Origin of the sequence: Acidovorax sp. IB03 (assembly GCF_016406015.1) — a bacterium.
Lineage (GTDB): Bacteria > Pseudomonadota > Gammaproteobacteria > Burkholderiales > Burkholderiaceae_C > Acidovorax > Acidovorax temperans.
Genome location: NZ_JAEFCH010000011.1, coordinates 1 through 56036, shown reverse-complemented (window position 1 = coordinate 56036; position 56036 = coordinate 1). Strand labels below are relative to the sequence as shown.

The 56036-nt window shown below is 59.1% G+C and carries 57 protein-coding genes; 26 read left to right on the top strand and 31 right to left on the bottom strand.

Translation table 11 applies throughout. The annotated features are described in order from the left end of the window. Positions 1–153: 153 nt before the first annotated feature. On the bottom strand, positions 154–795 hold the full coding sequence (locus IHV84_RS08680; RefSeq protein WP_198846565.1) for an NAD(P)-dependent oxidoreductase: 642 nt from the start codon (positions 793–795) through the stop codon (positions 154–156). Between the two features lie 143 nt (positions 796–938). On the opposite strand from IHV84_RS08680, the gene IHV84_RS08675 reads away from it, so the two are divergent. After that, positions 939–1841 carry a LysR family transcriptional regulator gene (locus IHV84_RS08675; protein ID WP_198846564.1) on the top strand — a complete coding sequence of 301 codons (903 nt, stop codon included), beginning with the start codon at positions 939–941 and terminating at the stop codon, positions 1839–1841. Between the two features lie 50 nt (positions 1842–1891). Here the strand turns inward: IHV84_RS08675 and IHV84_RS08670 are convergent, their stop codons facing one another. From IHV84_RS08670 to flgB, 13 genes are all read right to left on the bottom strand, one after another. Then, entirely contained in the window at positions 1892–3130 is a 1239-nt protein-coding gene (locus tag IHV84_RS08670) for an HDOD domain-containing protein (protein WP_198846563.1), read from the bottom strand. A gap of 58 nt (positions 3131–3188) precedes the next feature. Continuing rightward, entirely contained in the window at positions 3189–4559 is a 1371-nt protein-coding gene (gene flgL, locus IHV84_RS08665) for a flagellar hook-associated protein FlgL (RefSeq protein ID WP_198846562.1), read from the bottom strand. A gap of 33 nt (positions 4560–4592) precedes the next feature. Continuing rightward, entirely contained in the window at positions 4593–6632 is a 2040-nt protein-coding gene (flgK, locus tag IHV84_RS08660; RefSeq protein ID WP_198846561.1) for a flagellar hook-associated protein FlgK, read from the bottom strand. A 17-nt stretch (positions 6633–6649) separates the two neighbouring features. Then, complete coding sequence (gene flgJ / locus IHV84_RS08655) at positions 6650–7570, bottom strand: flagellar assembly peptidoglycan hydrolase FlgJ (RefSeq protein ID WP_198846560.1); 921 nt, start codon at positions 7568–7570, stop codon at positions 6650–6652. Between the two features lies 1 nt (position 7571). Further along, on the bottom strand, positions 7572–8711 hold the full coding sequence (locus tag IHV84_RS08650) for a flagellar basal body P-ring protein FlgI (RefSeq protein ID WP_198846559.1): 1140 nt from the start codon (positions 8709–8711) through the stop codon (positions 7572–7574). A 133-nt stretch (positions 8712–8844) separates the two neighbouring features. Continuing rightward, the gene (locus IHV84_RS08645) at positions 8845–9834 is read right to left on the bottom strand and encodes a hypothetical protein (protein WP_198846558.1); all 990 of its coding nucleotides are present in this window, start codon (positions 9832–9834) and stop codon (positions 8845–8847) included. Next, positions 9835–10548 (bottom strand): flagellar basal body L-ring protein FlgH, encoded by a 714-nt coding sequence (locus tag IHV84_RS08640; protein WP_198846557.1) that lies wholly within the window; start codon positions 10546–10548, stop codon positions 9835–9837. A gap of 11 nt (positions 10549–10559) precedes the next feature. Beyond that, complete coding sequence (gene flgG / locus IHV84_RS08635) at positions 10560–11333, bottom strand: flagellar basal-body rod protein FlgG (RefSeq protein WP_198846556.1); 774 nt, start codon at positions 11331–11333, stop codon at positions 10560–10562. Between the two features lie 18 nt (positions 11334–11351). After that, positions 11352–12092: a flagellar basal-body rod protein FlgF gene (flgF, locus tag IHV84_RS08630; protein ID WP_198846555.1), complete on the bottom strand. Its 741-nt coding sequence runs from the start codon at positions 12090–12092 to the stop codon at positions 11352–11354. A 38-nt stretch (positions 12093–12130) separates the two neighbouring features. Further along, positions 12131–13585, bottom strand: a complete 1455-nt coding sequence (gene flgE, locus IHV84_RS08625) for a flagellar hook protein FlgE (protein WP_198846554.1) — start codon at positions 13583–13585, stop codon at positions 12131–12133. Positions 13586–13639: 54 nt separating this feature from the next. Beyond that, complete coding sequence (locus IHV84_RS08620) at positions 13640–14296, bottom strand: flagellar hook assembly protein FlgD (RefSeq protein WP_198846553.1); 657 nt, start codon at positions 14294–14296, stop codon at positions 13640–13642. A gap of 27 nt (positions 14297–14323) precedes the next feature. After that, entirely contained in the window at positions 14324–14728 is a 405-nt protein-coding gene (gene flgC, locus IHV84_RS08615) for a flagellar basal body rod protein FlgC (RefSeq protein ID WP_044396657.1), read from the bottom strand. 28 nt (positions 14729–14756) lie between these two features. Further along, the gene (gene flgB, locus IHV84_RS08610) at positions 14757–15221 is read right to left on the bottom strand and encodes a flagellar basal body rod protein FlgB (RefSeq protein WP_044396655.1); all 465 of its coding nucleotides are present in this window, start codon (positions 15219–15221) and stop codon (positions 14757–14759) included. A 299-nt stretch (positions 15222–15520) separates the two neighbouring features. On the opposite strand from flgB, the gene flgA reads away from it, so the two are divergent. From flgA to IHV84_RS08595, 3 genes are all read left to right on the top strand, one after another. Beyond that, positions 15521–16246 (top strand): flagellar basal body P-ring formation chaperone FlgA, encoded by a 726-nt coding sequence (gene flgA, locus IHV84_RS08605; protein WP_198846552.1) that lies wholly within the window; start codon positions 15521–15523, stop codon positions 16244–16246. A gap of 91 nt (positions 16247–16337) precedes the next feature. Further along, complete coding sequence (gene flgM / locus IHV84_RS08600) at positions 16338–16658, top strand: flagellar biosynthesis anti-sigma factor FlgM (protein ID WP_198846551.1); 321 nt, start codon at positions 16338–16340, stop codon at positions 16656–16658. 39 nt (positions 16659–16697) lie between these two features. After that, positions 16698–17081 (top strand): hypothetical protein, encoded by a 384-nt coding sequence (locus IHV84_RS08595; protein WP_198846550.1) that lies wholly within the window; start codon positions 16698–16700, stop codon positions 17079–17081. A gap of 181 nt (positions 17082–17262) precedes the next feature. On the opposite strand, the gene IHV84_RS08590 is transcribed toward IHV84_RS08595, so the two are convergent. From IHV84_RS08590 to IHV84_RS08525, 14 genes are all read right to left on the bottom strand, one after another. Next, a complete protein-coding gene (locus tag IHV84_RS08590; RefSeq protein ID WP_198846549.1) occupies positions 17263–17979 on the bottom strand; it encodes an RNA polymerase sigma factor FliA in 717 nt (238 codons plus the stop codon). Positions 17980–17985: 6 nt separating this feature from the next. Next, a complete protein-coding gene (locus IHV84_RS08585; RefSeq protein ID WP_198846548.1) occupies positions 17986–18783 on the bottom strand; it encodes a hypothetical protein in 798 nt (265 codons plus the stop codon). Beyond that, positions 18776–20317 carry a flagellar biosynthesis protein FlhF gene (flhF, locus tag IHV84_RS08580; protein ID WP_198846547.1) on the bottom strand — a complete coding sequence of 514 codons (1542 nt, stop codon included), beginning with the start codon at positions 20315–20317 and terminating at the stop codon, positions 18776–18778. The genes IHV84_RS08585 and flhF overlap by 8 nt, the downstream gene beginning before the upstream one ends. Next, complete coding sequence (gene flhA / locus IHV84_RS08575; protein WP_198846546.1) at positions 20314–22398, bottom strand: flagellar biosynthesis protein FlhA; 2085 nt, start codon at positions 22396–22398, stop codon at positions 20314–20316. Before flhA ends, flhF begins: the two co-directional genes overlap by 4 nt. After that, positions 22395–23555, bottom strand: a complete 1161-nt coding sequence (locus IHV84_RS08570) for a flagellar biosynthesis protein FlhB (RefSeq protein WP_044396645.1) — start codon at positions 23553–23555, stop codon at positions 22395–22397. Before IHV84_RS08570 ends, flhA begins: the two co-directional genes overlap by 4 nt. Before the next feature lie 109 nt (positions 23556–23664). Continuing rightward, positions 23665–24288, bottom strand: coding sequence for a protein phosphatase CheZ (locus IHV84_RS08565; RefSeq protein ID WP_198846545.1), 624 nt, complete (start codon positions 24286–24288; stop codon positions 23665–23667). A 4-nt stretch (positions 24289–24292) separates the two neighbouring features. After that, positions 24293–24679: a chemotaxis response regulator CheY gene (gene cheY, locus IHV84_RS08560; protein ID WP_066692949.1), complete on the bottom strand. Its 387-nt coding sequence runs from the start codon at positions 24677–24679 to the stop codon at positions 24293–24295. 68 nt (positions 24680–24747) lie between these two features. Beyond that, positions 24748–25680 carry a flagellar motor protein MotB gene (motB, locus tag IHV84_RS08555; RefSeq protein WP_198846544.1) on the bottom strand — a complete coding sequence of 311 codons (933 nt, stop codon included), beginning with the start codon at positions 25678–25680 and terminating at the stop codon, positions 24748–24750. A 12-nt stretch (positions 25681–25692) separates the two neighbouring features. Next, positions 25693–26553 (bottom strand): flagellar motor stator protein MotA, encoded by an 861-nt coding sequence (gene motA / locus IHV84_RS08550; RefSeq protein ID WP_044396637.1) that lies wholly within the window; start codon positions 26551–26553, stop codon positions 25693–25695. Between the two features lie 78 nt (positions 26554–26631). Further along, positions 26632–27420: a TylF/MycF/NovP-related O-methyltransferase gene (locus tag IHV84_RS08545; protein ID WP_052520975.1), complete on the bottom strand. Its 789-nt coding sequence runs from the start codon at positions 27418–27420 to the stop codon at positions 26632–26634. 5 nt (positions 27421–27425) lie between these two features. Beyond that, positions 27426–31091: a glycosyltransferase gene (locus IHV84_RS08540; protein ID WP_198846543.1), complete on the bottom strand. Its 3666-nt coding sequence runs from the start codon at positions 31089–31091 to the stop codon at positions 27426–27428. 35 nt (positions 31092–31126) lie between these two features. Next, positions 31127–32002 (bottom strand): flagellin, encoded by an 876-nt coding sequence (locus IHV84_RS08535; RefSeq protein ID WP_198846542.1) that lies wholly within the window; start codon positions 32000–32002, stop codon positions 31127–31129. Positions 32003–32178: 176 nt separating this feature from the next. After that, a complete protein-coding gene (gene fliD / locus IHV84_RS08530; protein WP_198846541.1) occupies positions 32179–33615 on the bottom strand; it encodes a flagellar filament capping protein FliD in 1437 nt (478 codons plus the stop codon). Between the two features lie 146 nt (positions 33616–33761). After that, on the bottom strand, positions 33762–34622 hold the full coding sequence (locus IHV84_RS08525; protein ID WP_198846540.1) for a flagellin: 861 nt from the start codon (positions 34620–34622) through the stop codon (positions 33762–33764). 471 nt (positions 34623–35093) lie between these two features. Here IHV84_RS08525 and fliS point away from each other — a divergent pair, with 471 nt between their 5' ends. Together fliS and IHV84_RS08515 are read left to right on the top strand one after the other, a co-directional pair. Then, positions 35094–35498 (top strand): flagellar export chaperone FliS, encoded by a 405-nt coding sequence (fliS, locus tag IHV84_RS08520; protein WP_198846539.1) that lies wholly within the window; start codon positions 35094–35096, stop codon positions 35496–35498. A gap of 8 nt (positions 35499–35506) precedes the next feature. Further along, positions 35507–35830, top strand: coding sequence for a flagellar protein FliT (locus tag IHV84_RS08515; RefSeq protein ID WP_233099909.1), 324 nt, complete (start codon positions 35507–35509; stop codon positions 35828–35830). Between the two features lie 104 nt (positions 35831–35934). Here the strand turns inward: IHV84_RS08515 and fliE are convergent, their stop codons facing one another. Then, on the bottom strand, positions 35935–36246 hold the full coding sequence (fliE, locus tag IHV84_RS08510) for a flagellar hook-basal body complex protein FliE (protein WP_198846538.1): 312 nt from the start codon (positions 36244–36246) through the stop codon (positions 35935–35937). A 174-nt stretch (positions 36247–36420) separates the two neighbouring features. Here fliE and fliF point away from each other — a divergent pair, with 174 nt between their 5' ends. The 13 genes from fliF (at position 36421) to fliR (ending at position 47408) form a co-directional block, all read left to right on the top strand. Continuing rightward, entirely contained in the window at positions 36421–38106 is a 1686-nt protein-coding gene (gene fliF / locus IHV84_RS08505; RefSeq protein WP_198846610.1) for a flagellar basal-body MS-ring/collar protein FliF, read from the top strand. Positions 38107–38135: 29 nt separating this feature from the next. Beyond that, complete coding sequence (gene fliG, locus IHV84_RS08500; RefSeq protein ID WP_044402246.1) at positions 38136–39131, top strand: flagellar motor switch protein FliG; 996 nt, start codon at positions 38136–38138, stop codon at positions 39129–39131. Beyond that, positions 39115–39858 carry a flagellar assembly protein FliH gene (locus IHV84_RS08495; RefSeq protein ID WP_198846609.1) on the top strand — a complete coding sequence of 248 codons (744 nt, stop codon included), beginning with the start codon at positions 39115–39117 and terminating at the stop codon, positions 39856–39858. Before fliG ends, IHV84_RS08495 begins: the two co-directional genes overlap by 17 nt. Further along, positions 39848–41242, top strand: coding sequence for a flagellar protein export ATPase FliI (fliI, locus tag IHV84_RS08490; RefSeq protein ID WP_198846537.1), 1395 nt, complete (start codon positions 39848–39850; stop codon positions 41240–41242). Before IHV84_RS08495 ends, fliI begins: the two co-directional genes overlap by 11 nt. Before the next feature lie 20 nt (positions 41243–41262). Continuing rightward, the gene (gene fliJ / locus IHV84_RS08485) at positions 41263–41727 is read left to right on the top strand and encodes a flagellar export protein FliJ (protein ID WP_066782565.1); all 465 of its coding nucleotides are present in this window, start codon (positions 41263–41265) and stop codon (positions 41725–41727) included. A 70-nt stretch (positions 41728–41797) separates the two neighbouring features. Next, positions 41798–42979 (top strand): flagellar hook-length control protein FliK, encoded by a 1182-nt coding sequence (locus IHV84_RS20375; protein WP_233099908.1) that lies wholly within the window; start codon positions 41798–41800, stop codon positions 42977–42979. A gap of 181 nt (positions 42980–43160) precedes the next feature. Then, positions 43161–43742 carry a flagellar basal body-associated protein FliL gene (gene fliL / locus IHV84_RS08475; RefSeq protein ID WP_240485387.1) on the top strand — a complete coding sequence of 194 codons (582 nt, stop codon included), beginning with the start codon at positions 43161–43163 and terminating at the stop codon, positions 43740–43742. 18 nt (positions 43743–43760) lie between these two features. Then, complete coding sequence (gene fliM / locus IHV84_RS08470) at positions 43761–44765, top strand: flagellar motor switch protein FliM (RefSeq protein ID WP_044402257.1); 1005 nt, start codon at positions 43761–43763, stop codon at positions 44763–44765. Continuing rightward, a complete protein-coding gene (gene fliN / locus IHV84_RS08465; protein WP_066696581.1) occupies positions 44755–45201 on the top strand; it encodes a flagellar motor switch protein FliN in 447 nt (148 codons plus the stop codon). Before fliM ends, fliN begins: the two co-directional genes overlap by 11 nt. 7 nt (positions 45202–45208) lie before the next feature. Continuing rightward, on the top strand, positions 45209–45550 hold the full coding sequence (locus IHV84_RS08460; RefSeq protein WP_082758813.1) for a flagellar biosynthetic protein FliO: 342 nt from the start codon (positions 45209–45211) through the stop codon (positions 45548–45550). After that, positions 45543–46334, top strand: coding sequence for a flagellar type III secretion system pore protein FliP (fliP, locus tag IHV84_RS08455; protein WP_233099907.1), 792 nt, complete (start codon positions 45543–45545; stop codon positions 46332–46334). Before IHV84_RS08460 ends, fliP begins: the two co-directional genes overlap by 8 nt. A 15-nt stretch (positions 46335–46349) precedes the next feature. Next, positions 46350–46619, top strand: a complete 270-nt coding sequence (gene fliQ, locus IHV84_RS08450; protein ID WP_198846536.1) for a flagellar biosynthesis protein FliQ — start codon at positions 46350–46352, stop codon at positions 46617–46619. Positions 46620–46637: 18 nt separating this feature from the next. After that, positions 46638–47408: a flagellar biosynthetic protein FliR gene (gene fliR / locus IHV84_RS08445; protein WP_198846535.1), complete on the top strand. Its 771-nt coding sequence runs from the start codon at positions 46638–46640 to the stop codon at positions 47406–47408. Between the two features lie 60 nt (positions 47409–47468). Here fliR and IHV84_RS08440 read toward each other — a convergent pair whose 3' ends face one another. Together IHV84_RS08440 and IHV84_RS08435 are read right to left on the bottom strand one after the other, a co-directional pair. Next, entirely contained in the window at positions 47469–48098 is a 630-nt protein-coding gene (locus IHV84_RS08440; protein WP_198846534.1) for a response regulator transcription factor, read from the bottom strand. Between the two features lies 1 nt (position 48099). Continuing rightward, on the bottom strand, positions 48100–49206 hold the full coding sequence (locus IHV84_RS08435; RefSeq protein ID WP_198846533.1) for an ATP-binding protein: 1107 nt from the start codon (positions 49204–49206) through the stop codon (positions 48100–48102). A gap of 181 nt (positions 49207–49387) precedes the next feature. Between IHV84_RS08435 and IHV84_RS08430 the strand changes: the two genes are divergently transcribed. From IHV84_RS08430 to IHV84_RS08400, 7 genes are all read left to right on the top strand, one after another. After that, positions 49388–49834, top strand: a complete 447-nt coding sequence (locus tag IHV84_RS08430; RefSeq protein ID WP_044402273.1) for a hypothetical protein — start codon at positions 49388–49390, stop codon at positions 49832–49834. Positions 49835–49883: 49 nt separating this feature from the next. After that, complete coding sequence (locus IHV84_RS08425; RefSeq protein WP_198846532.1) at positions 49884–50246, top strand: response regulator; 363 nt, start codon at positions 49884–49886, stop codon at positions 50244–50246. A 38-nt stretch (positions 50247–50284) separates the two neighbouring features. Next, a complete protein-coding gene (locus IHV84_RS08420; RefSeq protein ID WP_198846531.1) occupies positions 50285–52405 on the top strand; it encodes a chemotaxis protein CheW in 2121 nt (706 codons plus the stop codon). 38 nt (positions 52406–52443) lie between these two features. After that, entirely contained in the window at positions 52444–52932 is a 489-nt protein-coding gene (locus IHV84_RS08415; RefSeq protein ID WP_066696544.1) for a chemotaxis protein CheW, read from the top strand. Positions 52933–53090: 158 nt separating this feature from the next. Then, positions 53091–53939 (top strand): CheR family methyltransferase, encoded by an 849-nt coding sequence (locus IHV84_RS08410; RefSeq protein WP_142084074.1) that lies wholly within the window; start codon positions 53091–53093, stop codon positions 53937–53939. 33 nt (positions 53940–53972) lie between these two features. Further along, the gene (gene cheD, locus IHV84_RS08405) at positions 53973–54716 is read left to right on the top strand and encodes a chemoreceptor glutamine deamidase CheD (protein ID WP_198846530.1); all 744 of its coding nucleotides are present in this window, start codon (positions 53973–53975) and stop codon (positions 54714–54716) included. A 15-nt stretch (positions 54717–54731) separates the two neighbouring features. After that, positions 54732–55841 (top strand): chemotaxis response regulator protein-glutamate methylesterase, encoded by a 1110-nt coding sequence (locus tag IHV84_RS08400; protein ID WP_066696542.1) that lies wholly within the window; start codon positions 54732–54734, stop codon positions 55839–55841. The last annotated feature ends 195 nt before the right edge of the window (positions 55842–56036 follow it).

Below are 56036 nucleotides of genomic sequence, written 5' to 3'. Positions count from 1 at the left end.
CCGCGAAACAGGCGCTTGGCGCGCGGATGGCCGTCGCCTCGGTGCCTTTTGCAGGCTTTCTCGCCACCCAGGTGCGGTTTTTTTGAACAAAACACCCTTGCAGCGCTTTATTTATAAGCGCAAGCAGCTATCAATAACGTAGCAATTCAAGCGTCAATACGCCACGGTGAAGCGCTGCTGCAGGTGGCGTGGAGCCTCCAGCTCGTCCACGATGGCCACTGCCAGATCGGCCACGCTGATCTTGCCGGGCTGGTCGCCGTTCATCAGGGGGGATTCCGTGCCCAGGCGGTAGTGGCCCGTGCGCTCGCCGGGCTCCAGCAGGATGGCGGGTGAGAGGAAGGTCCATTGCAGGGTGGATTCCTGGCGCAGCAGGTTCAGCACTTCGCGGGCGGCCAGTGCGCCGTTTTTCCATTCGGCCGGGAACTGGGGGGTGTCCACCAGCTGCACGCCTGGCGCCACATACAGGCTGCCTGCGCCGCCCACCACCAGCAGGCGCTGAACGCCAGCGGCCTTGACGCCCGCCGTGATGGCGCGGCTGCCCCGCAGAAATTCGTCGTGCAGGTCGGGATGCGTCCAGCCTGGGTTGTAGGCGCTGGCCACCGCGTCCACCCCTTGGACGGCCTGGGCCACCTGCGCGGCGTCTGTCGCGTCGGCCTGCACCACGGTCAGGCCTTCACGCGAGGGGATCTTGGCCGGATCGCGGGCCAGGGCCGTCACGCGGTGGCCGCGTTGCAGCAGTTCATTCAACAATGCGGTGCCTACAAAGCCGGTGGCGCCAATCAGTGCGATGTGCATGGTGTGTTCCTGCAAGGGGAGTGAAGATGCTGCAAGCTTATTTTTGATGCTGCGATTGCGGTAGAGGGTTGAAAATGCTTTGTCTTTGAAGCGCTGCTTCAAAATCAAGCTTTTGAACAGGCTCACTGCGGCAGGAGGATGTGTTGGACGATCTCAAGCGGATGGCGGTGTTTGCCAGTGTGGTGCAGCATGGTTCGATGACGGGCGCGGGCCGGGTGCTGGGCATGAGCCCGTCAGCAGTCAGCCAGCAGGTGCGCCAACTGGAGCGGGAGGGTGGCGTGACGCTGCTGCACCGCTCCACCCGCAAACTGGCTTTGACCGAGGCGGGCCAGCGTTACCACGCCCAGTGTGCTGCCATGTGCGCGGCGGCCGAGCAGGCGCGGGCCGAGCTGGCGGCCGCGCGCGATGCGCCCAGTGGCGAGCTGCGCATGTCGGCCACCGTGGGCTTTGCGCGGCATGTCTCCCCGGCTCTGGGCGCGATGCTGGCGCAATACCCCTCGTTGCGGCTGCGATTGGTGGTGGACGATGCTCCCATTGATCTCATCAACGCCCGGGTGGATCTGGCTGTGCGTTTTGGCCGCCTGGCTGATTCGAGCTGGGCGGCACGCAGGCTGGGGGCGCTGGAGTGGTGGCTCTGCGCCGCGCCCGAGTATCTGGACCGGCACGGCAGCCCGGAGTCGCCAGACGCCCTGCTGGCCCACGGCTGGCTGGGCTTTGCACGCGAAGGGGCGGGCCTGCTGCTGGACCTGAGGGGCCCCGAGGGCGCGGCCCGCAGCCTGCGGGTGGAGCCGCGCATTGTGAGCAACAACCAGTTGTCCATCCAGCAGATGTGCGAGGCGGGCCTGGGCGTGGCGCTGATGGGCAGCCTGGATGTGCAGGACGCGCTGGCATCGGGCCGCCTGGTGCGGCTGTTGCCGCAGTGGACCATGGGCACCCTGGATATCTGGGCTGTGACGCCCCAGCGGGATGCGCAGCCCGCCAAGGTGCGGCAGGCCATTGCGGCCTTGCAGCGCTATCTCGTCACCCAGCCGGGTGTGCTGGAGTAGTGGGTGCGGGCTGCGGGCAGATCGGTGCAGATCAGCCTGGGTCACACCCCTCAACGGGGAGGGGCCGGGCGTTCCACTTCCAGATCGGACAGCACCCGCAGCAGCGCGCGGTTGACCTCCTCCAGGTCCATCTCGTGCTCTTCGCACAGGCGGCGGATCACGCTGGCGTCGTCGTGTTCCAGCGCGCAGGCCATTTGCAGGCTGGGTGCGTAGGGGCCGGTGTGCAGCACCGTCGCGTCGTAGATCCGTTCCGACAGCGGGATGCGGCGCAGGATCGTGCCCAGGGGCTCGCGCAGCAGTTCATCCATTTGCGACAGCAGTGCGCAGAGGTAAATTTCGCGCCGCAGCTCGTTTTCCACGCCCGGGTTGAGCAGCAGTGTGGTCAGGCGCGCACGCATCACCATTGACTCGCGGATGGGCTGCATGTTGGGCTCCGTGCAGGAGTGGGGCAGCTGGTCCGACAGCCAGCGCTTGATGGACTCGTACCCCATCATCACCATGCCCCGGCGCAGCGAGTCGATGCCGGTGCGCAGGCCCAGGGCCGCCGAGTTGGTGTAGATCATGAAGCGGTAGGACAGGATCGGGTCCTCGCTCATGATGTCTTCAAACGTCTCCAGCGACTGCTCGTTGTCGATGGCCTTCATCAGCCGGTGAATGACCGCGTGTGACGGCTGCTGCGGCGTGTGCCGCATGCTGTAGAGCACGTCTTCCGTGGGCCAGCCGGCCAGCGCCAGCGCGTTGTTGTCCAGGCAGTGCTCCATCAGGGCACGGCTGGCCACGTTCTCGTACATCTGCCCTGCCAGGATGGGGCTGATGTTGCGCGGTGGTGGCTTGGGTGTGCCGGGCTGTTGTGGTCCGCGCTGCAGAGCGGCAATCGCGTCTTCGGCGCGCAGGGTGAGCAGGCTGTTGTCAAAGCAGCGCGCCACTTCGGCGGGTGGCAGGTTGGCAATCTCGCCACGCCACACCAGCTTGAGCCCCCGCCGATGGGCTGCGCGCACCTGATTGAAGATGGTTGAATCGTTCAGCCAATCACCGCGCACTTCAATCCACGGGCTGCCGCGCGGCGCGCTTTCCAGCAGGCTGGAGAGCAGCTGGTGCGTTTGGGGCGAGATCAGCAGCGGCGGAGAACTGGCCGACCACAACTCTGCCAGTGTGCGCAGCAGGTGGCCTGCGTCTACCAGCAGGGAGGATTCGTTGTGCACATACAGCTGCACGCCAGCCAGCTTGCGGGCGCGGTTCCACAAGGGGCGGTAGCCCAGAATCAGACTGCCTAGGACGGATTGGACCATGTGCTCTCAGGCGGTGCGGCTGGCATCTGGGGCCCGGCGCGCTGCGCGGGGCGGAACGCTAGCCGATGTAGTTGAACAGCGAAAGCTTCTGAACCGACGCATAGGCCTGCAGCGCGGCCTTGTAGCCCGTCTGCTGGTTCTGGAAGTCCGAAAAGCCTTTGATCATATCCAGATCCTCGGCCCGCGAACGGTCGGATTCGAGCTGCACGGAGCGCTTTTCCTGGTCGCCGGTGATACGGTCTGCGCGGTTGAGCAGCTCGCCCGCGTAGCTGCGGATGTTGCTCATGCGCTCCAGCCCGATATCGACATTTGCCAGCGCCTGACTGATGGCCTGGGCCGCCACGTTGGAGTTGGGGGCCGCCTTGATCTCAGCAATGGCTTTATCGATCACGCTGAACACGCTGGCCTGGGGCGAGATGTTGATGGTGTCGCCGTTGGCGGGCGAGAGCGTGATGGTGCCGTCCAGCGCTTTGGTGGGCAGCGTCGTGACTTTCATCGACATCCCTGGCGGCAGGCCGTTGATGTTGAATTCGCCTTTCTCGCCGATCTTGATCGGGTTGAGCGTTTGTGCTGCCGGGGGCACGAAGGCAGGGTCGGTGCTGCTGACGTTGTAGGTGGCAGACAGGGTGTTGGTGGCGGGGTCGAGCGTGACGTTGGAGAAACTCACGCTGTAGGTGTAGGCCAGCCCCGTGGCGGGGTTCTTGTTGAAGTTGGTGCCTTCGGCCACGGTGATGGCCGAGGTGGTCAATGCCCGGTTGGGCTGGCCCATGGCGGGCACGCTGGGTGTGGTGGCGCCAGGCACGATGACGGTGCTGGTGCCCGGCGTGATGGCAGCATGGAAGCTGCCGTCGCGCTCGGCATCGAACATGAAGGCGGAGTCACCGTCCAGCGTGTTGGGCAGCGTGACGCCATCACTGGCCGTTTGGCCTGCCTGGCCTGCAAACAAATAGTCCGGCGTGCTGTTGAGCGGCCCCATGAAGGGCGACTGCGCGCTGCCCAGTGCCCCCAGCAGCGGGATGCCGTTGGTGTCGGTGCGGTTGGCCACGGCGGTGAGTTGGTCGCGCAGGCTTTGCAACTGGTTGGCGATGGTGGCGCGCTCGCTGCTGCTGAGCGCGCCGTTGCCAGCATTCACCATGAGCTGGCGGGCTTCCTGCACCAGGCTGATGGCGTCGCCCATGGTGGATTCCGCCTGGGCAATCGCGTTGCGCTGGTTTTCCAGGGCGCGCTGCTCGGTCTGGATGCGGCTGATGCGGGTCAGTGCGCGTTCGGCCTGGGCGGCCGACACGGGGTCGTCGCTGGCACGCACTACACGCTTGCCCGAGGTCAGGTTCTCCTGCAGGTTGACGAGCGAGGTCTGCCGCGCCGACACGTTGCGGATGGCGTTGTCATACATGTTGGCCGTGCCAACGCGAAAGATCGTATTGCTCATGTCAGACTCCTTCGGAGTGCATCAGAGGCGGCCTCATCGGCCCAGGTTCTGGATCAGCGTGTCAAAGACACTCTGCGCAATTTGCAGCATTTTGGCCGATGCCTGGTAGGCCTGCTGGTACTGCAGCAGCTTGGCGGCTTCTTCGTCCAGGTTCACGCCCGACACCGCCGTGCGGTCGTTTTCCAGGTTCACGGCAATCGACTTCGACAGATCGGAGGCAAACAGCGCGCTCTGCGTGCGCGTGCCCACCTGGGCCATGGCGCTGGCGTAGCCGTCGCTGAGGGTGGATTCGTCGAACATCTTCACGTCACGCAGATTCATCAGCGCTGTGGCGTTGCCGGCGTTGCGGGTGTAGTTGTCGCCGTACTGGGCGTCTTTTGCGTTGCCGATGGTGACGGTGTCACCCGCCTTGGGGCTGCCCTTGAGGTTGATCGACCAGCCATCGATGTGGATGGATTGCCCCGAGGTGTAGGCATACGGCGGCCCTGCCAGCAACTGGGGCGGGTTGGCCGCCATGTCGATGGGCGGGTTGGCGTTGCCACTGAGCGTGAATTGCCCGCTGGCATTGAAGGTGAGCACCACGCCACCACCGGTGGTGGCAGGTGGCACCGGGCTGGGCGGCATTGACAGGCCGCCGATGCCCGAGTTGACCGCCTGGCCCGTACCGCCATTCCAGGTGATGCCCGTGGCCTGCAGCCCGGCCAGCTGCAGCGTGCCGCTGTTGGACGTGCCCATGGCGGCATTGATCGGATTGGCAACCGCCAGATCGCGGGGCGAATACACCAGCGCCTTCATGTCACTGGCCGCCGTGCCGAAGGGCTTGAACAGCACGCGCTCGTTGGCGGTGCCCGTGGCGGTGAAGTTGAAAGTCAGCCCGTCGATCTGCGTGGTGGACAGGGTGGCGATGTTGGTGAACGGAGTGGTCTCGCCGTCTGAAAGCCGCACCACCTGCCCGCCCACGCCGGCGGCATCAAAGCGCACTTCGTAATCTGACGCTGCAAACTCGGTGGGCGAAAAACTGGCAGAGTTTGTGAAGCTGATGGAGCCTACGGCGGTGCCCAGTGTCAGGCCCGGCACGCTGGCGGTGGTGGCAAACAGGGGTTTGCCGGCCACGCCGTCCAGCGTCAGCCCCAGCGTCTGCTGGTAGTTCAGGGTGGTGCCGATGGCCAATGCCATGCGGCCCAGCAGGTTGCGCCCTTCGGCCAGATCGGTGTTGTTGAACCGGAGCAGGCCCGAGATGCTGCCGCCCCCGAGCATGTTCTCGTCCAGCTCAATCGCCGGGGAGCCTGGGCGGGTGAAGAGCAGCTTCACCTGCCCGCTGGACGGGAACGTGCCCGAGTCGCCCACCGCCACCTCGGTGGCTGTGGTGCCCAGCACCAGGGGCTGGCTGCCGCCGACGAACAGGCCAATGGTTCCGTCATCCGCCGGTATCTGCGTGGTTTGCACATACTGGTTGATTTCGCGGATGACCTGCTCGCGCTGGTCCAGCAGGTCGTTGGGGGTTTGCCCGTTGCCTGTGGCGCGTGCAATCTGCTCGTTGATCGCGGCCATCTGCTTGGCCAGGCTGTTGACGGTGTTGGCGCTGTTCTTCAGCTCCTCGGTCACGGTGTACTGGATCTCGTTGATGCGGTCGGCCGAGGTGCGCATGCGCGATGCGGTTTCGTCCATGCGTGTGAGCACCAGGGTGCGCGCCGACAGGTCGGTGGGGGCAGCCACCACGTCCGAGAACGCGTTCATCATGTCGTTGATGGCGGCGCCCAACCCCGTGGGGCCGCCGCTGAAAATCTCCTGCAGCTGGCTCAGCCGCTGCGCGCGCACCGTATCCCCAGCGCTCACCGAGCCTGCCGCTGCGGCCTGGCGGGTGAGCAGCTCGCTTTGGTTGCGCAAGATGGTGCGCACATCCACCCCTTGCCCGATGTAGCCTGCGCCCGAGAATTGCCCCTGCACGGTTTGCAGTGCCACGGTCTGGCGCGAATACCCGGGGGTGTTGACGTTGGCAATGTTGTTGCCAGCCGTCTGCAAGGCCACCTGGTTGGCCATCAGGGCGCGAGCGCCGACGTTGAGCAGTCCCATGATTTACACCGCTTCCATCATGCTTGCGCCTTCTGGGCCCGCAGTGCGCTCTGGATGGCACCGCTGAGTTTTCTGGCGTATTCGGGGTCTGTGGCGTAGCCTGCCTTCTGCAGTTCGGCGGCATAGGCCACGGCAGAGCCAGTCCGGGCCGTGGCCTGGGCTTTTTCGTAGCGGGGGTGGTCGGTGATGAGCCGGGCGTAGTCGCGGAACGAATCTTCGTAAGAGTCGTAGGCGCGGAACTTGGCCACCACCTTGCGGGGCACGCCGTTGATGTATTCGGTGGTGGTGACCTCGGCCACCTTGCCCGTCCAGCCCTTGCCCGCCTTGATGCCGAACAGGTTGAACGAGGTGGAGCCATCCTTGTTGCGGATTTCGCTGCGGCCCCAGCCGGTTTCGTGGCCCGCCTGGCCCAGCATGAAGCTGGCGGGAATGCCGCTTTCCTTGGCCACGGCTTCGGCCGTGCTGCTCAGGTGCTGCACAAAATCGTCGCGCCCCTTGGGGGCGGGCGTGGTGGTGTTGATGGGGCTGACTGCCCCCTTGGTGGCCACGCCAGCGCGGCCCGTGACTTGCGGCAGGCTCAGCGTGGAAGGCACCGAGAAGGTGGGCTCTGCCACACCCATCTGGCGCGAGAGTTGCCGTGCAATCGCTTCCGACAAGCCCCCAGGCTGCCCAGACATCTGCACCGACAGTTGCTGGTCCAGCATGTCCGAGCCCAAGTCGCCCTGGGCGCTGTCGAGCAGGCCCGACTTCATGGTGGCTTCGCGCATGCTCTTGATCAGCTCGCGCATGAACAGCGACTCGAACTGCTTTGCGGCTTCCTTGGCCGCATCGGGGCTGTTTTGCCCCGCTTCCAGCTTGAGGTTGTTGAGCGAACGTGTGTCCACCGCCAGCGCCTGGCGGGCGCTGCTGGGGGCAGACGAGGGCAGGGTCAGGGCCATGTCAGATCACCTCCAGCTCCGCGTTCAGAGCGCCAGCGGCCTTGATGGCCTGCAAGATGGCCAGCAGGTCTTGCGGTGTGACGCCCAGGCTGTTCAGGGCGCGCACCACGTCACTCAGCAGGGGGGATGCCGGCATGTTGACTATCTTGCCGCCGTCGTACTGGATGGCAATGTCGCTCTTGACCGCCGACACGGTTTGGCCGCGCGACAGCGGATTGGGCTGGCTGATGACCGGTGTCTCGTCAATGATCACCGACAGGTTGCCGTGGGCAATGGCACAGGGGCCCAGGGTGACGGCCTGGTTGAGCACGATGGAGCCCGTGCGGGCGTTGATGACCACCTTGGCCGCGCGCGGTGTTTCGGGCAGAGGCAGCTCTTCCAGCTCGGCAATGAAGTTCACGCGTGCATGCGCATCGGGCGGCGCCTGCACGCGCACGGTGCGTGCGTCCAGCGCTTCGGCCGTGCCCGGCCCACGCCGTGCGTTGATGGCCTGCGCCACGGTGCGCGCGGTCTGGAAGTCCGAAGCATTGAGCCCCAGCGTGATGGTGTCGCCTTCGTGCAGCGGCGTGGGTACTGAGCGTTCCACCAGCGCCCCGTCAGGGATGCGGCCGGCGCTGAGGTGGTTGACCTGTACGCTGCTGCGGTCGCCTGCCGTGTTGGCGCGGCCACCCGTCGCACCGGCACCTGCCACCACCAAGTTGCCCTGGGCGATGGCATAAATCTCGCCGTCAGCGCCACGCAGAGGTGTGGCAATCAGGGTGCCGCCCTTGATGGATTTGGCCGAACCGATGGAGGACACGGTCACGTCGATCATCTGGCCGGGCTGCGCGAACGGGGGCAGCTGGGCCGTAACCACCACGGTGGCCACGTTGTCGAGCTTGAGGGCCGCCGAGCCCGGCGGCAGGCTGATGCCCATCTGCTGCAGGTAGTTCTGCATGGCCTGCCCGGTGATGGGCATGCCCGATTTGTCGCCCGTGCCGTCCAGGCCGACCACCAGTCCGTAGCCCGACAACTGGTTGTTGCGCACCCCTTGCACGGCGGCGACTTCCTTGATGCGCAGCGCCTGCGCGGGCAGGGCCAGGGTCAGCATTGCGAGTGCGGCCAGGTAGGCAATGCGGCGGGACAAAGGCAGGAAGTTCATGGCTCCATTGTGGAGACCTGTGCCGCCAGCTAAAGCGTGAAAAGAGGCGGCTTCCGGCGCTTGTTGGGGTCACAAAGTGGGCTTGATTTCAAGCCAAATTGGCCTCTGGCGCTTATCCATCAAGCGCGAGTAGCTATCTTTTTTGATTCCTCGGGCGTTGCGCCTGGGCAGCTGGAAGCGGGTTGCGGATGCAGTAGTAGTACCCGTTGCGCACGCTGGCAATGTAGTTGGGGCGCACTTTGCCGGCATCGTCAGCGGGGTCGTACAGGCCGGTCTGCACGTGGTAGGGTGTGTGGGGCCGCAGGGTCACGCCGCCGCCGTAGAAGCCCGCGGCCTCGGCGGCTTCCATTTCGTCCACGGTGGGTAGCGCTGCCTGCTGCGACTGGCAATAGCGCTGCGCCATGTCGCGAGAGACGAGCTGGTCCGCATGCCCCGGCGCGGACAGCAGCCACTGTGCTGCGCCCAGGGGGTTCTGGTGGGCGGAAAAGCGCGTGCCGCTGAAGTAGTCCACCACGGCGCGCGCCAGCGCTTCACCCAGCTCCTGCGCCGGGGCGGTGACGGTGAAGCTTTGTGACGCACCCGTGCCCAGCCGCACCAGCGTCACGGTGGCCTGTACCAGCGTCTCTTGCAGGCGCGTGTAGCTGATGTAGGCGGCCAGTGCCACGTTGCGCGCCTTGTTCTGCAGGGCTTGCTTGGCCGCAGCATCCAGCACGGCTGCACGTTGCAACTCGTCGGGTGAGATGCCCGAAAACTCGAAGCGCAACCGGGGCCGCGCGCCATTGATGCGGCGGCTTTGCTTGTCCACCTCACCAATGAACTGCACGTTCAATGTGCGACCCAGCTGTGCCAGCGCCATGCGCTCGTGGTGGGCCTGCAATTGGTCCACCGCCTGCAGCGCTTCCAGCGTTTTGGCCGGGTCGGCCTTGGCGGTGTGCAGGTCGGCAAAAATTTTCCGGTCTTGGCCATAGTCGCCCAGGTCGGATGCGCGGATCACGGGAATGTTCGGCCAGACGGTAAAGGTCTGCTCTGGTGGGTCGCGCAGGTCCTGCGCGGTGGCCAGCCCGCAGCACAGCGCCAGTGCCATGGCGGCCAGACGCACCCACCGTGTGACCGGGAAAGTCATTTAGAACGGCGTGATGGAGTTGAAAGCGCGCGCCAGCCAGCCCATGGCCTGCGCATCGGCCTGTTCGCCCAGGCCGCGCGAGATCACGCGCACGTTGGCAACGTATTTCGAGTCGATGACACTGCCTGCATGCTGTGCTTCGCGGCTGAGATGGCGAGGATCGACGATGCCCGAGAACCGCAGCACATCCACGCTGCGGTTCACGCCCACCTGCTTTTCACCCGTGATGACGAGGTGACCATTGGGCAGCACTTCGGTGACGATGGTGGTTATCTTGCTGTCGAATTCATTTTCGCTGGTCGTATTGCCGCCGCCCTTGAAATCGTTGTTGTAACCAGCTTCCATGGCCGAGCGCCCGGCGATCTTTGCTGCTGTGGAAGCACCGAGCAGAGGGAGCGCTGTGATACCGCCGCCAACGCTGCCGTCGCGGTCAACGTTCGACCGGCTGTTTTGGCTGGCCTTGATTTTCTCGAAAACCCGGATGGTGACCATGTCGCCCACAAAGCGCGCGCGCTGGTCTTCGAGCGGAGGCCGGTAGCTGGCAGTATGGAACAGGCCGCCCGTGGCAGGCGCTGCGTTGCGCGGCTGGGCGGGTGCCAGCATCGGCGGTGCGGTGGACAGCACGTCCACGGGTGGCGGCGGGTTCAGGGTGGCGCAGCCGGTAGCGAGCAGGGCGAGGGCCACGGAGCCGGTCAGTCGCAGGAGGGGGGGCATCTTGGCGCTCCTTACAGTTGGGACAGCTTGGCCAGCATCTGGTCAGATGTCTGGATGGCTTTGGAATTCATCTCGTAGGCGCGCTGGGTCTGGATCATGCTGACCAGCTCTTCCACCACGTTGATGTTGGAGTTCTCCAGAAATTTGTGCCGGATTTCCCCCAGCGAATTGGTCAGGGGGTTGCCGGCCTCGGGCGCGCCGGAGGCTACGGTTTCGCGATACAGGTTGTTGCCCAGCGGCTCCAGTCCGGCCGGGTTGACGAAATTGGCCAACTGGATTTGCGGCCCTGCGGTGGTGACGCCAGCGCGGGTGATCGAGACCTGGCCGTTCGGGCCAATGTCAAGGGTGTCGCCAATCTGCAGGTTGATCGCAGGAACGAGCGGGTAGCCCTCGCTTGTGACAACGTCGCCGGTGCTGCTGCGCGTGAAATTTCCTGCGCGGGTATAGCCGGTCGTGCCGTCGGGCATCTGGACCTGGAAGAAGCCCTGGCCGTTGATGGCAATGTCCAGCGCGTTGCCGGTGTTGGTCAGTGCTCCCTGCATGAAGTTACGCGAGATGGAGCCCACATTCACACCCAGGCCAACATGCAAGCCTGTCGGCAGCTGAGTGTTGTCCCCAGTTTGAGCGCCCACTTGCCGTTGGTTCTGGTACATCAGGTCCTGGAACACCGCGAAGTTGCGTTTGAAACCCGTGGTGGAGACGTTGGAAAGGTTGTGCGAGATCACGTCCAGGTTGGTCTGCTGGGCGGTCATGCCGGTCTTGGCAATCCAAAGGGAATTCATCATGGCAAGGGTTCCTTTCCTTTAGCCGTTGAGGCTGAGCAACTGTGCGGCCGATTTGTCGTTGGTTTCGGCCGTTTGCAGAAGCCGCATCTGTTGTTCGAACTGGCGCGAGGCGGCGATCATTCCCACCATGCTTTCCACCGCGTTGACGTTGGAGCCTTCCAGCGCGCCCGGCTGCATCCGGGCATTAGGGTCAGCGGGGATTGCGTTCCCGTTGGTCGTCCGAAACAGCCCGTCATCGCCGCGCCGCACTGGGTTGTCAGCATTGACCGTGGCTAACTTGATGCGGCCTGCAGCTACAGGCGGCTCATTGCCCACCCTGGCAGATACGGTGCCGTCGGGTGATAGGGTGATCGTTGCATTCGGGGGCACATCGATGGGTGCACCTCCGTCCGACAGAACTTGCAAGCCCAGCGGGGTTACGAGCTGGCCTGTGTTCGATACCTCAAACTGACCGGCGCGTGTGTAGGCTTCTGTGCCGTCTAGTCCCTGTACTGCGAACCATGCATTCCCTTGGGCCATCGCATCCAGGTTGCGGCCAGTGGTCTGCGCGGGGCCGGAGGTGCTCAAATGGCCCGATGTGGCTTCCAGCGCGAACACGCGGGTGGTGGAGCCGTCGCCCTGCATCGGCACCGAGCGGAAGGTGGACATCTCTGCCCGAAAGCCGTTGGTGGACGCATTGGCCAGGTTGTTGGCCAGCACCGACTGCCGGTGGGCAGCGGCGTTGGCACCTGTCATGGTGGTGTAGATGATGCGGTCCATAGCGCTCTTTCGTGTTCAGCTCGGGTGCGCGGTCAGCCTCAGCGCAGGTTCACCAAGGTGGACATCACCTGGTCTTGCGTCTTGATGGTCTGTGCGTTGGCCTGGTAGGCGCGCTGGGCGGTCATCATGTTGACCAGCTCGGCCGTCAGGTCCACGTTGGATTCTTCGAGCGCACCCGAGCGCAGCGAACCGAAGTTGCGATCGGTGGCGGTGCCCTTATTGGGCTGACCTGACTCGAAAGTCTCGACCCAATTGTTCCCGCCGATGGCTGCGAGCCCCTGGGTGTTGCGGAAGTTGGCCAGCGCCAGTTGCCCTTCGGCACGGGTGACGCCGTTGGAGTAACGCGTCATGATCATGCCGTTGTTTTCGATGTTGATACCCGTCAAATCACCGGAGGCATAGCCGTCCTGCGTCGGCTCGGACACCGCGAATTTGGCGCCGAACTGGGTGGTCTTGCTCAGATCCAGCTTGACGTCGAACTTCGTCGGCGGGTTGTTGGGGTTGGCCTTGCTGGGGTCTACCGGCAGTTTCAGCTTGAACTCGAACGTGGTCGGTGCCGTTGGATTAACAGTGAAGGTTTCAGTATTCACCACCCAGTCGATAGTCTTATTTGGCGTCACCGAGGTGTCTTTGACCTCTGTCCATGTCCATGTCACCTTAGACTCCTCAAAGGTACCGTCAGCTTTTCGGATTGTCCTTGTGCCTGTGGTGAAGTTACCTTTTGAATCTGGCTCCCCCGTGGGCTGCGTCATCCCAATGATGTTCCCGTTCCCGTCCATTTCGATCTTGCCCACAAAGCGGCCGATCACTGGCGGGTTGGCCTCGAGGTCGTTCAGCTTGTCGTAGATTTCCCAGCTGTTGGAGCCGTTCTTTTGAAAATATAAGTTCACCGGTGTGGCTACACCCTGGGTGTCGAACACGTTAATGGACGTGCCGTAGGTGGAGCGGGGGGCCGGTTGTACTGGTGGCGTGGCTTTGAGGTCGCCAACTGCGGTTGCGTCCAGATTCATGCCCAGCACGATGTTTTCCGTCTTCTTGGCAGGGATGGGCTCAGAGGTGGGGAACACCATAGGCACAGGCTCGTTTCCGCGCTGACCCGTCACTGGATTGATGGCGTAGCCCAGGATTTGGGCACCATCGTTGGTGACCATGTTGCCCACCTTGTCGAGTTTGAAATTGCCCGCGCGGGTGTAGGCCTGGGTCTGGTCCGGCAGCTTCAGCATAAAGAAGCCATTGCCGTTGATGGCCACGTCCAGGCTGTTGCCGGTGATGTTGCGATTGCCTTGGGTGAACTGCTGGGCCACGTTGGCTGTTTCCACCCCGATTCCGGCGCTGGAGCCGCCTGCCGACCCAATGGCAGAAGCCACCATTTCCGCAAACTCCGCGCGCGAGGCCTTGAAGCCCACGGTGTTGGAGTTGGCGATGTTGTTGCCGATCACGTCCAGGTTCTTGCTGGCGGCGTTCAGGCCGGAGAGGCCTTGTTGAAAACTCATGGTGTTCTCCTGGGAGGGCGGTGTGTTCGATGCGGTCGTGGGAAATGGCGGTCGTCAGACCATGGCCTTGATGTCGGTGTAGCGGACGGCCTGGCCGTTGGACAGGTTCAGCATCAGCTGGCCGTCCTCGGCGCCTGCGGCGACCACCTTCGACAGGGCCAGCGAGGTGGTTCCCACCTGGGTGCTGCCGTTGAGTGCCGTGACCCGGAAGCGCAGCCCATCGGTAGAGCCTGCGTATTTGCTGCTGTCCCAGTTGAACAGGTGCCGGCCCGCGCCCTGGCCGCCCATGTCCACGGTATCTACGACCTGGCCGTTGGCGTTGACGATCTCCACCTTCACACTGGTGGCGGCAGAGGCCAGCTCGAAGCCTCCCTTGCCCGTCTTGTCGTCGATGGTGACGGTGGAGCCTTCGGTCAATACACTGCGCCCCACCAGGGCGGTGCCCTGCATGACCTGCAGCGAATTGAACTGCGCCGCCATGCTGGCCATGGTCTGGTTCAACTGCTGGATGCCGGTCACCGTGTTGATCTGCGCCATTTGCGATGTCATCTGGGCGTTGTCCAGAGGGTTCATCGGGTCCTGGTTGTTCAGCTGCGCTACCAGCAGTTTCAGAAACCGGTCCTGCGCTGCCGCCGGATCGGTGTTGGGGTCAGAGGCCTTGGTGCTGCCCGTGGTGGTACCAGCGGTGGCTTGGGTGGGGCTGATGATCATGCGAATCTCTCCTGGATGCCGAGTTCTTTACTGGCCAATTTGCAGAGTCTTGAGGAGCAGCGACTTGGCTGTGTTCATGACCTCGACGTTGTTCTGGTACGAGCGCGAGGCAGAAATCATGTTGACCATTTCTTCCACGGCGTTCACGTTGGAGTGGTTCACGTAGCCCTGCTCGTCGGCCAGGGGGTGCGCGGGGTCGTGCACCTTGCGTCCGGGCGCATCGCTTTCCTTGATGGACGACACACGCACGCCTGCGGCACTGTCGGCACCCATGGGTGTGGTCTGGAAAACCACTTGCCGGGCCTTGTAGGCCTTGCCGTCCGGGCCTGCCACGGCGTCTACGTTGGCCAGATTGCTGGCCACCACATTCAGGCGCTGCGACTGCGCGCTGATCGCGCTGCCAGACACATTGAAGATGGAGAACATGGACATGGTGTGCCTCGTTGGGTGGTGTTTGCGCTTACTGGCCCTGGATGGCGCTGAGCATGGTCTTGGCATTGCCGTTGATGAAGCGCAGGGTGGCTTCGTAACGCACCGCGTTGTCCACGAAGTTCGCGCGCTCGCGGTCCAGGTCCACCGAGTTGTTGTCCAGCGCAGGCTGGGTCTGCACGGCATAGCCGAGCTTGCCGGGGCCGCCCAGGGTGGAAGCCGAGCCCGAGCCGGTGGTGGTGGCGCGGAAATGCCGGGGGTCCGAGATGGCGGTGCTGACTGCGGGCCCCTTGTCGCCGTGCAGAACGGATTTCACATCCGTGCCGGCAGGCGCTTTGGTGGCTTCGCGCAAGGTGCTGGCAAAGTCAAAGTCCCGCGCAACGTAGCCGGGGGTGTCTGCGTTGGCAATGTTGCTGGCAATGATGCGCTGGCGCTCGGCGCGCAAAATCAGCGCGTTGCCCTGAAAACCCAGCTGGTTGGTCATCTTGTCAAGCATGGTTGCCTCACATCCTGTATCGCTTGGCGCCTGGGCCCGGAGCGGGCTTTGGCGTGGTTCGATTATGGAAATGGCAGGTTTTTTCTAAAGCCCGAAGAACGCGGAAATGGCTGCGCAGTTTCGGGTTTTGCAGGTTGCGATGCCGTCCTATAGTGACGGCGTTGGAATGGGTCTGCGGCCCCTTGCCCGCCAAAGCCGCCCTCGACCTTGACTGCGTGATTGCCCCGGGCTTGGCTGCTGTCATCGAACCATTCCACCGCGGCGCAGCGGGTTGGCGCCATTACTGGAGAGTGCTCACCATGCCGTCCCTTTCATTTTTTCGTTGTGCCTGGCTGGCCCTGTCGGCTTTTGTCTTTGCGGGCGCCGCACAGGCGCAAGCCGTGGCCGATCCGGCGGCGGAGCTCGGCGCGCTCACCCAGCGCTGGCTGGACGACGCCCTGACCCGCAACCAGGCCCCCGGCGCCACGCTGCGCATGGAGGTGAGCGTGGGCACCCTGGACAGCCGCCTGCGCCTGGCCCCTTGCAGTCGTGTGGAACCCTATCTGCCTGCAGGCTCGCGCCTGTGGGGACGCACTCGGCTGGGTTTGCGCTGCGTGGAGGGCAGTTCCGCCTGGAATGTGTTCCTGCCCGTCACCATCAAGGCCTGGGGCCCGGCCTGGGTGCTTACGGGCAACGTCGCCCCCGGCGCGGTGCTGACGGCCAATGACGCTGCCCAGGCAGAAGTCGACTGGGCCGCAGACGCTGCGCCGGTGCTGGCAAACCCAGAGGCATGGCTGGGCCAAACGGCCACGCGCCAATTGATGGCCGGGCAGGCCTTGCGCCAGTCCATGGTCAAAGCCCCCAGCCTGTTCAAAGCCGGCGCCCAGGTGCGTGTGTCAGCCCAAGGCCCGGGTTATGCTGTGACTTCTGCAGGTCAAGCGCTGTCTGCCGGCTCTGTCGGGCAGACTGTGCGCGTGAGAATGGACAATGGTCGGATAGTGAGTGGAATTGTTTCCGAAGATGGAACGGTGACTATCACTCTTTGAGGATTTGCCCGCATAAACACCTAAAGTCCTGCGAAAACGGGTCGAAAACATTGCTACTGAGCCCCACATCACCGGGGTGGTGGAGAGAGCGATGAAGATAGGTCAAAAACCGGAACTCCCGGGCGCATTGGCGCAGACAGGGCTTGCCAAGCAAGCCAAAAGTCCAGCCCCAGCAGCCGAAGGGGTGGCGAAAGGCGCTGCAGCTGCGTCGGCCGCCGGTGTGCCTGTCACCGTGTCTGGCTCGGCCCGGGCACTGGAACAGCCCGGCCGCACGTCCAGTGAATTTGATGCCAAGCGGGTCAGCGAAGTGCGCGCAGCGATTGGCAATGGCACGTTCAAGGTCAACGCTGAGGTGATTGCAGACAAAATGCTGTCCGGCGCCCAAGAAATCTTTTCCCGTTCGCGCGGCTGAGCACCAGATCCATCGGGCTTGGGCTAGCGCATCTCCACCATGTCGTTAGAAGAAGCCCTCACCGCTGTAGAGCAACACATCGAACAAGTTTCAGGGGCCTTGCTGTCCCTGGATGCCCCTGCGCTGGAGACCGCCAGCACTGCGCTGCGCGACGCAGCCGCTCGATTTACCTGGGTGCTGGAGCAATCCAAAGGCATTTCCGCCGCCCAGCTTCCCCCTCAGTTTGAAAAACGGCTGGCCGCCATTGGCCAGCAACTGGCCGTGCAGCGTGACAACCTGGCCCGTGTATCCGTGATCACCGACCGACAAGTCGCCGTGGTGGTTCCCCAGGCGGGCAGCGCCCAGTCGGCCACCTACGGCAACCCCCAGGCGGGCCCGGGCAAGGCGGGCGCGGTGGCGCGAATCTATCGTTCGGCAGGCTGAGTTTCTTGCGCGTTCGTTGCCTGTACTTCGCAGGCGTGGGTATCCCGTCCCCGGCGACCTGCAGTTGTGGCGCGCGGCGGGCCAATTTCAATTGGAATAGTTTGCTATAAAAATAATAGCTTCCAGCGCTTGCCTATCAAGCGCTAGAAGCTATTTTTATTGCAAACCCTGCGGGGTGGCGTCAGTGGCTGCGCATTTTGGCGCGCAGGCGTGCGATGGACTGGCTGTGCAGTTGGCACACGCGCGATTCGGTCACGCCGAGCACGGCGGCAATTTCCTTGAGGTTCATGTCGTGCTCGTAGTACATGCCCATGATGTATTGCTCCCGCTCGGGCAGGCTCTTGATGGCGTTGACGAGTGAGGCCCGCAGGCGCTGGTCGCGCAGCAGCTCCGCCGGGTCCGCCCCGGCGTCGGCAACGTGGCGGTCCAGAAAACCGTCTTCGTCGTCCCCGCCATGGGTCATGTCTTCCAGGTACACCAGTTGGGTGCCGCGCACTTTGCTCAGCAGGCTTTGGTACTCGGCCAGGCTCAGTTCCATCTCGGCGGCGATTTCTGATTCGAGCGGGCTGCGCCCCAGTTTTTGCTCCAGACGGTGCACAGCCTGCTCGATGTCTTTCTGGCTTTTGCGCGAGCTGCGTGACATCCAGTCACTCTCGCGCAACTCGTCCAGCATGGCCCCGCGGATGCGCTGGCTGGCGAAGGTTTCGAACTGCACTCCCTGGGCGGTTTCGTAGCGCGAGAGGGCTTCCGCCAGGCCCATCATGCCCACCTGGATCAGGTCGTCCAGCTCCACATTGGGAGGCAGCTTCGCAATCATGTGGTGCGCAATCCGTCGAACCAGCGGAACATGCTGGCGGATCAGCGCATCACGATCGAGCTGGCCTTTGGCGGTGTACATCACAGATCAGTGGCTCCGGACGGGTTGTGCAGATACTTCTGAAAAACCCTTCAAACTGCTCGAGGACAGGGTGCCCAACGGCCCGTTGATGGTGCCCGCGTTTTCCAGCAGTTGCAAGGCCAAGCGTTGAACGTCGTGGGGGTTATTGGCCGACACGGTGGTGGTGCGCACGCGCCCGCCCAGATGACGGTCGGCGCAGTCCTGCAGCGTTTGCAAGGCTCCCAGCACTTTGCGTCGTTCCGTGGGTGTATCGGTTTGCAGCACAGACGCCACTGTACAGGGCAACCCCGTGTGCGTGGCGATGTGCTTGAGGCTTTTGTAGCAAGAGAGCACCCCGGCCGATCCACCCTCCATCACCGCCAGCGGAATGGTGCTGGTATGGGTGAGCAACGGTGCCAGCAGGCCCGCAGGCGCGTGCAGCACCAGCATGCCGTAGGCGCGGAAATAGGGTTGCAGACTCTGCAAAGGCGGTGTGCCCTCGCTGTAGGCCTGGCGTTGCAGCTGGAGCATGCCCCGGGCAGCGGGCAGCACCGCCACCGAAGTGACCGATGCGCTGGCATTCAGTCCATCGTTCCAGGGAGCTTGCAGCAGATGGCTGAGGCCGGGGGATTCATCGGTTTCCAGCGCTGTGCCGTCCAGCACCGCCACCGGGTATCCCAGGCGCTGCAGGTTGGCGCAGATCTGCCAGAGCATTTCCAGGCCGCTGGAGGCACGCTCCTGGCTGGCCACCGCCAGCACACGCAACTGCGCCTGGGGCGTAAAGCTGTTCAGGCCTGCGGCTTGGTGAAAACCGGTATCAAGCATCAACCAGTCCTTTCTCGCTCAAGGCCTCAGGGGCGTTCGAGAAGTAGTAGTTCAACTCTACCGACTTAGGGTCGAAAGCGGATTTGACGGGGGCACGCATCGAGGCGCTGATGAGCTTGTGCGCTTCGGCAGCTTCCCAGTCTTCGGGCACGCGCTGGCCGTTGGTCACACCGCGCAGCACCATCTGGTGGCGGATGAGGGCATCGATAGAGGGGCCGAGCTTCACGGCTTCGTCCACCTTCGACAGGATGGCCTGCTGCGAGCCCGCGGTCTTGAACGAGGTCAGCACATCGTCCAGCGTGTCGCCGTGGCAGCCTGCATTGAGCACCAGCAGGCGGTTCACATGGGGCAGGTCCAGCACGTCCAGCATGCTGCGCTTGCGTGGGTCGCGCGGTGCCACGCCGGTGGTGTCGATCAACACCATCTTCTTGCCGCTGAGCAGACCCAGCAGGTCTTGCAGCGCGGCACGGTCATGGGCCAGGTGGGCCACGATGCCCAGCATGCGGCCATAGGTGCGCAGTTGTTCATGGGCACCCACGCGGTAGGTGTCCAGCGTGATCAGGCCCACGCTGCCAGGGCCGTGCACGCGGGCGCACAGTGCAGCCAGCTTGGCCGTGGTGGTGGTCTTGCCCACACCGGTGGAGCCCACCAGGGCAAAGATGCCGCCTTGCTCGTACAGCGGTACGTCGTGCTCGTCGGTCTTGAGGTTGCGCTCCAGCACTTCCATCAGCCAGCGCACCGAGTCGCCGGCGGACAGGTCTTCGGGCAGACGCTGCAGCACGGCGCGCGCCAGGGCGGGCGAGTAACCTGCGCGAATCATCTTCAGCATCAGGTTGGACTGGATGGGGTTTTGCTTGGCCTGCCCCAGCCATGCCATGGTGTTGAAGCGGTCCTCAATCATCTCCTTCATGGCGTGCAGCTCGTTCATCAGGCTTTGCTGCTGGGCCATGGAGATGGCGGCCGCTGCGGGCTCAGCCTTGCGCCGTGGCGCGGGCTCGGGCAGGTCCATGGGAATGGAGCGCAGCGGGTTGTGGCGCACCACGGCAGGGGCAGCAGGGCGCTCGCGGGGGAAGTCGCGGTCCTGGTCGCGGCTGCGCTCGGCAAAGGTGGGCGGCGTGGAGGGGCCATTCATGGCCTCATGGCGGCGGCGCAGCATGCGCTCGCGCACGTAGTCCTGGAACGACAGTGTGCTCATTGCCAGCTGTTCGGTGTCTTCTTCCACCGGGTTGTGGCGGCTGGCGGGGGCCGCCATCTGTGTAGCGCGGGGTGCTGCACGGTGGTTGTTCTTGCCGCCGAGCCGGTCGTCATCGTGGGGGCGCGAATCCTGGAAATCGCGGCCACCTTGTGGTGTGGGGCTGCCCGAGCCTTGGGCCGAGCTGTCCAGCGCAGACAGGGTGTCTTCAGCGGTTGCCACCACTTCCACACCGTTGGCGGTGGGCCGGTTGGACAGGATGAGGGTGCCCTCGCCAAAGGCCATGCGCGCCTTGGCCAATGCCTCGCGGGAGGTGGGGGCGGTAAAGCGTTTGATGTTCATGCTGATGCACCTCTGAGAATGGGCCCAATCCGGATGGTGTGGGTCTCGGGAATTTCACTGTGCGCAAGCACCTGCAGGCGGGGGGCGACACGGCGCACCAGGCGGGAGATGGCATTGCGGATTTGGTCTGGCACCAGCAGGCAGGCGGGCAAGCCCATTTCTTCCTGCTTCAGGGCCACTTCGGCGGCCTTCTGGGTCAGGATGTCGGCCACACCGGGGTCCAGCGCGGGACCAGCGGCATTGCCCAAGGCCTGTACCAAGAGGCGTTCCAGTCCAGGCTCGATGGCGATGACGTTGAGTTCGCGGGTGGGGCCGTAGATCTGCTGGACGATGGCGGGCGACAGTGCAATGCGCACGCGCCGTGCCAGCTCCACAGGGTCGGACACCGTGCCAGCGTGCTCGGCCAGGGTTTCGATGATGGTGCGGATGTCGCGGATGTGCACAGACTCTTCCAGCAGCAGCTGGAGAACTTTCTGGAACGTTGCGATCGACACCATTTTCGGAACCACTTCTTCGATGAGCTTGGGGGCCAGCTTGCCTACGTGTTCCACCAGTTGCTGGGTTTCGGTGCGACTGAGGAGCTTGGCTGCCTGGACTTGCATCAAGTGTGACAAATGCGTCGCCATCACGGTTTCTGAATCAACGACGGTAAAACCCGCCATTTGTGCCGCTTCCTTTTGGCGATCGTCGATCCAGTGGGCGGGCAGGCCGAATGCCGGGTCGGTGGTGGGCGTGCCGATCAGGGGCGTGGTGATGCCGCCGGGGTTGATGGCCAGGAACATGCCGGGGAAGGCCTCGCCTTCGCCCACCACCACGCCGCGCAGGGTAATGCGGTAGGCGCTGGGCTTGAGTTCCAGGTTGTCGCGCACATGCACGGCAGGGGGCAGGAAACCCACTTCCTGGGCAAACTTGCGGCGCACGCCCTTGATGCGGGTGAGCAGGTCGCCCTGGCGGTTCTTGTCCACCAGCGAGATCAAACGGTAACCCAGTTCCAGGCCCAGCAGGTCGATGGGCTGCAGGTCGTCCCAGGTGGCTTCGCCATCGGTTGTGGGTGGTGCGGGTGGGGCCTCGGGTTCGGCGGGGGCTTGCTGGCGCTGGTACAGCGTCCACGCGCCATAGCCAAACGCGGTGCCAATCACCAGAAACACGATGTGGGGCATGCCGGGAATCAGCCCCAGCATGATCAGAATGCCGGCCGTCACGCCCAGCACGCGGGGCGACATGAAGAGCTGCTGCACGATCTGGCGGCCCATGTCGTGCTCTTTGCCGACGCGCGACACCACCATGGCGGCGGCTACGGAAATCAGCAGGCCAGGAATCTGGGCAACCAGCGCATCACCGATGGCCAGCAGGATGTAGCTGTCGGCGGCTTCCTTGGCTGTGAGGCCGTGTTGCAGCACGCCAATGGTGAAGCCGCCCACGATGTTGATCAGCAAAATCAGGATACCGGCCACGGCATCGCCGCGCACGAACTTCGAGGCACCGTCCATGGAGCCGAAGAAGTTGGCTTCTTCAGCCACTTCGGCCCGGCGGCGTTTGGCTTCCTTCTCGTCAATCAAGCCAGCATTCAAGTCCGCGTCCACAGCCATCTGCTTGCCTGGCATCGCATCCAGGGTGAAGCGGGCTGACACTTCGGCAATACGCTCGGCACCCTTGGTCACCACGATGAAGTTGATGACCACCAGGATGGCAAACACGATGAGACCCACGGCAAAGTTGCCACCGATCAGAAAGTGGCCAAAGGCCTCAATCACTGCGCCTGCTGCGCCAGGGCCGGTGTGACCTTCCAGCAGCACCACGCGGGTGGAAGCCACGTTGAGCGACAGGCGCATCAGCGTGGTCAGCAGCAGCACCGAGGGGAAGGCTGCGAAGTCCAGCGGCCGGATCATGTAGGCCGCCACCATCATCACCATCAGGGCAACGGCGATGTTGAGGGTGAAGAAAGTGTCCAGCAGCCATGCGGGGATGGGTAGCACCATCAACGCCAGAATGGCCACGACCAGCAGGGGGGCGGACATGCCTTGCAGAACCGAGGTGTTCTTGCCCGCCCACAATTTCAGGTAGTTGACGGAGGTGTTCATGCAGATTCACCTTTGGCCTGGGCCGAAAGCTTGTTGTGTGGATCGAGTTCTGGCGGTACGTACGGTTCGACCAGCTCGCCGGGCATGCGGCCCTGGCCGCGCATGGCTGCCTTGAGCCGGTAAACATAGGCCAGCACCTGTGCCACCGCGGTGTACAGGGTGGCCGGAATGGGTTGGTCCAGCTCAGCGTGCGCATACAAGGCGCGCGCCAGCATGGGCGACTGCAGCACCGGAATGTCGTGGCCCTTGGCCAAATCGCGAATGCGCATGGCCACCAGGTCGGTGCCGCGCGAAATCACCTGGGGGGCTGACATGGTGGCTTCGTCGTACTTGAGTGCCACGGCGTAGTGGGTGGGGTTCATCACCACAAAATCAGCCTTGGGCACAGCGCCCACGCTGGCACGGTCGGCCAGTTCGCGTTGCTTTTGGCGGATGCGGCCTTTGGTGTGGGGGTCGCCTTCGGCTTCCTTGTGTTCTTTCTTGACTTCTTCGTGGGACATCTTGAGGCCCGATTTGAAGAAGAAGGCCTGCAGCGGAATGTCGATCAGGGCGGCCAGAAAAACCACCAGCAGCAGCATGCTGACCCCGGTGGTGAGCCATTCGGCCATGGCGCGAATGGCGCTGGTGGAAGGTTGCAATACCAGCATCGCAATGCTCTCGATGCTGTTACCCATGTACTTCCAGGCCACAAAAGCCAGGATGGAAGTCATAAGCACCATCTTGGCCACGTTGGCCAGTTGCTGCTTCGCAAACAGGTTGGTGAAGCCCGTGATGGGGTTCAGGCGGTTGAATTGCGGCGTGATGGGCTTGGTGCTGAAGATCCAGCCACCCGCACCAATGGCGCTGATGACGGCTGCCATGCTGGTCAGCACGGCAAACACCACGCTGGCGACCAGCCCCACCATGACCACGGCTTGCATGCGTTCGAGCATGCTGCCGGGTGTCATGACCGTGCGCGAGTCAAACACGAGTTGTTGGCTCAGTGCCTTTTGCAAGTGGTCCATGAGCGTGGGTGCCAGGACCAGAATGCTGGCAGCTCCTGCACCCAGGATGGCCAGGTGGGACAAGTCGCGCGAGCGCGCACCTTGGCCATCTTCGCGCGCTTTTTGTAGCTTGCGCTCCGTGGCGGGTAATTCTTTGTCTTGGCTGGAGTCCATGATGGCATGACGGCTGGGTCATGCCATTGTCGTAAGCAGCTCGGAAATCTAAAGGCGGAAAAGGGGCCGCTGGGGCCCCTTATTCAGGCATCGCAGAATGCTGCCAGGATCAGAATCCCAAACTGGCGAGAAGATCGTCCACCTGGGATTGATCGGTCACGATGTCCGGGGTGTTCTCGGGATCCACCACCGGGCCTTGCAGCTTGGCTGGCTCTGGCGTGGGTACGACGACCTGGGCATTTGCTGGGGCCGTCTGAATGAGCAGCTGTACTAATTGATCTTCGATGGTTGCTGCCAGATTCACCACCCTGGCAATCACCTGGCCTGTCAGGTCATGGAAGTCCTGCGCCATCATGATTTCGGTCAGGTGAACGTCGGCTTCTTTCGTGACGCGTTCCACGTCGGTCAGGAAGTTGAAGATTTCACCCTTGGCAACCGCGGCGACCGGGTCTTTGACCAATGAATCCACCACCCGCCGGGTTTCCGAGGCGATGAAGTCGTGCTGGGCCTTGGCCAGTTCCACACGGCTGAGCACTTTTTCGGCGGCTTCGCCGGTCAACCGTGCAATGTAGGAAAGGCGGCTCTGGGCATCGGGCAACTCACCCATGGAGCCCCGCAGTTTTTCCGCAAAGCCCAACTCGTTCAGCGAATCGTGGAGCTGCCGGGTCAGCTGTCCGATCTTGTGATGGACATCTGTGGCCGCCTCCGCAGGGGTGATTTCTGGCGTGTCCATGGCTTCACAGTCCCATTTTCTTGAGGATCAGCAGAACTTTTTCTTCCAGAGTGGCTTTGGTGAACGGCTTGACGATGTAGCCCGCAGCGCCCCCTTGGGCGGCGGCAACGATGTCTTCCTTGCGCGCCTCGGCGGTAACCATGAGAACCGGCAGGTGCTTGAGCTTGTCGTCTTTTTTGATTTCAGACAGCAGCTGAAAGCCGTTCATGTTCGGCATGTTGATGTCGGTGACGACAAAATCAAATTTGCCATTGCGCAGCTTGTTGAGCGCCGCGACGCCATCTTCTGCCTCATCGGCATCTGGAAAGCCGCTTTCCTTGAGCAGGTTGCGAACGATGCGGCGCATGGTGGAGAAGTCGTCAACGATGAGAAAGCGAAGGGCTGTGGTCACGTGGGACCCTTTCGGTCGAAATGTCTGATATTGTCAAGTGTGGCAGGTTTTGTGACAAGGCGTAACGTCTACCTGCCCTCCCCGGGATTTTCCTGCTTTTCCATCGACAGTTCAGTCGATGTTACGGTGGGAATCCCTTTTCCCATGAGTCTTTCTTCAGCTTCACGCGTTAATACCGTGATGGTAATGCGGCGGTTGGCGGCAGACCGGGGGTTGTCTGGTTCTAGCAGATCGCTGGCTGCGAGCCCCACGACCCGTCCCAGTTTGGCATCTGGCATGCCAGCCGCCACCAGTTCCCGGCGGGTGGCATTGGCCCGGTCGGAAGACAATTCCCAGTTGCTGTAGCCACGGTCGCTGTTGCTGTAGGGCACGGCGTCGGTATGACCGGCAAGGCTCACGCGGTTTTCCACACCGTTGAGCGCCGCGCCAATTTCCCGAAGGATGTCGCGCATGTAAGGCTTCACCATCGCGCTACCGCTGTCGAACATTGGGCGGTTTTGGTCGTCCACGATCTGAATTTGCAGGCCATCCGGCGTCACATCGATGCGAATTTGCGACTTGTATTCGTTCAAGCGCGGGTTTTCCGTGATGAGCGCATCGATTTTGGCTTGCAAAGTCTTGATGCGCTCGGCATCTTGTTTGGCGCGCTCGGCTCTGGCAGTGTCAATGCTCTGGCGGCGCGCTTTTTCCGAATCTGTATCAGAGCGCCGCACCTGCCCGTGCACTTTCGAAAGGTCGTTGCCCCCACCCGGGATGACGCTGGAGCTGTTGCCCGAACCATCTCCACCGGCCATGGCCACTTTGAGCGGAGAACTGAAATAGTCTGAAATGCCCTGTAGCTCACCCTTGGCGGTAGAGCCCAGCAGCCACATCAGCAGAAAGAAGGCCATCATGGCCGTCACAAAGTCGGCGTAGGCGATCTTCCACGCGCCGCCGTGGGCGGCATGGCCGCCCTTCTTGACGCGCTTGATGATGATGGGTTGAAGTTTCTTTTCTGCCACAGCGCAATCCGTTTACTTCTTGCCCTTCACGTGGCCTTCCAGCTCTGAGAACGTGGGGCGGTCTGTGGAGAACAGCACCTTGCGGCCAAACTCAATCGCTGTGGCCGGGTTGTAGCCCTGCATGCTGGCAAGCAACGTGGACTTGATGCACTGGAATTCCTTGGCGGCATCTTCGGTCTTTTGCTCCAGCAGGCCGCCCAGCGGCTCAACGAAGCCGTAGGCCAGCAAGATCCCCAGAAACGTGCCCACCAGCGCCGAGGCGATCATGCCGCCCAGTACCGATGGGGGCTGCCCCACCGAGCCCATGGTGTTCACCACCCCCAGCACCGCAGCCACGATACCAAACGCAGGCAGAGCGCCGGCCAGGCGGGCAATGGCCGCCACCGGGGCATGGGCTTCTGCATGGTGGGTGTCGATTTCGGCATCCATCAGCGCCTCGATCTCGTGCGAGTTCAGGTTGCCAGACACCATCATGCGCAGGTAGTCGGTGGTGAACTCGATCACATGGTGGTCATTGCCCACCACGGGGTATTTTTTGAAGATTTCGGATTCGTGGGGCGCTTCCACGTCTTTTTCAATCGCCATCAGGCCTTCTTTGCGGGCTTTTTGAAGGATCTCGTACAGCATCGCCAGCAGTTCCATGTAGCGTGCCTTGGTGTACTTGCTTCCCTTGAGCGCCTGCGGAATCGCTTTGAGCGTGGCCTTGAGCACCTTGGGCTGGTTGTTGACCACAAACGCGCCCAGGGCACTACCCCCTATGGTGATCATCTCAAAGGGAAGGGCTTTCAGGATGACCTGGATGTTCCCGCCGTGAACGATGTACACGCCGAAGATACAGACCATGCTGACGACGTAGCCGATGATGACGAACATAGGACGGAAGTGCGAGAGTGTGAAGCGGCGCTCTGAATGTAACTTAATGAATAACCGCTTAGTCGTGATGCGGGTGGTTCAACGTTTAATTAAGAAACCTTGTCCGGTAGGTAATGGGAAAACTCGGTAACCTCGATCTTGGAACCACCTATCTTCTGCGCGTTTTTGCTCGCGATAAATGCCGGCCCATTCATAGTCGTCCAAGATGACCAAACCTCCGGGGACGACACGATCCCAAAGATGATCCAATGAGGCGATCTCACCTTCTGCATTGTTCAAGTCGATGTGCAAAAAGGAGATTCTTTCAGGGCAACCTTGTTGGAAGGACTCTGGCAGCAGGCCCTGAATCAGGCGCACCATTGAATACTCTGCAAATCTTTCCTTTACTTTCTGGAACAAACCGTTGCGCTGCTCTTCGAAATCGTGCCCTTTGGTTGGGTGGTAGTCAAAGGTGTCATAGCCCCAAAATTTTTTGTCGAAACGATCTTTGCCGAAGTAGTCAATCACAGTTTTAATGCCGGTCCCCAAATACACGCCGCACTCTACAAAGTCGCCGTTCAAATGAATCGCATGTGAGGCGCTGCATGCCAAGAGATAGCGCCGCCAAGCGATCGCTTCGTCCGAGGAGTTTTGGACATTGGTCTGAAGAGCACGAATGAAGGCAGGGTCTTCCAATGCAGAATTGTTGCGGCACCACGTGAATAAGTTGTCTCCGAGGTAGTAGCCTCCAGTCACAAGAGACTTGGCTTCGTCCATCAGTTGCTGGAAGCGTTGCGGGTCAGTGATACCCCACGAAACTGTGGTGGAGAAATTCACCAGCCGGTCCATCGGCAGGTCGGGCAGAGGCGGAAGTTTTGTATTCGACATAGCGGTTACTCAAAAATGGCGTGGAACCAAGCATCCACGTGATTTCCCAAAAGATAGTGTTGCTGCTGCCAATCATGTAGCGCTTGGCCTTGTGCGCGACGAAAGCCAGGGTCTTTAATCAGGCGGCGCAAGGCAGCGAGCCATGCGCCCTCGTCGTCAGGGACCCGCAGTACGGGTGGGTCCATGGTTTGATAGGGATATACGTCCGAGCACACCACCGGCCAGCCCATTGCTCCGTACTCCAGCAACCGAAGGTTGCTTTTGCACGCGTTGAACAGGTTGTTTTCTAGCGGCGCGATAGCGATGTCGAGGTCCAGGCTGGCCAGTTTGGCTGGATAGTCCTTGTAAGAGACGAAGCCGTGAAACTCTTTGATGTAAGGGCGTAGCTCGTCTGGGCACATGCCCATGAAAACCCAGTCCACCTCATCCGCCAGTGTTTGCACCACGCGCTCCACCAGACGAAGATCGCCCAGGTGCTGAGCGGCGCCAGCCCACCCAACGCGCAGCCGTTCGCGGGGCTGTGGTGTGCGCTGGAGGTGGCCCCAGTATTGCGGATCGAGCGCATTGGGCACGAGACGGATATCCCGGCAATACGGGGCATAGTAGTCGGCCAAGGGCTGGGTAGAAACGATCAGTCGGTCGCTCAACTCCAGCGCCTGCAATGTGCGGGTATGCCCCTCTCGCTGGCCGAAGACATGGTTGGGGTGCGATGCGGGCAAATCCGAAGTGAGATCGTCCATCAGTTGAACGATGAAAGCTTGAGGGTGCGTTTCTCGGATGGCGCGCAGATTGGCAATGTCCTGGTCTGAAATGGAGTGCTGTACCAGGATGCGGTCTGGTTTGAACCGCGCTACGTCCAGAGGGGTCAGGACCCGGCGGTCGGGTTTTCCCGACTTTGGGGGCGCCACCACGCAGGTCTCGGCCATGCTGCGCATTTGCAGTGCGTCTAGCGGTTCGATCACGCGGTACTGCCCCGACCCGCTGGAAATTGGCTGGGCCAGCACCCTGGGCCTGGTTCGGTAGTCCTGGCTCCAGCGGTTCGCCAGGTGCATGTCCAAGGTATAAGGTTTGCTACCTGAAAGATGCTTGCTGTAGATCGGATGCTGGCCTACGAAGGGCAGCCAACGATTACGTAGTTGGTGCGCCTCTGCCATGGCTGCCTGCGAGAGAGCCAGTGCCTGCGCGGGGTCTCGGCGCACTGCATTCACAGTCATGCCGCCAGCGTGCAAAGCATTGGCCTGGGGCGCCCAGACCAGCCGCCACCCCGACTGCTGCAGACGGTAGCCCAAGTCGGTAACTGACTGAAAGATCGGCGTGCCAACTTCGTCCAGGGCACCTGCCGCTAACACGGCACTGCGGCGCGCCATCCAGCACGAGGCGTGCACGCCGATGACGTCCTGTGCCATTTGCAGTCGGTTGTGGAGTCCGCGCTCCGTCAGGCCCTGGCGTTCCCCCACGTAGTTTTGCAGCAGTGCACCCTCGCCTGCCACATGCGGGCCGGCCATCACCAGGGGGAAGCGATCCTTTTGCAGTACCAGCCGGGGGGCCGCGAGGGCCACCGACTCCTGCGTGAAAAACCGACGCAGCGCAGGCAGAGCCTGTGCGTCCAGCCATTCAATGTCGTCGTCGCACACAACCACCAGCTCGGTGTGGGCTGCGCGCAGCCCCAGGTTGATGCTGCGGGCGTGGTTGTATGCGCCGCCTCCTGTAGGCAGTAGGCGCAAAGGCAACGTGTTGGCATGGGGCCAGCTCTGCACGAATTGCTGCATCGACGGCAGATCATCGTCTTGCACCAGCAGCAGCGCTTCTTCGAAAACGCCAGTCGGGTAATAGCGGATACAAGACTGCAACAGTGCCCGCAGATAGCCCTGCTGCTTGCCTGTCGGAATGATCAACGACAGCGCCGTTCCAGGGTCGGGATATTGAACCGTCCAGCATCCGAGCATGCTGCTGGCGATCAGCTCCGTGCCAGGGTACAGCTGTTGCAACTCCTCCTGGGCGACGCAGAACTCCTGCGCCTCCTGTTGGGTCGTCAGCTGGGGAGCGGAATGGGACAGCACCTGATCCACGTAATGCAGACTAGCAGCTCCGTTGATAGCACTGCTGCGCAGTGCTAGACGGTAGGCCGATGCGAAGCGGCCTGGATCTGGCAACTTCATCCAGTCAGCACAGCGCACCGCCACGACGCCGCCGAGGTAGTTGGTTCCACGCAGCCATTCTAGGTTGGTGCCGCCCGTGAAGTGCGGCAAGTGCTTGTCCGCTGACAGGGCCACGTCGTGCGCCGCATAAACCATGCGAGCACCGTTATGGTGGTGGGCGCAGGCCAATAGTTCTATCAGCGTGTACGGCTCCAGCCGGGTGCCGGCATCCAGCAGGATGACCCATTCATCACCATCGTAGTTCGGCATCGTTGAAGGCCTGGCTTCGCCCGGCCCCATCCACTGCACGTCACTTCCCAACTCCTCTGGAGTAAAGGGTGCTGCCACATCGGCATGGATAACGATACGTCGAGGGGGCAGCCAGCTCTTGCCCAGTTCGTCCATGGTGTCGGCCAAGGTGCTCTGATCGCGGCCATGACTGAAGAGGTGCACTGTGGGTGGCCGCACTTTGCCGGAGTTAAGGAGTTCGGCGCAAATGTCGCTATAAATCTCGGTAGGAGCGGCCTTGACTTTCCAAGCCTCATATGACTTGCAGAGCTGGTCAGTGGCTTGTGCATCAGCACGGGCGGCGCGGCCCTCAGGCGTCGAGGGCAGCAGATCTTCCAGCCTGTGTAGCTGGTGCGCGCTCCACACCAGCTGCGGGGGCAGTACAGCGGCTGCCGCCTGCGTGGTTTCAATCAGGCGGTGCAGCAAAGTGGGCGCGTCCTGCATGAGTGCACACAGCGTCTCCCGCAATGCCTGCGGACTGTAGTCCCGCGAATCCAGGGGCGTCTGCGGCGTATTCAGGCTCGTACCCCAGGTCTCCAGCGGGTGCTGGGGCAGATTCTGGAGTTGGTGGTCGTTGGCGACATACACCACCTGGCATCCCAAGATGCGAGCCTCCGTGACTATGCTGCCCGCCGCATAGGCAAATAGCACCTCTGCTTCGGCCAGCAACCGCCAGCGCTCCTTAGCGCCCATCCGCTGTTGGGCGAAGGGCGACACGTCTGTCAGGGCCTCGTGTTCAGGCCGCAGTTTGAATTGCGGGCCGGGCAGATGCCCAGAATACACGAGTGAACCTGTGCGCTGCACTGTATCCGGCTCACGATCAAGCAGCGCTGTGTCAAACCAGGGCAGGCTGGCCTTGAGGGTGTAGCGCTCAGTGGTGGTGGCAAGGGCCCCGGGCATGCTGAAGTGCAGCCGCGCACACGCGTCCGCAGAGCCGTCGTTTTGCAGTGCGGGTTCGAAGCGCACTTGCAGGCCTGGCAGCATGGGGTCGCCGCCTGCCTGCAGCTGGATGGAAATCGGCGTCAGCCCCGCCATGTGGTGCGCAGCCATTGTCTGGGGCGTGAGGATGGGCGTCCACCACATGCCGTACACCGTGGGAGCAGAAGCCAGGTAAGCGGGGTAGCCCGCCCGGTTGAGCTGGTGGCACAGCATATGAAGCTGCGCCGTGAAGGTCGAGCCCTCATCCAGCCCCTGTGGGGCGTGGATGTAATAAGGCGAGGGATGGGCGGACGAAGACTGTGGCATGTGGCGTTTGTGGAGTGTTTGTGGCCGCCCGGGCATCAGCCCTGCAGCAGCTTCAGCACACTCTGGGGCTGCTGGTTGGCCTGGGCAATCATCGCGGTGCCGGCCTGCTGCAGGATCTGTGTGCGGCTCAGGTTGGCGGTTTCTGCGGCGAAGTCCGCGTCCATGATGCGGCCACGGGCGGCGGACTGGTTCTCGCTGGCCGTGCGCAGGTAGCTGATGGTGTTTTCAAACCGGCTTTGCAGGGCGCCTAAGGAGGCACGGCGGTCATTCACCGCGGAAATTGCATTGTCCAGGGCGCCGATGATGGCGGTGTTGTCGGCTGCAACTGCGGTATCCAGGCTAGACGCTGGAGCTGCTGTCCCGCCGGAGCCCATGACGTTGGTGAAATCAGTGATACCGCTCAAGCTGATATCGCCGTTTGCAATGGTGATCTGGTTCTCTGCACCAGCATTGGCTCCGACCTGGAATACATAATTAGCATTCGTGTTCAGGATCTTCTCACCGTTGAACTGGGTGGCATCAAGCATGCGGCCGAGTTCCTTGCCCAATTGGTCATATTCGTTCTTCAGCTTGGCGATATCGCCCGCGGAACCCACAGAGTTGGGCGCGTTGGAGGCCTGCACCGCCAGTTCGCGCATGCGCTGCAGCAGATCGTTCATGCCCGACAGGCCGCCCTCGGCCACTTGCGCCATGGAGATGGCGTCGCCGGCGTTGCGCACGGCCACGTTCATGCCGCGCACCTGGGTGTTCATGCGGTCGGCAATGGCCAGGCCGGCAGCGTCGTCCTTGGCGCTGTTGATGCGCAGGCCCGATGACAGGCGCTGCATGGTGGTGCTCAGGCTCGCACTGTTGGCGGCGGTGTTGCGCTGGGCGTTGAGAGAAGCAACGTTGGTGTTGATGGTCATGGACATGGAGGGGCTCCTTCAATTTCGAAGAAATAGCTTTCCACTCGGATACATGCGATCAGTCGGCTGCGACCGTGCCTCATGACTTGCCGGGTGTTAAGGGCAATTCTGGCGGGCTCGCTGCAAAAAAAAGCCCCGATGAACGGGGCTTTTACTGGCTTTTACTGGCTTTTTTGGGGTGGTCAGCTCTTATTCCATTGGCTGATTTGTGATGTCATGAAGGAGTTGAGCGAACCCATGCTTCCCAGCTTTGCATCCAGGGCCTGGTATTGCTTGAGCATATTTTTCTGCCGTTGCTCCAGGCGTAGGCTCATTGTTTCTTGCTCACTTTGGTTGCGTTTCTTGGCGGCTTCCAGGGCCTTGCTGCGGCCGGTGATGTTGCCTTCGACACCGTTGGCACCAAATACGAAGTCGCGCATGCGCGTCACAAGGCCGTCAGTGGCTGCATTGCCGGTGCTGGCGGTCAGGGTCTGCTCCAGCTTTGGCAGATCGTTCAGTGCGGCATCCAGCTTGCCTGCGTTGATGCTCAGCGAACCATCGCGTTGCAACTCCAGCCCCACATTGGTGAAGTAGGTACCAGTGGCATCGGGCCGTCCAAGCAAGCCGCGCAATGCATTTTGTAGCCCGGTGGCCGTGCTGTCACCTTGCAGGGGCTGTGCTGTCTTGCTGCTCTGGTCGTAGCGTGTCAGATCGGCGAGCAGGGTGTTGATTTTGTTGTAGGCCTGCTGAAAGGCCTCAACTTTGTCGCGCACAGCCTTTTTGTCGGCACTGACGGTGACTTCCACCGGAGTGGTGGTGGTTTTGAGTAGATTGAGCGTGACGCCTGGCACCACATCGGCCACGGTGTTGGTGGCTGATGTGGCCTCAATACCATTGATGGTGAAAGTGGCGTCACTGGCCGTCACCGTGCGCGACATGATTCCCGCCTGCGCTGCGGAAACGGATGCCTGGTCATAGACCAGCTTGTTCAGGGCGCTGCCCGGCGCGGGGGGCGCAGGTGGGGTGCCATCGTCGAGTACGGACATAGAAAACCCGTTTTCCTGTCCCGTTTTGGTGCCGCGCACAAGCAATTGGTCGCCGTTGGTGCCTTTTACCACCACGGCCGAAACCCCGGCGTTCGCACCGTTGATCTTGCCGGCAACGTCGGCCAGCGTATCGGTGGCTGCGATCGAGATATCCACCTTTGCTCCTGCGGCCGTGAAGCCGGTGCCGACTGCGTCCCAACGCCCTGTTTGCAGGCTGAGTGTTCCTGCGGATCCCATCACGGCGCCGCTTGCGAAGCTGCCAGACGCCAAAGACTGGCTGCTGGCGAGCGCCGTGACCTGAAGGGAAAAATTGCCAGCCACGGCCGCCGTGGACACCGAGCCGGTGACGGCATCCTTGTCGGTGGTGGCGAACTGCTTGCTCTGCCAAACGGACGAACCCATCAGGCCGTTGGCTGCGTCGTACAGCGCCGACAGGGCGGATTTGACTTGGCCGTAGGAGGAAATCTTGGCATCAAGGCTGCTGGCACTGGTTTGCAGCAGCTGCAGCGGGCGCTTTTCCACGGCCATCATCTGGCTGACGATGGTATTGACATCCAGGCCGCTACCGATGCCGGGAGATGAAATAGAGGCCATGTTTTGCTCCTGTGCCAGGTGAAGTTGTTTGCCGACGGGCTTTGTGGGCCCATCTTACGCCGCGCCATTCGCGCTGAAAAGTGAAAAAAGCCGGGTGCTTGTGGGCCCCCGGCTTGGTTCTCAGGCCTGCCTTGCAGGGCTTGCCATCAGCGCAGCAGGGCCAGCACTTGCTGTGGCGCTTGGTTGGCCTGGGCAATCATCGCGGTGCCGGCCTGCTGCAGGACCTGTGTGCGGCTCAGGTTGGCGGTTTCTGCGGCGAAGTCCGCGTCCATGATGCGGCCACGGGCGGCGGACTGGTTCTCGCTGGCCGTGCGCAGGTAGCTGATGGTGTTTTCAAACCGGCTTTGCAGTGCGCCCAAGGAGGCACGGCGGTCGTTCACCGCTGAAATCGCAGCATCCAACGCGGCGATATTGGCCGTGTTGGCAGAGGCCGTGCCAGTTATCAGGGTAGCGCTAGCACCACCGGACGCTACCGCTGAGAAAGCGGCATTCCCACTCAAGCTGATATCGCCGTTTGCAATGGTGATCTGGTTCTCTGCACCAGCATTGGCCCCGACTTGGAAAACGTATGACGCAGAGCCATTCAAAATTTTCTCACCGTTGAACTGCGTGGCGTCCAGCATGCGAGAGAGTTCGGCACCAAGTTGCTTGTATTCATTGTCCAATTTAGCGATATCGCCCGCGGAACCCGCAGAGTTGGTCGCGTTGGAGGCCTGCACCGCCAGTTCGCGCATGCGCTGCAGCATATCGTTCATGGTGGACAGGCCGCCCTCGGCCACCTGCGCCAGGGAGATGGCGTCGCCGGCGTTGCGCACGGCCACGTTCATGCCGCGCACCTGGGTGTTCATGCGGTCGGCAATGGCCAGGCCGGCGGCGTCGTCCTTGGCGCTGTTGATGCGCAGGCCCGATGACAGGCGCTGCATGGTGGTGCTCAGGCTGGCACTGTTGGCGGCGGTGTTGCGCTGGGCGTTGAGAGAAGCAACGTTGGTGTTGATGGTCATGGCCATGGGGAAAGCTCCTTGGAGGAAAGTTTAGCTCTTATCCAGTGCCAGTTGTGCCCTATGCGCATCTGGCAACGAGTCACTCGATGCTCGTTGATGGAGTTTTCGGGTGCTGGGCGGGAAACTTTAGGGTGATCAGATCAAAAAGGCCGGACATGGCAGCGCTTTGGCTGCTTGTTCGTGAGATGGCATGCCGCTCAAGCGTGGAGAATCGGGTCGGTTTGGGCATGTTTTGTACGATTCAAGCAGACGTGGGCGCTGTGGTTAAGCACGGGCTGCAAGGCGTAAAAAGCAGCAACAGCTGCGCGATCGCGAATATTTGCGCCGTCGACCGCCTGAATCCACAGATGTACACGGAGCGTTGAATCGTGCCAATGCCTTTTTGCTGTCAGAGTGCTTATTTGCGATCGGAGTCTTAATTTGGGTGCGTACTTGCCGATAACTGGGTCAGCACACCAAGAAATGGAAAGTTTTCACATGTACTCCCATCCCAGCGCCAGAGCATCTGCTGCTTACCGGCAGGTGGACTTGAATTCCCAGGTCATGAGCGCCTCGCCCCACCAGCTGATCGGGCTTCTGTTCACGGAACTGCGAACCTGTCTCCTTGTTGCGAAGGATGCCATCGTGCGTAAAGATGTGACTGCCAAGGTGCGCTTTATCAGCAAGGCTGCTCGCTTGCTGGACGAGGGCCTGATTTCCGGCTTGGATATGCAGGCCGGGGGTGCGCTGGCAGAGAATTTGCACAAACTGTATTCGTACTGCCTTGTGCGTCTAACCCAGGCCAACGCACAGAATGATGCGACCGCGATAGATGAAGTGCTCAATGCGCTGCAGCCCGTGATGGACGGATGGAGCGAGATTGGAAACCAGGTGCACACATGAGTCGGAACATGCCAACAATCATTGATAAAACTGGGCCTGAAATGCTGATTGACTACTACAAAGCCATCGAAGACAGCAGCGCAAAAATGTTGGAAGCTGCGAAACTGAAGGATTGGGATGGTGTGGTGCGCTATGAGGGCGCCTGTGCCGTACTGATCGAGCAGCTGCGTTTCAAGTCCCAGGAGCACGAATTGCTGCCTGAGCATCGCCGTGAAAAGACCCGCATCATGCAGCGTATTTTGCGTAACGATGCCCAGATTCGTTGCCTTGCTGAGCCTTGGCTTGCCCAGTTTGAGCACTTGTTTGAGGGGCAGCCTCAGATGATGCATTGACGCATACCTCCATGGCGGGGGGATGTGATCTCCAAATAAAAAAGCGCTTGCAATGCAAGCGCTTTTTTTATGTTTGCTGTGACGAGAGGGCGGAAGCTTTTTGGTCAGACCTGCATGTTCATGATGTCTGTATAGGCTTGCACCATGCGGTTGCGCACATGCAGAGTCGCTTGGAAGCCAACTTGGGCTTTCTGAATCGCGACCATGGTTTCTTCCAGGCTTACGGAGGGGTTCTCCATCTGGACTTCTCGTTGAAGCGCGGAAGAGTGATTCTGGGCTGCGCTTACCGACTGTAGGGCTCCCTTCAGCGCACTGGAGAAGCCGACTTCATTACCCTCTGCCTGCGGCGTGGCAGCGCGGCGCGCCAGGCCGGCGCCCGACAGGGGGGCGGTGGAACTGGAGATGCGAAGGTCCATGGCAGTGTCCGTAAAGGGATTGAGGTACGCTGTGATCCTATCGAGGGCGCAGCGAGCCATCCTGTGAAATAGATGGACAAATGCGGGGCTTATCGGGTCAACATGGTGTGGCGCTCCCCCCAATAATCGGCCCAACGCTAGGTCTCTGCCGAGCCTCTCACATTGGAAAGCAAGATGTCTGCTGTTGCTGAAGTCCCTGTTACACCTCCTTCTGCGAGCCCCAATTGGCTGCAGCGGTTGTCTGCGCTGGACCGTAGTCAGCGCATGCGCCTGGGTGCTGGCATCGCGTTGTTGGTGGTTGCTGCGGTTGCAGCCATGGTGATGGGCCGTCAGCCTGACTACAAAGTACTTTTCTCCAACCTGAGCGATAAGGATGGTGGAGCCATCGTTGCCCAGTTGTCGCAAATGAACGTGCCTTACAAGCACGCGGATGGGGGCGGGGCAATCCTCATCCCCGCCGAGAGGGTGCACGATGTGCGACTGCGGCTTGCTACGCAGGGCTTACCCCGTGGTTCGGTGACCGGATTTGAGTTGATGGAGACAAACCGGTTTGGGATGACGCAGTTTCAGGAACGGCTCAACTTTCAACGCGGGCTTGAGGGTGAATTGACGCGCTCCATCCAGGCGCTGTCATCAGTGCAAGGGGCGCGGGTGCATCTGGCGCTGCCCAATCAGAACGGTTTTTTCCGGGAGCAGCAAAAACCATCGGCATCGGTTTTGGTGAGTTTGCATCCGGGGCGCATACTGGATCGAGCCCAGTTGGCAGGCATTGTTCACCTGGTTGCCTCCAGCGTCCCAGAGCTTGCCCCTTCGGCGGTCAGTGTGCTGGACGACACAGGCAAGCTGTTGTCGCAGTCTCCCGATGCTGCGGGGGAAGAAGGCATTAATGCTCAACAGCTGTTGTACGTGCAGCAGATCGAGCAGCAGTACGCTCGCCGCATCATGGAGATTTTGGAGCCTGTGGTTGGGCGCAACAATGTCAAGGCCCAGGTCAGCGCAGAGCTGGACTTCAGCCGAACAGAATCGACTTCAGAGCAATTCCGCCCCAACCAGACCCCAGACTCTGGCGCCATTCGTAGCCAGCAGGTGCTTGAGAGCAGCGGTACTGCCAATAAAACTGCAACGGGTGTGCCTGGCGCTGTGGCCAATCAGCCGCCCACTCCGTCTGCTGCGCCTGTCAATGGAGCCAATCCGGCGCCCACAGCGGGTGGGCAACAGGGTGCCGAGGAGAGCACCAGCAAGCGCGAGTCCACCACCAACTACGAAGTGGACAAGACGGTGAAGGTGACCCGTGGTAATAACTGGGCCATCAAGCGCCTGAGTGCTGCTGTGGTTGTCAACTATCAAGCCCTGGCCGAGGAGAAGGGTGGCGCATCGCCCAAGCCGCTTACCCCTGAGCAGATCGAACAGATGACGGGTTTGGTGCGTGAAACCATTGGCTTCAACAAGGAGCGTGGAGATTCCGTGAATCTGATGAATACGCCTTTCCTGACTTCTGAGGCTCCAGCAGCTGCTGTACCACTGTGGAAGCAGCCTGAGACGATTGAGTTGGCTAAAACCTTTGCTTGGCCTTTGGGTGCCGTGTTGTTTGCCGCTTTGGTTCTGCTGGGATTGGTAAGGCCTGCACTGAAGGGCACTGCCAAACCTGCTGAAGCAGTTCCTGTGGCGGGTGGTCAGCTCAGCGCGCTGGAAGCGGATGAGCCAGATCGGCCTGCACTCCCTGCTCCCTCCAAGAAGGATGAGGTTGTGGAGGTCACTCCAGAGCAACTCCGGCTGGAAGAGGCTCGGGTATTGGCCAAGGCCAATCCAGTGGCTGTGGCTAATATCCTGAAAACTTGGGTGCACGGCGATGCCGCTTGAGGCGCCTGTGACTGAATGGATGATGTCTCATGGATGAAGAAGGTCTGAACGACGCGGCGATTCTGCTGATGTCTCTTGGCGAAGAGGAGGCGGCGGAAGTATTCAAGCATCTTTCTCCCAAGGAGGTGCAGAAGCTTGGAGAGACCATCGCGCGCATGAAGTCGGTCTCGCGCGAGAAGGTTGACCGCGTGATTAACCGCTTCTCTGATGCTGCTTCTGCGCAGAGCCTCCTGGTTTCTGACACGGGCGATTACGTGCGTTCTGTGCTCCGCCGTGCCCTTGGCGATGACAAGGCATCGTTGCTGATTGACCGTATCTTGCAGGGCGGAGATGTTTCTGGCATTGAAAGCCTGAAGTGGATGGATCCGTTGTCGGTGGCAGAGCTGCTGCGCAATGAGCACCCACAAATCGTTGCAGCCATTCTTGTACATCTGGATTCCGAGCAGGCCGCAGGCATCCTGCAGCAGTTGTCGGACCGTCAGCGCAGTGAAGTGTTGCTGCGGGTGGCGACGCTGGAAGGTATTCAGCCAACGGCTTTGAAAGATCTGAACGAAGTGCTGTTCAAAGTGCTTGCGGGCGGAGACAAGATCCGCAAGAGCTCTTTGGGCGGTGTCAAGGCTGCCGCAGAAATCATCAATTTGCTGGGCGGCAACATGGATGCTGTGGTGCTCGAGTCCATCCGTGGTTACGACCCCGACCTGGCCCAGAAGATCATGGACAAGATGTTTGTCTTCGAGGACATCCTCAAGCTGGACGACAAATCCATCCAGATCGTGCTCAAGGAAGTCGCTTCCGAAACCCTTATTGTTGCGCTCAAGGGCGCAGTACCGGAGTTGCGCGAAAAATTCCTCTCCAATATGTCTTCCCGCGCTGCCGAGGCCCTACGCGAGGATCTCGAGTCGCGTGGCCCCATGCGTCTCTCGGAAGTGGAAGCACAGCAGAAGGAAATTCTCAAGACAGTGCGTCGTTTGTCGGACGAAGGCCAGATTGTGATTGGCGGTGGTGGTGATGATGCCTTCGTCTAATCATCGTCATTACTCACGCTTCATCCCCAGTGAGGAGGTGGGCGCTGTCACGCAATGGAAATTCGGTGCGGTGGATGGCTCCGACCTGCTGCCACCGGAGCCTGAGCCAGAACCTGTGGCCTTGCCCGAAGAGCCGGTGTTTGATGAGGCGGCGCAGTTAGCCTTGGTTCAACAAGCCTGCGATGACGCTTACGCCAAGGGCTTTGCTCAGGGCCAGGCGGAGACTGCTCTGGAGTGGCAGCGTCGCATGGACGACTATGTCGCCCAGCAAGGCCAGGAATTGGCCCAAAGTCTGCTGTCTGTATCAAGGTCCATGGAGTCCTCCATGGCTGGCATGCAGCAGCAAATGGCTCAGGATGTGTTGGCTCTTGCGTGCGATATTGCTCGTCAGGTCGTTCGGCAGGAGCTCTCTTGCAACCCGCAGGTTCTTTTGCCTGCGGTGCGAGAGGCTGTTTCCATGCTGATTGCAGAAGGTCGCCCTGCCGTGGTGCGGCTCAATCCTGCAGACTTGGCTGCAGTTCAGCAGCCCTTGCAAGCTATGACCGAAAGCGCCTCCGTTCAGTGGCTCCCCGATGCCGCAGTTCCATCGGGAGACTGCTTGGTTGAGTCTGGCGGAACAGTGGTGGATGCATCGGTATCCAAGCGTTGGGAGAGGGCTGTAGCGGCGCTGGGGTTGCAGAGCCCCTGGCAAGAGGCAAAACAAGAGGCCGATAGCCATGGCAATTGAGCCTGCTTCTTCCTGGGAGCGTTTCATGAGTGATGCTCGTGAGCGTGTCCGTGCCGGCGTGCCTCTGGAGACACGCGGGACCTTGACGCGCCTGACGGGCTTGGTATTGGAGGCGGCAGGAATTCGGGTACCCGTGGGCTCGCAGTGCATGGTTCAGATGCCTGGACATACCCCAGTGCTGGCAGAGGTCGTAGGTTTCTCTGCCGACAAGGCATTTTTGATGCCCGCTGGCGACATTCATGGTCTGTCCAGTGGCGCCAGCGTGACGCCTGCCGCGCCCTACATTCCGCCCCCTCGACTAGGGGAGGTCGCCAAGCCTGTAGCACGCGCAGGTGTCTTGCGCTTACCGATGGGCGATGGGTTGCTGGGCCGTGTGGTGGATGCACAGGGGCTTCCGCTGGATCATGGGGGGCCCGTGCAGGATGTGGTGGCGGAACCCATGGATCGTCGTCAGATCAATGCCATGGATCGGGATCCTGTACGGGAGCCTTTGGATACTGGCGTTCGTGCGATCAACGCGTTGTTGACGGTTGGGCGTGGCCAACGTCTGGGCCTGTTTGCGGGCTCTGGGGTTGGCAAGAGCGTATTGCTTGGAATGATGGCCCGTTACACCCGTGCGGATGTGATCGTGGTGGGACTCATTGGCGAGCGGGGGCGCGAGGTCAAGGAGTTTGTCGAAGATATTTTGGGTGAAGATGGTCGTGCCCGCTCTGTCGTGGTTGCTGCCCCCGCTGATGCTCCACCTCTGCTGCGCATGCAAGGAGCAGCCTACGCCACTGCGGTGGCTGAGCATTTCAGGGACAAAGGCAAGCATGTGCTGCTGCTGATGGATTCGCTGACCCGCTACGCCATGGCGCAGCGTGAAATTGCGCTGGCCATTGGCGAGCCGCCAGCCACCAAGGGCTATCCCCCATCTTGTTTTGCCAAGTTGCCTCAGTTGGTCGAGCGCAGTGGCAATGGATTGCATGGAGTGGGATCAATTACAGCGTTTTATACCGTGCTGTCTGAAGGTGACGACCAGCAAGATCCGATTGCAGACTCAGCACGCGCCATTCTCGATGGACACATCGTTTTATCCCGGGCACTCGCAGAGTCAGGCCATTTCCCGGCGATTGATATCGAGCAGTCGGCATCCCGTGTGATGCACAACGTGGTGTCGCGTGAGCATTTCGATCTAGCTCGTCGCTTTCGTGCTGTCTACTCCCGCTATCAGAAAAGTCGTGATCTGGTGCAAGTGGGGGCCTACATGAGCGGCTCTGACCCTGCATTGGACGAAGCCATACGCTTGCAGCCGCAGATGGCGGCATGCCTCCAGCAAGACATGTTTGACGCTGCTTCTATGGATCAGAGCATTGCGGCCATTGCGGCAGTACTTGAGAGTTAGCTTTCAGAAAGAGATACGCGATGTCTGTGCTGAAAGCGTTGATGGTTGCTGTGAGTGTTGCGGAGCGCAAGCGCGATGAGGTGCGCCAAGTTCTCCAAAACGCACAAGCTGCGTGTCAGGCCGCGCAGGGACAGCTGTCTCAGTTGGAAGGCTATGCAGAAGAAATACAAGAGCGTTGGGGTGCGAAAGAGGGCGCGAGCTTTAAGCCGGAGGTGATGTATCACCATCACCAATTCATGGGGCGACTTGGGCACGCAGCTGGATTGCAGTCTGGTGTGGTGGCAGACCATATGCAGCGCATCGAGGCCGCTTCACGCCAAGTGCTGGCCGCCGAATTGCGGCTGGCGAGCCTGCGAAAAGTGTTGGCAGCGCGTCGCAAAGAGATCGAACTGCAGCAAGCGCGGCGTGACCAGAAGCAAACGGACGAGCGCGCGGCGATCAAGTACCACAGTAATGCGATTGGACTTTCGGGTCAGGAGGGTTGAAATGGAACAGTCTCGAGTTGGAAGCTCTCACTCACCACAAGGGGGGAGCGCGCCAGTGCGTGGGAAGACGATGGCCAAACCTTCCGACGAAGCGGCTCAAGAGGCCGCCGGACAAGGGGGTTTTTTGGCGCTGATGGCTGCACTGGAGCAAAGCCCAGAAGCTGATGAACGCTTGGATCTCCAGCCGGAGGACGCTGGCTTAGTGGCTATTCAGGGAACAGACCCTGGGATGCTTATGCAAATGCAAGGAGTAGCGGCAAGTAGCCTTTTGGGCGCTCGGTCACTGTCTACAGAAGGTGGGGGTGCAGGGCTTTCTTGGAATATGGATCTTCCAGATGGCGGTTTGGTTGCTCAAACCACTGCGCTGGACAGGCTTGGCGATGTCAAGGACGGGGACCTCGCTGCATCTGCTCTTAGCCTGGGGAGGCCCGTCGGCACTCGTGCAACTGCGGCGTTGGCGCAGCGAGGTGAGCCTTTGAGTGCAGGTGCAAGCATGCTGATGACCAAAGGGTTGTCAAGTGACTTTGCCAAAACTCTCGCAAGTGCTACAGATGGCTTGTCTGTTGCCTTGGCTACTTCATCGGCGGCTTCACTGCGAGAGGCGGGAGGGCTTTCTGCTGTTGGAGTGCACGCAGCTGGTAGTTCTCCCACTTTCTTGGGATTGATGGAAGGAGAGGACACTTCCGTCCTGAACGGGCAGGTTCTTCCTCTGGTACCTGAACGTGGGAGCGAACCCGCGCGGCTGTCGGATTTGGGTAGTACCGGCGCTGGTAATGAAGGCGCTCAGGATGGGGCTCAAATAGAGGTTCCGTTACCTGCCGGGGAGGCAGCTTCCTTTGACGCGATGGCTCCCTTCGCTGCAGAGGATGCGCTAGCAGAGCAAGTCGCATACTGGGTGAACCAGAAGGTGCAGAGCGCAGAAATGACGGTTTCCAGGGATGGGCAGCCTGTAGAAGTCTCCGTCACGCTCTCGGGCAACGAGGCCCAGGTAGCGTTCCGCAGCGACCAGGAGCAAACAAGGCAACTGCTGGACGCCAGCATGGCGCAATTGAGTGAGATGTTGCGCGGGCAAGGTTTGGTACTGTCAGGTGCAAGCGTGGGAACGTCTGCTCGTGATGGACGCTCCAGTGGTGAGCCGTCTCAGGGACGTACCCCAAAGGCGGGGCAGACCACGGTGGTTGCTGCTGAAGGTATTTCGGTGCGAGCCAATCACATCCAAACTGGGCGCGGTGCGATTGATGTCTTTGTGTGATGGCTTCCTGTAGCTCATCCAGACCGGCGAGTCATGGGCAGATGAGGTGTTGTACAGCCATGTGTTTGGGCTTTTATTCTGGCTATTATCGGTCGCCTGATCATCCGACAATTTAAGTGAGTAGCCTGCCATCGTCTCAACATGCATGGTTGGCTCACCCCACACAGCAAGGAATCGACCCGTGTCTGCCAACGCCCCAGCCGCTCCGGCCAAGGAGAAACCCAAAAGCAAGAAGATGATGATCATCATCATTGTGGTGGTTGCCTTGCTTGTGGTGGCAGGTGGCGCTGCCGCCTGGTTATTGTCTAGCCGCTCTCACCCGAAGGACGAAGAGGTTGAGGAGCCTGTTGCGGCCAAAGAGAGTGCTAAAACGCCCCCGACGTTTCTTCCCATCGAGAATATGGTGGTTAATCTGGCCGACCCAGGGGGAGAACGGTTTGCGCAGATTGGTATCACCCTGGAAGTGGCTGATGCCAAAACTGCGGATTTGGTCAAGCAATACATGCCCTCTATTCGCAGCGGCATCTTGATGCTGGTATCCCAACGCACTTCTGAGGAGCTGCTTCAACGAGAGGGTAAGGAAAAGCTCGCACGTGACATTCATCGCGAAGTGTCCAAACCGTTGGGGTTCAATGTGCCCATTCCCAAGAAGCGTACTCCTGGGGACTCCGAGGATGAAGAAGCGGAGGATCGCGCTGCCCGTATCCGGGCGGAAAAAAATCCTGTGAAACGTGTTCTCTTTTCAAACTTCATCATTCAGTGACACGCCTAGGAGTCATGTATGAGTGATTCATTTCTGTCGCAAGAGGAAGTTGACGCCCTTCTTGAAGGTGTCACTGGTGAAAGCCAGAAATCCGTAGAAGAAGTTGCAGAGGCTGGCTCTGTTCGAAATTACGACATTTCCAGTCAAGAACGTATCGTTCGTGGGCGCATGCCCACGATGGAAATCGTGAACGAACGCTTTGCGCGTAATTTTCGTATTGGGCTTTTCAACTTCATCCGCAGGAGCCCTGAAATTTCCGTCGGAACGGTGGCTGTGCAGCGCTACAGCGCGTTCCTGCGTGAGCTAGCGGTTCCCACAAACTTCAATATTGTTGCTATCAGGCCTTTGCGCGGTAGCGGTTTGATCGTCTGTGAGCCCTCGCTCGTTTTTGGGATCATCGACACGCTATACGGTGGAGTGGGAAAGTTTCAGACTCGTATTGAGGGCCGTGATTTTTCGCCCACGGAACAACGTGTGATCAACCGCTTGGTTGATGTCATTTGCGTCGAATACAAAAAGGCGTGGCATGGTATTTATCCATTGGAATTGGAGTACCAGCGGTCTGAAATGCAGCCGCAGTTTGCCAATATCGCCACGCCCAGTGAGATTGTCGTCTCGACGGCTTTTCAATTGGAAATTGGTGATCTTTCAGGCGCCATCCACGTTTGCATGCCGTACGCAACGCTGGAGCCGATCCGGGATGTGCTTTATTCATCTACCCAAGGTGACTCCATCGAAGTGGATCGCCGTTGGGTTCGAGTGCTAACCCGGGAAATCCAAGCTGCCGAAGTGGTGCTGGTGGCAGAGTTGGCCAAGGCAGATGCCACTGTGGAGCAATTGTTGGCAATGAAGCCCGGAGATTTCATTGAGTTGGATCGTGAGCCTCGCATCAAGGCATCGATTGGCGGTGTTCCTATTTTTGAATGTCAGTATGGGACGCACAACTCGAAATATGCAATTCGCATCGAAGAATGCCTGCGCAATGCGGATATGAGCTGGCTTGGAGAAAAAGATGTCAACTGAAGAAAACAACAATGACAACAATGCCGCCGACGCCGCAGACGATCCGTTTGCGGGGTGGGCCGAAGCGCTTGAGGAACAAAAGCGCGACAACGCACCGGGAGATGCTGAGCAGGGCGGACCGTTGTCTGGTGAACCCGTGCGTCCTTTCTCCAGCAGCAACGATGCCCCGGTCAACGACATCAATATGGTGTTGGACATTCCTGTTCAGCTCTCTGTGGAGTTGGGACGTACCAAAGTCCCCATCAAGTACATCTTGCAGCTCGCACAGGGATCCGTTGTGGAGCTGGACGCTCTCGCCGGTGAGCCCATGGATGTGCTGGTCAACGGGTACTTGATTGCCCAGGGTGAAGTCGTGGTGGTGAATGACAAGTTTGGTATTCGTCTCACCGATGTGGTGACCCCTTCAGAGCGGCTGAGGCGAGCTAGCCGTGGATAGCCCAAATATGGCGCAAACACTGGGCGTGGTGGTTTTGTTCATTGCCGGAATGGCTTGTTTGCCATGGGTAGTGCGCTGGGCTCAGCAGCGTCAAGCATCACGAGGTATTGCTGGGGGAGCGATCACTGCATCCAAAATCGTCTCTACCGTAGCGGTGGGACCTCAGCAGCGAGTTGTGACGCTGGAGGTTGGGCCTGAGCACTCTCGCACCTTACTGGTCTTAGGTGTGACCTCTCAACATATCAACTGCTTATTTTCTACTCCGGTGCCTGCCTCACCGGAGCAGCAGCCCGCATCTTTCGCACAAGAGATGGCTCGCGCATCGATGCCGAAAGAGTCAGATGGCTAATCTGTCCCTCGGTCGTTGTTGGCTTAAAGCCTTGCTGCCGGCTGGGGCCGGAGTCGTCGTCCTGACGGTCGGAGTGTTGTTCAGCTCCGTGGCCGCAGCACAGACGGCAGCAGGAGCCTTACCCGTGTTAATAGGAACGGGCTCAGGTGGTAATAGCTACTCTGTGCCTATTCAGACATTGCTATTTTTCACGGCACTGTCTTTTTTGCCTGCGGTACTTCTGTTGATGACGGGTTTTACCCGTATCGTGATTGTCTTGTCATTGTTGAGGCAGGCTATCGGTACCCAGTCAGCTCCACCAAATCAGGTGATTATTGGTCTATCGCTTTTCTTGACGATGTTTGTGATGGGGCCAACGCTAGATCGTGTCTATCAAGAAGCCTATTTACCTTATACGAACAACACTCTGGGTTTTGAGCAGGCTTTGCAAAAAGCCGAAGCACCCATGCGTGAATTCATGTTGAAGCAAACACGCCAATCAGACTTCGCACTTTTCTCTCGGCTGGCTCGTCTCAATCCAGAGGTGACAGCAGAAACGGCACCCTTGCGCGTTTTAGTACCTGCGTTTGTAACGAGTGAGTTGAAGTCAGCGTTCCAGATTGGATTCATGATCTTCATCCCGTTTTTGGTGATTGATATGGTGGTGTCCAGCATTTTGATGTCACTAGGCATGATGATGCTGTCACCGGTGTTGGTCGCACTCCCATTCAAGCTGATGCTTTTTGTTTTGGCTGACGGATGGAACCTGCTTTTGGGCTCTTTGGCAGCCAGTTTCGTTACTTGATTGAGAGGTTCTGGCATGACATCCCAAATGGTTTTGACCCTCGGGCGAGATGCCTTGACCTTGCTGCTCATGATCTCCATGCCTGTGTTAGGAGTCGTGATGGCGGTTGGTTTGCTCGTCAGCATCTTTCAAGCGGTCACACAAATTCATGAGGCAACGCTGGCGTTTGTGCCCAAGCTGATCGCCGCTATGGTGGTCTTTGCCATCGCCGGGCCGTGGATGATTAGCACCTTGGTGGATTACTTGCGCAGAACGATTGAATCGATTCCTTCTGTGATTGGTTAGCACAAGGATTTCAGGGTCGTGATTACTTTCAACGAGGTACAGTTGATGGCGTGGCTGTCTCCTGTGCTTTGGCCTTTTTTACGCGTTCTGGCTGTTTTTACCGTAGCTCCTATTTTCTCCATGCGCGTGATACCCACGCGGGCGAAGGTCGGCCTGGCTTTTCTGGTTGCAGTGTGCGCGCAAGGGATTCTGCCTGGACAGCCGATTGTCGATGTCAACGGACGTGATGCCATCGGAGTCGTAGTGCAGCAGGTGGTCGTGGGGTTGGCGATCGGCTTCGCCGTGCGACTGGTGTTCTCGTCTGTAGAGTTGGCTGGGGAAATCATTGGCCTCCAGATGGGGCTCAATTTCGCATCATTTTTCGATCCCACCAGCAATGCCCAAGTCAGTGCAGTAGCCCGTTTTTTTGGAAATATTGCAATGTTGTTGTTCATTGCGATCAACGGCCACTTGTTGGTAGTTCTGGCGGTAGTGAAGAGTTTTGAGCGATTTCCCGTGAATGGGAATTTTTTGGCAGCTTTAAATCAGATGCGCTTGTATGAGCTGGGCGCTTCGCTGTTCTCCAGTGCTTTATGGATTGCGCTGCCTATGATTGCGCTACTGCTGTTCGTAAACCTTACCTTGGGCGTTATTTCGCGAGTAGCGCCGCAAATGAACATTTATGCGGTGGGGTTCCCTGTGACGCTGACCGTGGGCATGCTGGGCATCACCGCCACCCTGCCCATGCTGGAGCAGCCCATGCTTACGCTGATGCAGCAGGCCATGGATATTTTTGCAGCCCAACGGTAGTAATCGACAGCACTATCTGGGCCTTGTTACCAAGGTGTTTGTCTTCGATCCAGTGGCGGGTCAGACCAGCTGATTGCGTATGGCATAAACCGTCAACTCAGCATTGTTGGTGAGTTGCAGTTTCTCCAAAACTCTGGCGCGGTAGACGCTCACTGTTTTGGGGCTCAACATAAGCTCCTCCGCGATGTCAGAGAGACGGCGGCCTGAAGCAATTTTGATAAGAGTTTGCAGCTCACGTTCGGATAGTGCTGAATGTGGTGTTTCAAGTGTGGGTTGCGCCACGCTTTCAGCGAGCATTTGGGCTACTTCTGCTGTGAGGTACTTTCGTCCCTGCACCACCGTTCGTACCGCTGCAATGAGTTCCATGGGATCACCCGCTTTGTTAGCGTAGCCTTGCGCTCCAGCCTTGAGGCAGCGCAGTGCATACTGATCTTCCGGGTACATAGAAACTATCAGAACTTTGATCTCGGAATTGGTTTCCTTCAGACTTGCCAAAACCTCGAGCCCGCTGCGCCCTGGCATATTCAGGTCCAAGAGCAAAACGTCGCAGAGTGATGTGCGCAGAACCTCCCGCAACTCAGGATAACTGCCCGCTTCGCCTGTCACAGTAATGTCGTGTGCTTCCATCAATGTATCGCGAATACCCCGACGCAAGACAGCGTGGTCATCACAGAGAACGACGTGAATCACTTTAGAACTCTTCTGTTGAATGAGCCGCAGTGGCTGTGATTGGAACTGTCAGCGTTATGCATGTCCCTTTTCCAGGCTGACTGCTGATGTCTAGCCAGCCTCCCACCGTGCGGGCTCTCTCTTGCAGACCTTTCAACCCGAAAGCTTTGGGCTTCATGCGCATTTCGGGGGACATGCCGCAACCATCGTCTGCAATTTCCAATGTCAAAACGCCTTCGCGATCTGACAGGTCAATCACCACTTTACTGGGACTTGCGTATTTTGCGGCGTTCGTGAGAGCTTCCTGGGTCGTGCGATAAGCCACCAGTTGCACGTCGGAAGTTACTTGCATTTGTTCGTTTGCCACGCGCACCGTTGTTGATGCGCCGGTTCTTCGTTCAAAACCGCTGGCTAGCCAGCGAACCGCCGCGACCAGGCCTTGCTCAAGGATGGGCGGGCGCAAGTTCATCATGATACGTTGGCTGGCTCCGATAGCGTGTTGCAGCATTTCAGACGCAGCCAAGGCATGCTCTTTCATCTCTGGCGTATCAGCATGTCTACCAATCCACGCGATGTCAAATTTGACAGCTGTCAGGGCTCCGCCTATGTCGTCGTGGATTTCCCTTGCAATGCAAGCGCGCTCTTGCTCAATGGAGGTTTGGAGATGTTCTGTCAGTGCAGCCAGTTGTGCTTCCGACTCTGCGAGGCGAGTAACCGCCAATGCACGCTCTTTCTTGGCATGATGAACTTCCAGTGCTCTCGCCGCGACGTGGGGGAGGCGAGCTATGTCATCTTTCAAGAGGTAATCTGAAATCCCCAGCCGCATGGCGTCCACCGCAGCAGCTTCCCCTATCGCCCCTGAAAGCAGCACAAACACGGGAGGATTAGGCAATTGCACAACATGTTGCCATGCATCAAGCGCTGTAAATCCGTTGAGCCGGTAGTCCGCTAGGATGATGTCGATGTGAGTTTGATGTAGCCAATCAAGGAACGCCTCCAGCGAATCAACATGGCGTACCTCCGCCAATGGATACGACTTGACCATGATGCGGCGCACCAAACCTTGGTCGGCGGGCGAGTCTTCGAGGTGTAGTACGCGAAGGCGTTGCTCTGACGCTATCTTGACCATAGGAGGGGTATCATAGGATACATTTTGGAACAAACAAGGGTGTTTGTCCGGTTGAGAGGGTTAGTGGGCGAGCGTCCAATGGTTCGCGGGTAATTGGGTTTACTCTGTGTAAATCTCAAATCAACGCAGGCTTCTGTGATGGTACGAGTGCTTTGCTGCTGATTTTTGCGATGGAGAGACGATGCAATCTACGCTAACAACGCCTGATGGACCAGGGGTTCAAGTCCCTGTCATGGTGGCTGCCGAACTGCAAGACTCTTTGCTGGTGGTGATGCACGATCTGCACCGATTGGAGGGATTGCTTAGTCATGCAACAGACAACTTGCTCGAAAGATTTGGCGAGGCCAATGCTGTTTTGACAGATTCTTTTGTTGCTGATTCGCCGGAGCTGCTTGCTGCAAGAAATGCGCTGCGTAGTGCGGTCACAGAATTGCAGTTTCAGGACATGGCATCTCAGTTGATCTGGCACACCACCAAAGTGCTGCAGGGCTGTGCCTTTCGGTTGGCTTCGGAGGCCATGGGACATGAAGAGGGTGAGGAGGCTGCCCCGTTCGCTGAAATGGCCCCTGATAGACCCAACCCTGTAACTCAAAGCGAAATGGATGCTGGTTCCGTCGATTTATTTTGATCGTTACGTGATTGGCTAATCTAAATATTCAAGTCAGTTGGAGCCTTACATGCAATCAATACTTGCCGTTGATGATTCACCATCCATGCGAAAAATGGTGTCCTTCACCTTAACTGGTGCGGGTTATCACGTGGTGGAGGCGGTGGACGGGCAAGATGCCCTTGAAAAGGCGGAAACCCATGACATCCATTTGGTTTTGGCAGATCAGAACATGCCTCGCTTGGATGGGATTGGGCTTACGCGCAAACTGCGCGAACACCCCAAATTCAAAACTATCCCGATTTTGATCTTGACGACTGAGTCCAGCGATCAGATGAGGCAGGCGGGGCGTTCTGCTGGTGCGACTGGGTGGCTGGTGAAGCCTTTTGACCCCAATAGGTTAATTGAGGTTATTCAGAAGGTAATCCGTTAACACGGCTTCAAATCACAGCTACCAATTAGGAGCCAACTATGGCAGAAAATTACCAAGAAGGATCTGGATCAGGCGCTGATTTTGATCTGAGTCAGTTTTACCAAATCTTCTTCGAAGAGGCGGGTGAAAATCTTGATCAGATGGAGCAAATGCTCCTGAATTTAGATTTCAGTAATGCTAACGATGAGGAACTCAACGGAATTTTCCGCTGTGCTCATTCCATCAAGGGCGGTGCTGCGACCTTTGGGTTTTCTGATGTAGCGGAGCTAACCCATCAGATGGAATCCTTGTTGGACAAACTGCGTCGGCACGAGTTGCAACCTATTCCAGAAATGGTTGATGTTTTGCTTGAGTCCGCAGATGCATCACGGAGCTTGCTTGCCCGCCATCAAGCAGGAGGCCAGGGAGAGGCAGTTTCTACGACTGCTTTGGTGAAGCGAATCAGTGATCTGGCTGCAGGACTTCTACCAACCGATATGGAGGTTGCTCCAGTGCGCGCACAGGATGCGCCAGTACCCGTGAACCCTGAGCCGTCTCCTGTTTCAGTAGCTGCAGCACCCGCGTTGGCCCCTCACGTGCCTGGCCAGTTGCGGCAGCTGGAAATTCATGTGGGTCCACTAGATCGCACAGAGCAAGCAGACGCTATCAAGGATCTGTTCCGTGATATCGCGGGCTTGGGCACGATCCAAGACATACCCGCTTCGATCCCCGGTATGCGCGTATTTGCAGTAGAAACAACCTCTTCTACTGATGATTTGCTGGATTTGTTCGCATTCCATGTGTCCAAGGACCAAGTCCGCTTCGTTGACGCAGCGAAAGTTGGAGCGTCTCCAATTGATGGTGCTTCGGAAGTGGCTTATGGCTTCTTCAGCGACGCGCCCGGAGCCCCCGCTCCGCTGCCTCCACGTGCGCCCTCTGCGGAAGGCGTTCCACAAGTAAAAACTGCTGTAGTGACGAAGGCGGTTGAACCTAAGGTTTCCACACAAGCCCAGATGGAGTCCACCACTATTCGCGTTGCAGTGAATAAAGTGGATCAGCTCATTAATTTGGTCGGTGAATTGGTGATTACCCAAGCGATGTTGGCTCAAAATAGCCGTGGTTTGGATGCTGGTGCGTACCAGCAGTTACTGGCGGGACTGGCGGATTTGGATCGAAACACTCGAGATTTGCAAGAATCCGTGATGTCCATCCGGATGATTCCTATGTCGATAGTCTTCAGCCGTTTTCCTCGTATGTTACGGGACTTGGCAAACAAGCTAGGCAAGAAGGTAGAGCTTGTCACTCTTGGTGAGGCGACTGAGTTGGATAAAGGACTGGTTGAAAAGATTACTGACCCTCTTACCCATTTGGTCCGCAATAGCTGTGACCACGGGATTGAGCTACCTGCAGAACGCTTGGCAAAGGGGAAATCTGAGCACGGAACTATCACGCTGTCTGCTTCCCATCAAGGGGGCTCTATTGTGATTGACGTACGTGATGATGGCAAAGGACTGTCACGCGAAAAGATACTCAAGAAGGCCTTGGAGAGGGGAATGGATGTATCCGAGCAGATGCCTGACTCTGAAGTGTGGCAGCTCATTTTCGCTCCTGGATTTTCGACGGCAGATGAAGTCACTGACGTATCTGGCCGTGGTGTCGGAATGGATGTGGTTAAACGAAATATTGCTGCATTGAATGGATCGGTGGAGATTGATTCGGCGGAAGGTTATGGGATGAAGGTCTCGGTGCGCCTGCCACTGACCCTTGCAATCATGGATGGTATGTCAGTCGGAGTGGGAGAGGAAGTCTACATACTGCCACTTTCGTCCGTGGTGGAGTCATTCCAAGTGAATCCGGATGACGTTAGTACGGTTGCTCAAGGATCGCAGCTTGTGAAAGTTCGTGACGAATACATGCCTGTGATAGCTTTGGAGAAGATATTCCAAGTCCCTAGATTCGATTTGAATAAAACTAGCAACATTATGGTGGTTGTTGAGGCGGATGGAAGCCGTGTTGCTCTGCTGGTGGATGAGTTATTGGGGCAGCACCAAGTGGTTGTTAAAAACTTGGAATCGAATTACCGCAAAGTTCCGAATGTCTCGGGTGCAACAATATTGGGTGATGGCACTGTTGCGTTGATCTTGGATATTGGTGGGCTAGTTCGCCGTGCTAGGCATTGAGGGGATTTGATTGAAATATCTGGTCCTGAGGAGTATTTATGAGTCTCGTTGCTAAAATTTCTGAAAACGTGCATGTTGGTGCTCGCGAATATCTGACCTTTAGATTGGATCAGGAGGAGTATGGCATTGACATACTCAAGGTGCAAGAAATACGAGGGTATGAGCAGCCAACCCGTATTGCAAACGCACCTGCTTTTATAAAGGGTGTCGTGAATTTGCGCGGAACTATCGTTCCTATCGTGGATATGCGGCTTAAATTTAATTGTGCTCAGGCGGATTACAATAGTTTTACGGTTGTAATAATTTTAAATTTGCGTGACCGTGTTGTTGGAATCGTAGTTGACTCTGTCAGTGATGTGATGGAGTTGTCCGCTGAAAATATTCGATCTGCCCCTGATGTTGAGAGTGCAATTGATAATGGATGTATTCTTGGATTGGGATCTGTTGGGGAGAGAATGCTGATCCTGCTTGATATCGAAAAATTAATGTCGAACGCGGATATGGGTTTGGCCGCAAATGATGAGTGAACCATAAGCTTCTGCTGCGTGGCATAGGATGCATGAGTCAATAGGTTGGCCACAGATTCTTTGAATTTGAGCATTGGTAGATTTTCTATTTGGATGAACTCATGTCCCAAGCCACTCATTCCATAAAAATTAACCGCTCTTCTTCGCATCGCTCAGAGATGGATGCGAACGTAATCGCACCTACGGGGCCTCTTGCGCAAGGTAGAGAGTTTGTTTGGACAAACGCAGATTTCGCAAGAGTTCAAGGCCTTATTTACAAGCGTGCTGGAATCAGCTTACATGATGGTAAGCACGCCATGGTGTACAGCCGACTCTCCCGCAGACTCCGGGAAACAGGTCACGACAGCTTCAGCGACTATCTCAGTTGGCTTGAATCTAATGACGGACCTGAGTGGCAAGAGTTTGTCAATGCATTGACAACCAATCTGACTGCTTTTTTCCGCGAGCAGCATCACTTCGAAATATTCGCGTCTCACCTGCGTAGCAAGCCGTCGGGAACTTCCTGGAAGGTATGGTGCAATGCCGCTTCTACGGGTGAGGAGCCCTATTCAATAGTGATGACTGCATGTGAGGCTTTAGGGAACAATCCCCCTTTCAAACTGATAGCTAGTGATATTGACTCCAAAGTCCTAGCTACAGCCGGAAATGGTGTTTACAGAATAGATAGTATGAAGGGGATGAGCCAGGAAAGACTACAGAGGTTTTTCTTGAAAGGTAAGGCTTCTAATGCAGGGATGGTGCGAGTTAAGCCTGAATTAAGGCGTTTAATTGACTTTATGAGTGTCAATTTAATTCGAGACGACTGGCCATTCAAGGAGCCCTTCGATGTGGTTTTTTGTCGAAATGTAATGATTTATTTCGATGCCGCAACTCAGAGAAGAGTGTTGGAAAAAATTCATCGAGTCCTTAAGCCTGGAGGGCTTCTATTTGTGGGACATGCGGAAAATTTTAGCGAGTCTAAAGACCTGTTTGTCCTGCGCGGAAAAACGGTTTACGAGCGGCGCTGACTCTGTTTGGTGAGACTACTCTCAAACTGTCCCATGACCAATAATCGATTAAGCACATCCTCTTCTGCTTCTAGTGGTGCTGGGGCAGGTCTAGAGCGGCGTCGTGCACCCAGAATAGCACCCCTTAGTTCTGATGTGTATTCCTCCTCTGTGATGAGTGTGAAAAATTCTTCTCTAGAGGAATTGAAAGCTCGTCCAAGGCGCCCTGGAGAGGCTTCATTTTTTTATCTTGATCACCATTTTCAGCATAACACGGTAAAAGTATTACCTGGTGAATACTTCGTGTCAGCTGAGAACTTGGTTATTATGACTGTTTTGGGTTCTTGTATCGCGGCATGTCTGTGGGATAGTCGATCCCGTGTCGGAGGTATGAATCACTTCATGTTGCCCGATGGTGATATGGCAGATGCCTCAGGGCGATATGGCTCTTATGCGATGGAGGTTTTAATTAACGAAATGCTGAAGCTTGGAGCTCGGCGTGAAACAATGCAGGCAAAGATATTTGGTGGTGCGCAAGTTATGCATAATTTCACCACGATGAATGTGGGTGAAAGAAACACAAATTTTGTGCTCAATTATCTTCATACTGAGAGAATCCCCATCGTGTCAGAGGATGTGCTGGATATTTATCCGCGGAAGGTTGTGTTTTTTCCAGTCACAGGAAAAGCAATGGTCAAGCGACTGGCCCATGCGCACCCAGATGTTGCACAAGAAGTGCGGGGTAATGCTGTACTCGTCGCGAAAAGTAATTCTGGTGGATCGGTGGATTTGTTTTGATTGAGGGTTGGTTCGATGAGTAAAAAAATTCGGGTGGTAGTGGTCGATGACTCTGCCTTGGTGCGTAGTTTGCTCGCCGAAATCATCAATCGCCAAAGGGACATGGAGTGCATAGGGACAGCGAATGATCCCTTGATTGCCAGAGAAATGATTCGGGAGCTCAATCCAGACGTCATCACGCTGGATGTTGAGATGCCGCGGATGGATGGCATTGATTTTTTGGGCCGTCTGATGCGTCTGCGCCCTATGCCAGTTGTCATGATTTCGACTCTCACCGAGCGTGGAGCCGAGGTCACTATGAAGGCGCTCGAACTGGGGGCGATTGATTTCGTGGCAAAGCCTAGGGTGGGTTTGGCAAGTGGGTTGAACGATCTTGCGGAGCAGATCGTAGACAAAATTCGTATTGCCGCCGTGGCTCATGTGCGCAGGGGCGCTGTTCGAGATATCCCGGTTGCTGTTGCTCCGTTGCATCCCGTGGGTGCCTCCGTTACATCTGCATCTCCCGGAGGCTTGCTCGGGCGCCTTTCAACCGAGAAACTGATTTGTATCGGTGCGTCTACCGGAGGTACTGAGGCAATCAAAGAAGTCTTGGTTCAGATGCCAGCTGACTCGCCCGCCATTGTTATCACCCAGCATATGCCTCCAGGGTTCACGACGAGCTTCGCCGCCAGGCTCAATGGTCTGTGTCAGATTACGGTCAAAGAAGCGGTAAATGGAGAACGAATCCTCCCAGGTCATGCCTATATTGCTCCCGGGGGAAAGCAATTTCATGTTGCTCGCAGTGGCGCGAACTATGTTGCCGTGGTGGACGACGGCCCTGCAGTCAATAGGCACAAGCCTTCTGTTGAGGTACTCTTTAAGTCCGCTGCAGCGGTGGTGGGGCGAAACGCATTTGGCATCATGCTGACCGGTATGGGCAATGACGGCGCAGCGGCCATGCGTGAAATGAAGGACGCTGGTAGCTATAACTATGTACAAGACGAAGCCAGTTGCATCGTCTTCGGCATGCCCAGAGAGGCGATTGCACATGGCGCGGCTGACGAAGTCTTACCCTTGAGTCAAATTGCGGGTGCGCTGCTCGCTCGGCTGCGTGGCTCACCAGACCGGGTGCTGCATCGTATTTGAATTGCTGCCTCGTCAGTTGGCTGTGAGGGTTGTTGATGTGGGTGGCTCTATCTAGTACTTTTGCGCGATAGTTCGTCTGGCGCTTCTTCTGTTGCCAATTCCGCATTCGCAAAATGCATCTGATGTTTGCATTCCTCTCAAAATCTCTGCTATGATCGAAGGCTTCGCTGCACAGAGGGCATGTTTCTAGGTGCG

Excerpts from the sequence above, each read along its gene's own strand:
- fliQ (WP_198846536.1), top strand. The coding sequence starts at position 46,350 with ATGACATCCCAAATGGTTTTGACCCTCGGGCGAGATGCCTTGACCTTG.
- cheD (WP_198846530.1), top strand. The coding sequence starts at position 53,973 with ATGACCAATAATCGATTAAGCACATCCTCTTCTGCTTCTAGTGGTGCT.
- fliD (WP_198846541.1), bottom strand. The coding sequence starts at position 33,615 with ATGGCCTCTATTTCATCTCCCGGCATCGGTAGCGGCCTGGATGTCAAT.
- IHV84_RS08535 (WP_198846542.1), bottom strand. The coding sequence starts at position 32,002 with ATGTCCATGACCATCAACACCAACGTTGCTTCTCTCAACGCCCAGCGC.
- IHV84_RS08410 (WP_142084074.1), top strand. The coding sequence starts at position 53,091 with ATGGATGCGAACGTAATCGCACCTACGGGGCCTCTTGCGCAAGGTAGA.
- IHV84_RS08585 (WP_198846548.1), bottom strand. The coding sequence starts at position 18,783 with ATGCTTGATACCGGTTTTCACCAAGCCGCAGGCCTGAACAGCTTTACG.
- IHV84_RS08430 (WP_044402273.1), top strand. The coding sequence starts at position 49,388 with ATGCAATCTACGCTAACAACGCCTGATGGACCAGGGGTTCAAGTCCCT.
- fliE (WP_198846538.1), bottom strand. The coding sequence starts at position 36,246 with ATGGACCTTCGCATCTCCAGTTCCACCGCCCCCCTGTCGGGCGCCGGC.
- IHV84_RS08670 (WP_198846563.1), bottom strand. The coding sequence starts at position 3,130 with ATGGTCCAATCCGTCCTAGGCAGTCTGATTCTGGGCTACCGCCCCTTG.
- IHV84_RS08425 (WP_198846532.1), top strand. The coding sequence starts at position 49,884 with ATGCAATCAATACTTGCCGTTGATGATTCACCATCCATGCGAAAAATG.
- fliF (WP_198846610.1), top strand. The coding sequence starts at position 36,421 with ATGTCTGCTGTTGCTGAAGTCCCTGTTACACCTCCTTCTGCGAGCCCC.
- flgJ (WP_198846560.1), bottom strand. The coding sequence starts at position 7,570 with ATGGCCCTGACCCTGCCCTCGTCTGCCCCCAGCAGCGCCCGCCAGGCG.
- flgA (WP_198846552.1), top strand. The coding sequence starts at position 15,521 with ATGCCGTCCCTTTCATTTTTTCGTTGTGCCTGGCTGGCCCTGTCGGCT.
- IHV84_RS08570 (WP_044396645.1), bottom strand. The coding sequence starts at position 23,555 with ATGGACTCCAGCCAAGACAAAGAATTACCCGCCACGGAGCGCAAGCTA.
- IHV84_RS08640 (WP_198846557.1), bottom strand. The coding sequence starts at position 10,548 with ATGCCCCCCCTCCTGCGACTGACCGGCTCCGTGGCCCTCGCCCTGCTC.
- IHV84_RS08620 (WP_198846553.1), bottom strand. The coding sequence starts at position 14,296 with ATGATCATCAGCCCCACCCAAGCCACCGCTGGTACCACCACGGGCAGC.
- flgE (WP_198846554.1), bottom strand. The coding sequence starts at position 13,585 with ATGAGTTTTCAACAAGGCCTCTCCGGCCTGAACGCCGCCAGCAAGAAC.
- flgC (WP_044396657.1), bottom strand. The coding sequence starts at position 14,728 with ATGTCCATGTTCTCCATCTTCAATGTGTCTGGCAGCGCGATCAGCGCG.
- flhA (WP_198846546.1), bottom strand. The coding sequence starts at position 22,398 with ATGAACACCTCCGTCAACTACCTGAAATTGTGGGCGGGCAAGAACACC.
- fliS (WP_198846539.1), top strand. The coding sequence starts at position 35,094 with ATGTACTCCCATCCCAGCGCCAGAGCATCTGCTGCTTACCGGCAGGTG.
- fliI (WP_198846537.1), top strand. The coding sequence starts at position 39,848 with ATGGCAATTGAGCCTGCTTCTTCCTGGGAGCGTTTCATGAGTGATGCT.
- IHV84_RS08525 (WP_198846540.1), bottom strand. The coding sequence starts at position 34,622 with ATGGCCATGACCATCAACACCAACGTTGCTTCTCTCAACGCCCAGCGC.
- fliG (WP_044402246.1), top strand. The coding sequence starts at position 38,136 with ATGGATGAAGAAGGTCTGAACGACGCGGCGATTCTGCTGATGTCTCTT.
- flgM (WP_198846551.1), top strand. The coding sequence starts at position 16,338 with ATGAAGATAGGTCAAAAACCGGAACTCCCGGGCGCATTGGCGCAGACA.
- fliN (WP_066696581.1), top strand. The coding sequence starts at position 44,755 with ATGTCAACTGAAGAAAACAACAATGACAACAATGCCGCCGACGCCGCA.
- IHV84_RS08460 (WP_082758813.1), top strand. The coding sequence starts at position 45,209 with ATGGCGCAAACACTGGGCGTGGTGGTTTTGTTCATTGCCGGAATGGCT.
- IHV84_RS08495 (WP_198846609.1), top strand. The coding sequence starts at position 39,115 with ATGATGCCTTCGTCTAATCATCGTCATTACTCACGCTTCATCCCCAGT.
- IHV84_RS08650 (WP_198846559.1), bottom strand. The coding sequence starts at position 8,711 with ATGAACTTCCTGCCTTTGTCCCGCCGCATTGCCTACCTGGCCGCACTC.
- flgB (WP_044396655.1), bottom strand. The coding sequence starts at position 15,221 with ATGCTTGACAAGATGACCAACCAGCTGGGTTTTCAGGGCAACGCGCTG.
- fliP (WP_233099907.1), top strand. The coding sequence starts at position 45,543 with ATGGCTAATCTGTCCCTCGGTCGTTGTTGGCTTAAAGCCTTGCTGCCG.
- motA (WP_044396637.1), bottom strand. The coding sequence starts at position 26,553 with ATGTTCGTCATCATCGGCTACGTCGTCAGCATGGTCTGTATCTTCGGC.
- IHV84_RS08400 (WP_066696542.1), top strand. The coding sequence starts at position 54,732 with ATGAGTAAAAAAATTCGGGTGGTAGTGGTCGATGACTCTGCCTTGGTG.
- IHV84_RS08515 (WP_233099909.1), top strand. The coding sequence starts at position 35,507 with ATGCCAACAATCATTGATAAAACTGGGCCTGAAATGCTGATTGACTAC.
- IHV84_RS08540 (WP_198846543.1), bottom strand. The coding sequence starts at position 31,091 with ATGCCACAGTCTTCGTCCGCCCATCCCTCGCCTTATTACATCCACGCC.
- IHV84_RS08565 (WP_198846545.1), bottom strand. The coding sequence starts at position 24,288 with ATGGACACGCCAGAAATCACCCCTGCGGAGGCGGCCACAGATGTCCAT.
- IHV84_RS20375 (WP_233099908.1), top strand. The coding sequence starts at position 41,798 with ATGGCCAAACCTTCCGACGAAGCGGCTCAAGAGGCCGCCGGACAAGGG.
- fliM (WP_044402257.1), top strand. The coding sequence starts at position 43,761 with ATGAGTGATTCATTTCTGTCGCAAGAGGAAGTTGACGCCCTTCTTGAA.
- IHV84_RS08545 (WP_052520975.1), bottom strand. The coding sequence starts at position 27,420 with ATGTCGAATACAAAACTTCCGCCTCTGCCCGACCTGCCGATGGACCGG.
- IHV84_RS08415 (WP_066696544.1), top strand. The coding sequence starts at position 52,444 with ATGAGTCTCGTTGCTAAAATTTCTGAAAACGTGCATGTTGGTGCTCGC.
- flgG (WP_198846556.1), bottom strand. The coding sequence starts at position 11,333 with ATGATGAATTCCCTTTGGATTGCCAAGACCGGCATGACCGCCCAGCAG.
- IHV84_RS08420 (WP_198846531.1), top strand. The coding sequence starts at position 50,285 with ATGGCAGAAAATTACCAAGAAGGATCTGGATCAGGCGCTGATTTTGAT.
- IHV84_RS08595 (WP_198846550.1), top strand. The coding sequence starts at position 16,698 with ATGTCGTTAGAAGAAGCCCTCACCGCTGTAGAGCAACACATCGAACAA.
- flhF (WP_198846547.1), bottom strand. The coding sequence starts at position 20,317 with ATGAACATCAAACGCTTTACCGCCCCCACCTCCCGCGAGGCATTGGCC.
- IHV84_RS08680 (WP_198846565.1), bottom strand. The coding sequence starts at position 795 with ATGCACATCGCACTGATTGGCGCCACCGGCTTTGTAGGCACCGCATTG.
- fliJ (WP_066782565.1), top strand. The coding sequence starts at position 41,263 with ATGTCTGTGCTGAAAGCGTTGATGGTTGCTGTGAGTGTTGCGGAGCGC.
- IHV84_RS08590 (WP_198846549.1), bottom strand. The coding sequence starts at position 17,979 with ATGTACACCGCCAAAGGCCAGCTCGATCGTGATGCGCTGATCCGCCAG.
- IHV84_RS08435 (WP_198846533.1), bottom strand. The coding sequence starts at position 49,206 with ATGGTCAAGATAGCGTCAGAGCAACGCCTTCGCGTACTACACCTCGAA.
- flgL (WP_198846562.1), bottom strand. The coding sequence starts at position 4,559 with ATGAGCAATACGATCTTTCGCGTTGGCACGGCCAACATGTATGACAAC.
- flgF (WP_198846555.1), bottom strand. The coding sequence starts at position 12,092 with ATGGACCGCATCATCTACACCACCATGACAGGTGCCAACGCCGCTGCC.
- IHV84_RS08645 (WP_198846558.1), bottom strand. The coding sequence starts at position 9,834 with ATGACTTTCCCGGTCACACGGTGGGTGCGTCTGGCCGCCATGGCACTG.
- flgK (WP_198846561.1), bottom strand. The coding sequence starts at position 6,632 with ATGGGACTGCTCAACGTCGGCGCTCGCGCCCTGATGGCCAACCAGGTG.